The following is a 54,278-nucleotide window of genomic DNA, read 5'->3' as shown; positions in this document are numbered from 1 at the left end:
GTGAAGGATCCGACATTACTAACTGAGTTTTGTATTTTATCTTGGGGGCAAGTCACTTCAAGTTTTGCTAAAATGTTAAATAAACTTGATTAAAATTCAGATCTGATTGGTAAATCATTTATTTTATTAAGTTCCTAAAGGCTGGATAGAGATTTTTATTGATATGTTTATTCTTTGCTTTATCCCGGAAGTGGCCTTCAAATATTTTAGATGTAAATTTATAAAGATCAGGAAGCTTTACTCAGAACATTTAAAATATAAACTATAAAATAAGCTGTTTATCACGTCCATCCATCACAAAAGCCGCCTACCTTCGTATCAACACGCACATTTTCTAAATCCATATAAAGTAAACAAAATGATTTTGCGGGACATCGATACACTAGTTATGGTTTTTAAGATTTGGGGGACAACCTATTAGTTTGAAGTGAAATATAAATGCACATTTCAATTTCCAATGGCATAAAAAACTATATTTAACTTAAGTGAAACTATATCTTTACTTAGCTTGCGTTATCATCATCATATATGCTGAATATACGATGGTTTTTTACATAAATTGTAGATTTCAAATTTATATTGCTTCGACGAGCGCAGACTATCTTGAAGGGTATCGAACTGCTCTACATGATACGAAAGGGACAATATAAAATACGCAAGGTGGTGGGTTATTACCCGTGGAACAATTCTATTTGCTGGCTACCTAAACAACCTACGACACAACTTTTGCCAACATCATGTCACTAACGCGACAGAGCCTAATATCGACAGGATTAAGTTGGATGGTAAAAAATTCGTTAAAGTGTATTTTACTGCCCGCTTAATATTTCAGTTTATATATAAATCTTAGGAGTGAATTTTATGAAAGTTAAAGCAACTGCAATAATCATTGGCGCCTCTCTGGTAGCCAGCACAGCTTACGCAGCTAAGCAAGGCGAAGGCAAGATCACCTTCACCGGCTCCATTATTGATGCTCCGTGCACCATCAGTCAGGACTCCATTGACCAGACTGTTAACCTTGGGCAGGTTTCCAACGTGGCGCTGTCTGGCGGCGGCAAGTCTACACCAAAACACTTTAGCATCGATCTGAAAGGTTGCTCCTTTGGTACGCCGGCTGCAAAAAACAAGGTGGCAGTGACCTTTACCGGTGCAGAGTCGTCGGCGGTAAAAGGTCTGTTGGGTATCACTGGCTCTGCGCAAGGCGCGGGTGTGGCGCTGACCAAAGGAGACGGTCAGATGGTCAAGCTGGGTGAGCCGACCACGGCACAGACCATGCAGAATGGCAACAACACCCTTGACTTTGCAGCCTACCTGCAGGGTGCCACCGCGTCCAATGCCATAGTGCCGGGCGATTTCACGTCGGTGGCTAACTTCACCCTGGCTTACAACTAAGCCGGTCACGATTTTTACCTCATGAATGTTGGTGCACGTGCATGCGAGGTCTCGCATGCACGTTTTTTCCGACTCCTTTACGCGTAAAGGAGCAAGCCGATGAAAGATATGCGGGCTGTGTTTGTCGTGTTTCCTTGCCTGTTGTCCCCTCCCCCTCACCCAGCCGGGGGAGGGGGAGGGGACAACAGGCAAGACGCCATTATCGACACCTCGTGCGGCTTCGCTGTGGTCAGTCGGGAGCAGGCCATGGACATGGGCATCCTGCCGCTGGCAGATATCATGCGCGATGGCGAGAGGGGTGTGTATCCCTTCGCTATTGAGCTGATCAACTGTTTGTTGCATCGACCCGGCCTATATGCATGGACGCAGTTTCAGGTGATCTTTGACTGCAACGCTGAGAGCGACCTGTTTGGTGTGCAGGGTGAGGCGTCCGGGTGGCGCTGGCCATTTGCGACCGGGCGAGACGCCAGGCGCTGCCGTGGCGGCCGGTGACACCGATGAGCCTGGTGCCGGGTGAAGGGCATCTGGATTATATCCTCACCCTGGTGGCCAACAGCCGTGCACTGAAGTCGGAGTCTTACACCTCGGCGATACGGTTCAGGCAGGATTACTTCTGATGGTTTTGGGGCGGGGATGATGGATTTTTCACCGACAGGAAACGCGGCACGACGGCAGACGTTGGGGCTGTGCATCTCGCTGGCGCTGGGTTCGTCAGTCGCGGTGGTGCGCGCGGCGGAGGATGTGCAGTTCAACACCGACGTGCTCGACGTCAAGGATAGGGCGAATATCGACCTGGGCCAGTTCGCGCGCATTGGTTACATCATGCCAGGCTCGTACACCATGACGGTGCGCGTCAACCGCAATGAATTGCAGGAGCAACCCGTATCTTTCTACGCGCCGGATGATGACCCGAAGGGCAGCGACGCCTGCATCGGCAAGGCACTGGCCGACAAACTTGGATTCAAGGATGCGGTGGTGAAAAAGCTCACCTGGTGGCATGACGGGCAGTGCCTAGACGTGCGCAGCGTGCCGGGCATGGAGGCGCGCGGCGACCTGTCGACTTCGTCACTTTATCTGAGCATTCCCCAGGCCTATGTGGCGTATAGCGACGAGAACTGGGATCCGCCGTCGCGCTGGGATGAGGGCATCCCTGGCTTGCTATTGGATTACAACCTTAACGCCCGCAGTCAGCGCCAGCAGCGCAACGGCAATAACACCATGAGCCTGAGCGGCAACGGCACGGCGGGGGCCAACCTGGGCGCCTGGCGCTTGCGCGCCGACTGGCAGGGCAATATTGAGCACAGAACCGGCCCGGAACAGCCGACCGGGCAGCGGCTGGAGTGGAGCCGTTACTACGCCTACCGGGCCTTGCCGGCGTTGCGCACCAGACTGACTCTGGGGGAGCACTCGTTGGACTCGGGCATGTTCGACAGCTTTCGCTTCGCCGGAGTGAGTCTGGTCTCCGATGACAACATGCTGCCACCGAACCTGCGCGGCTATGCGCCGGAAGTGGTAGGCGTGGCGCGCACCAATGCCAAGGTCGTCATCAGCCAGCAGGGACGGGTGGTCTACCAGACGACGGTGGCCTCGGGGCCGTTCCGCATTCAGGACCTCAGCGACGTGGTTAGCGGATCGCTGGATGTACATGTGGAAGAACAGGACGGCAGCGTGCAGGCCTTTACCGTCAACACCGCCAGCATTCCGTACCTGACCCGGCCGGGAGCCGTGCGTTTCAAACTGGCCGCCGGCCGGCCGTCGACCTTGCAGCATCACAGCAAGGGACCGCTGTTTGGCACCGGGCAGTTCTCCTGGGGTGTCAACAACTGCTGGTCACTGTACGGCGGCGCGCTGGCCGGCAGTGAATACAATGCGTTGTCGGTGGGTATCGGTCGGGACCTGATGGTGCTGGGTGCCCTGTCGTTTGATGCCACCCAGTCGCGAACCCGTTTGCCGCAGACCGGCGAGACCCTCAGTGGTGGCTCGTACCGGCTGAACTATTCAAAGAGCTTCGATGAGTACGACAGCCAAATCACCTTCGCTGGCTACCGCTTCTCGCAGCGTGACTTCATGAGCATGAGCAACTACCTGGACGCCCGCGAGACCGGTCTGCATAACGGCGGCGGTAAGGAGATGTACACCGTCACCTTCAACAAGAATTTCCGGGACTTTGGTCTGAGTACCTACCTCAATTACGGCCATGAGACCTACTGGGACCGGCCGGCCAATGACCGTTACAACCTGACGTTGTCGCGCTACTTCGATGTCGGCCAGTTCCGCAACCTAAGTCTGTCCCTGTCGGCTTACCGCAACCATTACAACGGCGTGAAGGATGACGGCGGTTACCTGTCGCTGTCGATGCCGTGGAGTGACAACGGCTCGGTAAGCTACAACGCTACGGTAAACCGTGACGATACGTCGCACCGGGTGAGTTATTACGACCGCATCGACGACCGCAGCACCTATCAGCTGAGCAGCGGGATGTCACGCAGCGACGCCAATGCCAGCGCCTACGTCAATCGCGAGGGCGATCTAGCGCGCCTGAGCGCCAACGCCAGTTACCAGGCGGGCAGCTACAGCGCGGTGGGGCTGAGCGCGCAGGGTGGCATGACGCTGACAGCGGAGGGCGGCGCCCTGCACCGGGTCGGTGTGACCGGCGGAACCCGCATGCTGATTGACACCGACGGTGTGGCAGACGTACCGGTGCGCGGTTACGGCCGCGCCAGCCGCACCAATGCCTGGGGTAAGGCGGTTATCGGTGACGTCAACAGCTATTACCGCAACCGCGCCAGCATCGACCTCAACCAGTTGGGCGATAATGCCGAAGCTACGCAGTCGGTGGTGCAGGCGACGCTGACCGAAGGGGCCATCGGTTACCGTAAGTTCGGCGTGATTGCCGGGGAAAAGGCGATGGCAGTCATCAAACTGGCGGACGGCAGTGAGCCGCCGTTCGGTGCCACGGTGCTGAATGCCCGCAAACAGGAGACGGGTATTGTCAACGACGGCGGCAGTGTCTACCTGAGCGGCATCAATCCGGGCGACGTGATGACGGTGCACTGGAACGGGGCGTCGCAGTGCGAGGTGCGCATGCCGACGCCGTTGCCGGCGGACATGTTAATGAATACGCTGCTGCTGCCGTGCCACCCGCTGAGTGTGGGCACCCCGTCGGACCACAACACAGACGCGATACCGGCAACGTCCGTGTCGGTCCCGGGCGCCAAACCGGCACCGGCGGCGGACGCCGCGCCCACACCGTTGTCCGATGAAAACGGCCTGCGGTTTTAACGACAACCTTAAGCGGCCCTGGGCCGAACACGAGACAATATCATGCACAACGAGACGGTGAAGAATACGCCCCCCTCCTCACAAAGCGCCCTGCGCGGTGCCGGGCGCCCGGCGCTGCTGGCCGCGCTGCTGCTGGTGGCGCTGGGAGCCCAGCAGGCTCAGGCAGCCATCGCACTGGACCGCACCCGGGTCATTTTTGACGGCAATCAGAAATCGGTGAGCCTGAGCGTCACCAATCAGAACAAGCAGCTGCCTTATCTGGCTCAGGGCTGGATTGAGGATGCGCAGGGCACCAAAATTCAGAGCCCGCTCATAGTGCTGCCGCCGGTGCAACGCATCGAACCCGGCAAGGGGAGTCAGGTTAAAATCCAGGCGTTGCCGGCGGCCAGGCTGCTGGCGCAGGACCGGGAGACGCTTTACTACTTCAACCTGCGTGAAATCCCGCCGCGCAGCACCAAGCCCAATACGCTGCAGATTGCCCTGCAGACACGCATCAAGCTGTTTTATCGCCCGTCGAGTATCGCGATGGACAGCAGTGGGGCGCCGCCACAAATGCAACTGATGCTGACGAAGCGGGGAGACAAGTATGTGGTGAACAACCCGACGCCGTACTACGTTACGATTGTGGATGCGGGCAGCAAGAAGGACACACCGGGCGTGAAAGGCTTTGAGCCGATAATGGTGCCACCAGAGGGTAACCTGCCGCTGTCGGTAAGTGCCGCAAGCCTGGGCGCAAACCCGGTGCTGACCTACGTCAACGACTATGGCGGTCGGCCGCAGCTGAGTTTTCGCTGTAGCGGGGCGTATTGTACGGTAATGCCGGACAAGCAGGGGCGCTGAGGCGGCCTGTGTGCGAGATGGGGTGCTGGTACGCAAGAGGAGCATGACAATGCGCAATAAGGATAAGGAGACGCCCCGCAGCCTCTGGCTGGCCGAGGTGCGTTACTACGCCATACTGAGCGGGCTGGTGCTGATGGTGCCGCTGACGCTGGGTGCGATGCTGTGGCTGCTGCCGGGGGCGCAGGCGACGGTGGACCACGGGGAGGTGGAGGGTGCCAACGGCACTCTCTATATGCAGGGTGCGCTGACGGAGAGCGCCTGCCGGCTGGAGATAACCAGCGCCCGGCAGGAGGTGTTGTTGGGTACTACCGCCGCCGGCAGCCTGACCCGGCCCGGAGCCACCGGTACACCGGTGCATGTGGCGCTGCGCCTGTCGGATTGCCTGTGCAGCCCGTTGGCCAATTTGGACGTGCGCACCGGCAGTCGCAGTTGGGCGCCAAACCAGCCGGCGGTGTCGGTGAGTTTTATCGCGCCGGCAGATACGGACAATCCGCAGTTAGTGCAGGCTGTCGGCGCACAGGGGCTGCGGCTGCGGGACAGTCAGGGTGAGGATGTGCGCCTGGGTGACCGGGGACGCCCCCTGCATCTGATGCCGGGGCAGTACACGCTGGATTATATCATTACCCCGGAGCGCACGGCGGCGACGCTGTCTACTGGCGCCTACCGGGCCGTGGTGGGTTTTCATATGAGTTATGACTGAGGGGGGCAGTAATGTGCGATAAGACGAAAGTCCCAAAGGCTATCCGTCTGGCCTGTATACTCATGGCATGTTCTCTGCTCAGTGATGAGGTTATGGCGGCCATGGCCACAGTCACCGTCAAGGTCACTGTAGTGGCGCCCCCGCCCTGCGTGATAAACGATGACCGACCGGTTGAAGTGGAGTTTGGTGATGTGATGACCACCCGGGTGGATGGCAGCAATTACCGCCGGCCGGTCAATTACACGCTGTCGTGCACTGGCACCTCGAATGCGATGAAGCTGCAGGTTAAAGGCAATGGCGCCGCGTTCGACGTGACGGTGTTGCAGACCAGCAAGACGGGGCTTGGCATCAAACTGCTCCAGGGCGACAGCAAGTTGGCCGTCAACAGCTGGCTGAATTTCACCTATCCGAACAAGCCAGAGCTGTGGGCCGTGCCGGTAAAACAGGCTGGCGCAACGCTGACGGGAGGCGAGTTCAGCGCAGGGGCCACAATGGCCGTGGATTATCAGTAACGGGAGCGAAGCATGAGTAAAACACTAAAAGTCCTGTTGCTGGCAGGTGGTTTGACGGGGAGCATGACTTCGGCACAGGCCAAGGACGGTGAGGCGGGCATGACGTTTCACGGCACCCTGATAGAGCCGCCGCCCTGTACCCTCAACGGAGGTAATCAGGTGGAGGTCGATTTCGGTGAGCGAGTCGGTATCAACAAGGTGGACGGCGAGAATTACCGACAGGGGTTGAGTTATCAAATCACCTGCGATAGACCCGGCAGTGGCAACTGGGTACTGAAGTTGAGCCTGAGTGGCGGTGTTGCCGACTTTGACAAGGAGGCTCTGCTGACCAACAAGGAGAACCTGGGCATCCGGGTATACCAGAACGACACGCCCTTTACGCCGAACAGTACGCTGACGATAGACTCGGGCAACCCGCCGCGTCTGGCTGCTGTGCCGGTGAAGCAGGCCGGGGCAACCTTGACTGAAGGGGCCTTCGAGGCCTGGGCTACGCTGCGGGCCGACTACCAATAAGGGAACCAAGATGAAACATAAGTCAGGCCGTAATGACGCCCGGGCGGTGATGCTCCTGCTGGCAGTGCTGATTGCGGGGCCCGTGCTGGCGGCAGGGGAGAATATTCATCTGTATGGTGCCCTGGTGGCAGAGCCCTGCGTGATACCGCCGGGTGAGGAGGTCATCGCGCTGGATTTTGGTTCGGTTATTGACAAGTACCTGTACTTGAATACCCGCACACAGGGGCAGTCATTCAGCATTCATTTGACCGAGTGTGACGTGAGCCTGGGTAAGACGGTGAAAGTGACTTTCCTGGGCACCGAAAATGCGGCTCTGCCAGGGTTACTGGCGCTTGACGGCGGCAGTCAGGCTACGGGCATTGCGATAGGTCTGGAGACAGAGAAAGCCAAACCGGTGCCGATAAATACGGAGAGCGACACGTACTTGCTGCAGGCCGGGGACAACCGCATTGCGCTGAAGGCCTATGTGAAGGGGGAGCCGCAGGCGATTGCCAATCGAACCATCGGTTACGGCCCGTTCGGCGCGGTGGCGACGTTCGCCCTGGAGTATGAGTAAGCGCTCTTGCCAGATACTAAACATGCAGCAAAACACGCAAATTCTTGAGAGCTGGGAGCGGGCATACCATTGGTTATGTCAGCGGCGCCAGCATGCACCGGCAAACGCGGATATATGGGACCTGAGGTTCTGGTGGTTCAGTGAAAAGCGGGCGTTGCTGAATCGAGTATTGTCTGGCGACTATCGGCTGTTGCCTATGCAGGTGTATCACCGGCACGGCAGAAGCTGGGTGCAATGGTCGGCAAGGGATGCCTTAGTACTCAAATGGGTCGCACTGCAGGTTGAATCTCCACTGCCCCGTCATACACGTTGCCATCACCTGAAAGGGCACGGTGGTGTTAGTGGGTCGGTAAAAGCGGTCAGTGCCGCGTGGCACAGCGGAGCCAGGCGTTATGTCTACCGGACAGACATTCGCGGCTATTACCGCCATATATTGAAGCATCAGGTTGAAGGACAACTGCGCAGATATATAGATGATGACGTCTTCAGGGGGTTATGTCTGCAATGGCTCAATTATAGCGTCGACGATGGTGGTGATATTTACACGCCGGAAAAAGGAATATGCCGTGGTAGTGCGCTTAGTCCGTTAATTGGTGGCAGTCTGTTGCGGCATATAGACAGTTATTTTGCATCGCGAGAGGAATTATTTTATGCCAGGTATATGGATGACTTTATTTTATTCACCAAAACGCGTTGGCATTTACGCAAGGCAGTTAAATCGCTGCATGAATTTTTTGATTTGGGTGGATTTGACGTTCATCCAGATAAAACGCAACTGGGCAATATTGGAAGAGGCTATGACTGGCTGGGCATATGGTACTCCCCGCTGGGGCCCCAGATAGCGCCGAGAGCATTAGAGAACCATCGGGAACGTTGCGCGCGGCTTTATGAGCAAGCCAGGTATCGGAGACTGTCGAAGACAGAAACCGAGGCGTTGGTGCGTGCCTATGAAGACCGGTGGTGTGTATGGGCAGGCCGTCAATTGCAACTTGCAGACGGGTAATTGCCCAATGGTTGAATTTAAGGGTGCCTGATGCGACATCCCACCGCCGCCGCAATCGTCACGCGCGGCGCAAGCGCAACACCGCATTGAACCCCAAACACAAGGTGAAATGATGCCATATAGAAAAGACCCGGACCGCCAAGGTTCGACCCCCACCCACCGAGTACTCGGTATCCTCACGTTACTCGCGTCCGTGACCGCACCAACCCCGTGTCTATCCGAAAAATCTCCACAGATCGTCATAACTAACGTGAGTTACAACAGCCGTCCGTCCGATCCCTATCCCATCTGCGTCAATACCGCGATCGTCTATGACCGAGAGACGACCGTGGGAATACCTCCATGCCCGCTCACCATGTGTCACTACGGGATCTATCTCCAGACCAACTTCACCAACCACTGGGATGTCGGAACAAATAAGTTAAACAACGCCACAATAGAAGCGCCCCCCGGACTATCGTGGGCACAACTCAGGTATAAATATAGTGAGCACGCGAACACTTACTCGCTGTGTACCACTCCGCCCCCAAATGCGAAAAAAATGCGGGTATGCGTCGGCCTAAACCCGCACCCCTACGAGAATGTTATGGGGTCAATAATACTCGAGAACACAAACGATTGCGCTGACGTCCCCGCGCGGACCGTAACGTGCTCCGTGGACTCTGTAAACCTCGACCATGGGGTTCTCTCCGCCGACCAGGTAAACGGGCACACCACAACATCGCTGCTCGGCTTATCCTGCAGTGGACCAGCCACCCTCAGGATATCAATGGCGACTGAACGGATCAATCTAGGGGATGGGATAAAGTCGAGGGTGACGGTTAATGGCGTATCAGGGGGGGCGATTGTCTCCTCGGAGGGGCCTATCGTTATTACGTCACAGCTCTCTAGCTCGGGGCCCGTCGAGGGCCCCCACAGCGGTAGCGGGGTCATAATACTGTCAATAGAATAGCATACGTCACACACTTGGACCGTCGTCGCCTCAGGATTCGTCTTTAACATGCAGTTTTTTGAGGTTGTGTCGATACCGTGCAAGTTGACACAAGCGTCGCGCGATTTTTATGGCAGCCAACAGATAATATTGTTCCGCCGCTTGCAACCCTTCACTTGGTTCTGTCGCATTACGACGCGGTCAGGATACATGCTTTTTTTACGATGTTTCCTGACCATGTCTCTGCTCCGAAAAGCCTTCCGTCGCTCGCATTACCCCACAGTCGTTATCGCTCAGTGAGTTCGCTGGTATCTCGCTTATGCCCTCAGACTACGTGATCGCGAGGAGATAATGGCAGAGCGCGGTATAGTCATTGACCATTCCACGCTGCATCGTTGGGTTATCCGTCTGGTCCCCTTGCTGGATAAGGCCTTTCGCCGACACAAGCGCACAGGATGGACGTGGGTGGCGAATGGATGAACCTACATCAGAGTCAAAGGCCAGTGGAAAAATTTGTACCGGGCAGCATATACCGACGGCCAGACTATCGACTTCCTACTGACCGCCAAACGAGATGCTGCTGCGGCATTACGCTTCTTTCGCAAGGCCATTCGACACCACGGCGACCCTGAGATAGTGACCATTGATAAAAGCGTTGCCAACATGGCAGCGTTGGCAACGCTGAACACAGGTAAACCATACAAAGAAGCGATTATCGTCAGGCAAAATAAGTATATGAATAATCTGGTTGAACAAGATCACCGTAACATCAAAAGCCGCATACGCCCAATGCTGGGATTCAAATCCTTTCGTCGGGCCCAGACGATCCTAACCGGCATAGAACTGCTCAACATGATACTAAAAGGACAATATCAACAACTGAAAAATTAGGTATTGTCACCCGCGGAGCAATTCTACTTGCTTGCTGCCTTAATAACCTACAACGCAACGTTGGTCAACCTCATATCACTAATGCGACAGAATCGTTCAGTCTGCGTAGGGAATGGTCTTTTTGACTGGAGCCGTCCAAGTCTTTCAATGAGTACCTTCTCACCACCGAGCGAACATATGGCTGATTTATTTTATGTTCAGAGCCAGATAGTGCCCGGTTGGACACTCTGGGCATTCTGTACACCTTTGCATTTTTCCATGTCAACTGTACAATTGACATGAACAGGTAAAAGGGGGGTCTATGAACAGTTACACATATAGCAATGCTCGAGAAAATCTGGCTGCAATTCTTGATATGGCGGCGACTGGCGAACCAGTTGAAGTCACTCGGCGAAATGGTGAAGCAGCAGTGGTTGTGAGCAAAACCGAGTTTGAGCGTTATCGCAAAGCAGCGCTCGATGCTGAATTTGCTGAGATCATGCAGACACACGGCACGGCGTACACCGAACTTTCAAAACGATGAAATTAGTCAGTTCACAGGAAGTGATCGAGTTTCATGATCGCTTAATCTCGCGTGATGGTGGTGTTCCAGGCATGGCCGAACCTGGCCGCGCCGATGCCATCATTCACCGCGTGTTAAACATGCATCATTATGACGGCGTTACGGACATTTACGATCTGGCCGCCGTGTATCTGGTCGCCATCGCACGCGGTCACATTTTCAACGACGCGAACAAACGAACGGCGCTGTTTGTCGCTCAAGTTTTTTTGAAGCGCAATGGCGTACAAATCATGAGTTCACGGATTTCGTTTGATGAAATGCAGATTATCGCTGTCAACGCTGCAACGGGTGAATATACCTGGAAGATGGTTTCGGACCATCTAAAGGCAATAATCCTTTAAATTACCTGCCAAGGTGAAGCGTTCCGCGACGAGCTGTGTGTAGTGGTAAACCAATATTGGCCACTACCAGAGACCAGCGAACGCACTGAACGATAACATCGGTAGAGTAATGAAAGCGACAGAAGGCTATGCAGATCAGAGATATAAATAGACAATATGACAAAAAAGAGCATATTACCTGGCAACGCCTTAATGCGATAGAACCTAGGTACGCCTGAAGAAAGGGGTTTTAGATTAAAAATAAAGCAAAACCGACATTTTTACGCACAACCCATCACGATATCGCACCATTAGGGTGGGACATCGCGCTACTGTCCTGGTCAGTCGCCCTCAAAAAGAAACGATCCAATCTCCTAACCATGAACAATTTTATCTGTTGGCTGCCTAAATAACCGACAGCGCAACTCACCTTTTGCTAACTTCTCTAAGCTAATGCGACAGAGGCAGGGAAGCTGCCTAGTGTTCAGTGGGACTTTCATTTCTAGCCTGATACCAGACTTCCAAATCCCCAGGCCTAAGCGGCCTTGAAAAAACATACCCCTGCACTTCGTCACAACCCAGCCCACGTAATATCTTTACTGTCTGATCATTTTCCACACCTTCAGCCAGTACGACATAATCGAGTTGTTTAAGCAGTCTGACAGCATTACGGACAATAATGCGGCTGGTTTTGTCGCTGCCAATCTTACTGACGATGGAGCGGTCGAGTTTAATGATGTCCATGGGGATCTGACGCAAATAGTTGATATTACTGTAGCCGGAACCGAAATCATCCAGAGATATCTTAAATCCTCGCGACCTCAGCATCTCCAGCCCATTGAGAGCAGCTGGGCTTTCCAGCATCTTCTCCGTTTCTAAACATTCTACGCCGAGTAAAGCGGGAGCCAGCCCGGCGCTTCGTATTTTTTGTTCAAGTTCATCAGCAAAATCGGGCCGAGAAAAATCGCTGGCGGCCAGATTAATAGAGACAGGTAGAGAGATTCCCCGATCACGCCATTGACTTAACTGGGTGATAGCATGATCTATCACCCACTCCGTAAGCTCTCGCATCAGGCTGGTTCTTTCCACCAACGGGATAAATAGCTCGGGTAGAACTTCACCATGCTCTGAATGCTTCCAACGCAAAAGTGCTTCGACGCCCGTAACCCGCCCCGTCACCAGCGAAACCTTCGGCTGATAGACCAGATATAATCCACGGTCTTCTTGGAGCGCCTATTTCAAGCTGGTGAGCAGGCTAAAGTCATTCTTCTTACGAGTATCCAGCGCCTCATCATAGGTCATAAACCGGTGGCCGTGAATTATCGCCTCGTGCAATGCGCTGACTGCGCGGCGCAGGATTTCAACCGGCGTCATTGAGTTACCACAATCCACTGAATCGGCGATATGAATATCCAAATCCAGAGGAACATCAGGATTGATTCTGGCCTGTATTCCCCTCAGGCACAGGGCGATATTCTCGAGTTCCGAATTCTCCTTTGCGTAGGAGAAATAAGCAAACCGTCCCACCGCGACGGCATAGAGCTGCCCAATTAGTTGCACCTGGCCTGAAGCTCTACCGCCATGTCACGCAATAAATTCTCCACAGCGGTCATGCCCAGTGAGCGGGTGATTTCATATGCAAACGGCATGTCGATACAGTCAATGATGACGAGTTTAAACGTGCTCTCTTTTGAAACAGCGATATCTTTGAGCATCTGTTTCCGGTTGGGTAGCAGTGTCACAATATCGATATATCCGACGTCATGCCATGATGCCAAAACTCCCGGCCAACTGTCCAAAAATATTGATCTGCTCGTCTGATAGTGTCCGCGGCTGAGTATCCAAAAGACATTGATCTTACCCAGCAATAGTGGGCACGCGGCTAAGTGAGTAAACTCTCAACCAGAGGTAGCTCACATGACAAAATCCGTACCAGCCAGTAAAAAGCCCCGCAAACAATACTCGCCGGAATTTCGCGATGAAGCCCTTAAACTCGCTGAACGCATCGGCGTTGCCGCTGCCGCACGCGAACTCAGCCTGTATGAGTCGCAGCTCTGTAAATGGCGCAGCAAACAGCAGAGCCAGGCAACTTCTACTGAACGAGAGAGCGAACAGGCTGCTGAGATTGCCCGCCTCAAGCGGCAGTTGGCAGAGTGTGATGAGGAACTCGCCATTCTCCAAAAGGCCGCGACATACTTCGCGAAGCGCCTGAAATGAAGTATGTCTTTATCCAACAGCATCAGGCTGAATTCAGCATTAAGGCGATGTGCCGGGTACTGCGGGGGTTGCCCGCAGCGGCTGGTATGCCTGGCGTAAACGGCGCACGGTCGTCAGCGCCCATCAGCAGTTCCGGCGTGGCTGCGACAGCGCCGTCCGGGAAGCATTCACCCGCGCAAAGCAGCGTTACGGTGCTCCCCGGCTGGCGGATGAACTTCATGAGCAGGGGCGGACGTTTAACGTGAAAACCGTGGCTGCGAGCCTGCGCTGTCAGGGGCTCAGAGCAAAAGCTGCCAGGAAGTTAAGCCCAGTCAGCTACCGTGAGCACGGCCTGCCGGTGTCGGAGAATCTGCTGAAGCAGGACTTCAGTGCCAGCGGCCCAGTGGTCAGGAGACATCACATACTTACGTACCGACGAGGGCTGGTTATATCTCGCGGTCGTCATCGACCTGTGGTCGCGGACCGTTATCGGCTGGTCGATGTCATCACGGATGACAGCGCGACAGGCCTGTGATGCGCTGCAAATGGCACTGTGGCGGCGTAAACGCCCGGAAAATGTCATCGTACATACAGATCGTGGCGGGCAATACCGTTCAGTGGATTATCAGACTCTGCTAAAGCGGCACAAACTGCGTGGCAGCATGAGTACAAAGGGGAATTGTTATGACAATGCCTGCGCGGAAAGCTTCTTCCACTCCCTGAAAGTGGAATGTATCCACGGCGAGCGCTTTGCCAGCCGGGAAATGATGCGGACGGAGGTGTTTAATTATATCAAGTGTGATTACAATCGCTGGCGACGCCACAGCGCCTGCGGCGGTCTCAGTACGGAACAGTTTGAAAACCAGAACCTCGCTTAGGGCCGTGTCCACATAACGCGGGTAGGATCATGGCGCAGGTAACGTATTTAAGCATGCGCTCGACAGAGAGTTTAGTCCAGTCGCTGAGCTGATGGCTATTCTTCTCAAGGAAGTGCTCCCAGCCGTTATCGTACTGGAACAAGATCTTTGCGGGCCGCGGTATGTACATGAAAGACAATATAAAACACAGGGATAAGGGTGGAAAGGACTTCGGCTGTGCAGCAGACGATCTCACGCCGTAGGCGTGCTACCGTTCGGTTGTCAATTTCGTTCTGACTCATCAGCAAAAAACTTCGTAGGATACGTTTCATTATGCAAGAGAAAAGTAAAGACTGGTTATTCCGGCTACTAGCGTTTTATTTAATTGTTGCCATGCATATTTACTGGCCTAACAGAGGTGGTAGTGGATTTTATTTACCGTGGAATATGGTAGGCATGATCCTGCTGGCCATAATTACTCTGATGACTATGAAAATGGCACGAGCTCCGCTGGCGAGGTCGCGCTTTTTTAAGCACCTGATTTCAGGCTGTGTCATCTTGTTATTACCGCTATTATGGACCCGTGCGCCCTATTTTGGGGAGGCGCTGCCCCGATTTATCGGACTACTTGTGTGGGGGGCGGCCTATTTTTCCCTGCTGCAATACCGATTAAATCGCCAGTCGCGTCATCGGCTATTAGTCCTATTGTTAGCTGCCACCGCCATAGAAGCCTGCTGGGCTGCGCTGCAATATTTTTGGACTATGGCGGATCAAACTATCCCTTACGGTATTTTCCAGCAGGTAAACATGCTGGCCAGCTTTATGGCCTGCGGGCTGGCCCTAGCCCTTTATCTGTATTGCGGTTCTACCACGTGCCGCCTGCAATGGCTGATTAGCTTCATGCTGCTATTGGCTCCTTTTTTATTGCTAATCTCCTTTTCGCGCATCGGGTTACTGGCATTTATCCTGCTCACACCTTGGCAATTGGCAATTCTGTACCGCGTTTCTCGCAGGCGCTGTACTCTGGCCACGTTCCTGATCTTTGGGGGTGTGCTAGCAGCGTTATTTATGCTTGATATCAAGGGGGCTCCACGTGCGATAACGACCCTTTCTACCGTCAGTTATCGTCTGAACGGCTGGCAAGAAGCCTGGGTAATGCTTTGGGAGAAACCGATACTGGGTTGGGGTTACGGTAGCTTTCAATATCAGTTTCTGCATCATATTCATCAGACACATCCTGATTTATTGCAGAGTTTCAATCTCTCTCATCCCCATAATGAACTATTGTTCTGGGCAGTAGAAGGAGGCCTACTAAGCCTGTTTGGGATAGCGCTATTGGGACTCGGACTATGTCGATTGCTGCGTCGACGACTGCTACTGCCACGACAGCCCACACCTTGGATAGTTATATTGCCGATTGCGTTACATATGATGGTGGAATACCCGCTATATCTTTCTGCTGCACACGCCATCTTTCTGTTGGTGATTCTGCGGGTCTGCGATGTACGGCAGGGTTATCGCCAGACAGCAAGAACACAACAGTTTACACGGATTACTGCTGGCGGCCTATCCCTGCTCACCCTGCTGTATATGGTTAATGGTCTATACAGCGCATTGATTATTACCGCAGTAGAGAAGCAAGGGCTAAAGCCTTTCAGTGATATGCAGTTCGTGATTATGCCTACTCCTTGGCAGACGCGTTATTACTTTGATACCCACCTATACCAGTTACTGAAATATCCGAAGTCAAAAGATTTTACCGCACTACTGACGTACAAACAGTGGGCAGAAAGTGAAATCCGTGTACGGCCAGAAGCCAACATTTATTTTAACCTGATATTGGTCAATCGATTACTACAGCAATCGCAACAGGCAACGTTGCTACAATTGGAAGCACAACGGCTGTTTCCGGAAGACATGCGCTTTAAGGAAGAATGATGCTTAATATCCAATTTACCATCTTAGATAGCAATAACCTTTATCGACTGAGGCTACGCTATGCGTTAACGGATTATCTTAGTAGTGTAAAAACGGATCATTATTCCCCGTTACTACGGGCACCGCGGGAAAGAAAATAGATACCGTCGGCTCGCCAAGAATCTCGCGGATGAGTGACAGTTTATAGTCCGTCAGCGAGGCCGCAAATGCTCGTTGTCTTTCCCCATTCATCCCATCAAAGCTGATGATGACTTCAACCCGGCTGGCCGGCTTAGCCGGGCGTAGTTTAGTCAGGTCCCGCAGGTCTTCCTGCAGCGTTTTACCCTTCAGTCCGAAGTTCATGCATTTACCTGCTTCAAACCCGAGCCTGAATTCCACTCAGTAAAGCAGCTTTTCATTGCACTCTCAGACTGACGTGTAAACCTTAATACTGCCCGTATACAGCACAGGTAATGCGGCTTCCTAAACTGCCGCGGCATCACTGACATTTCTGTAGAGATGGCTTTTAAATACAGTTTTCGTCCTTTTCGTATTCCATATCAAGGTCTTTGTTCTGGAAAAACGGGCCGTTGTGACTATATTTAAACCCTTCGCAGGTGACGTTGATCTGCTGGATGTCGCGGAAACTGCTCATGGCGGCCGTCTGAATGGTTCCGTTTCAGAATTCGGTAAGATTAAGCGTGCATTTTTACAAATCTGTCACTAGCAGGATCGAGGTTTCTGCCTGTTTTTTTCCACGTTTCAGTGGCCTGAAAAGCGGAGCGTGTCCCAATAGCCGCCCACAGCAACTGAAGAACCGCAGAGTCGATGACGCCAGGCTGCTCCATGAAAATCAGCTGAACAATAAACAGTATGTTTACCAGAAACCCCCATTCCCCGGCACTTTTTCTGTCTTTACCTATAAGTTTTCTCAGACCGATAAACCCCAGCACCGGATAAAATAATCTGTTCATTGTAGCCTCACAAATTTATCAATCATATATCAGTTTAAATATGATTTTTGCCGCTTAAGCTTTCTGCCTATAAGGCTATAACGTCTAACCAAGCTTGTGATGATTAGTCACTTTTCATGAATATTCAAGCCAAGATGACTTTGTAAAACAAAAGATCATTCATTTAAACCGCATCAATTAGATCTGGGAATTTCACTTTGAAATAATTAAATTAATCATAATAAAAACAACAAGTTAAATGTGAAACCTAACTGGGTAATTATCGTATTTCATGCATAGCATAGCTACTTAAACATGGAGTAGGGCAGGGCAGCATTTAGCCTCTTTCGTAAACATCTTCATGAGAATAAAGGCAGAAATCATACGTCATCGCTCTGATAAAAGAGAAAGTTAACATTACGGTTAAAACATACAATTCAGCCATGTACAACATTTTCACATAAAATTAAAAAAGTTGCACAAAACCAATTTAAATGTACACTGCCTCAAATGGTTGTCAACGGAGCGGATGATGAAAAGTAATTATGGTGGAGTAGATGAAACCGCGCGCAGGGCTAACGCCATGTTACGCAGCATGAGCGATGATATTATTGATAAAAGGCAGGAGTTTGGTCTTGATCAGTTCTATCAGACCTATACGCGTAACTCTGTTGCCAATTTGCCTAAGCTCAGTCGCCGTGCTGTTGAACAAGCTATAGGAGAGATGGAGTCAGAAGGTCACGTATTTGGTAAGAAAGATGCTGGTAACACCAAGCACTATGCGTTGACAGTTCAGGATGTTATCGACATCTATGCACACAGGAATGTGCCTAAATACCGCGACATCCATAAAGGGGAAGGCCCTTTTGTCATTTTCGTGGTCAATCTCAAGGGTGGCGTCTCAAAAACGGTAAGTACCGTAACTCTCGCGCATGGTTTACGTGTTCATCCTGACTTACTGCAGTACGACCTCCGCAATCTTGTCATTGATCTTGATCCTCAGGCGTCCAGCACGATGTTCCTTAACCAGGCTAACAGCATTGGGTCTATTGTCGAAACTGCTGCCCAGGCTATGCTGAATGATTTGGATGCCAGTCAACTTCGTCAGGAAATCATCAAACCCACCATTATTCCCGGCGTTGATATTATCCCTGCATCTATTGATGATGGTTTTGTTGCCAGCCAGTGGGACCGCCTTGTTCATGAAAATTTACCCGGCGTATTGGCCTCTGAAGTGCTTCGCCGAAATATTATTGACCGTATAGGTGATGACTATGATTTCATCTTTATAGATACGGGTCCGCACCTTGATGCTTTCATGCTAAACGCGATAGCCGCAAGCGATTTACTTCTCACGCCAACTCCTCCTGCTCAGGTTGATTTTCACTCAACTCTTAAATATCTGACGCGCTTACCAGACATGCTTGAACAACTGGAAGAGGAAGGCATTACGCCGCGTATTAAAGGAAATATCGGGTTTATGTCCAAAATGACGTCGAAACGGGATCATGAAATGACCCATGGTCTGGCTCGTGATGTTTTTACGTCTTACATCCTTGATGCCACGTTACCGCGACTCGATGGTTTTGAACGATGCGGGGAAACATTCGACACAATCGTAAGCGCTGATCCACAGTCATATCCGGGCAGTACTGAAGCACTGAAAAATGCCAAAAGAGAGGCTGAACGCTTTACCCAGGCTGTGTTTAAGCGCATTGAGTTCGTAAGAGGGATTAACTGATGAAAGAATTGAAAAAAATGGGCCGCACACTGGGTAATTCGAGCTTCAGCAAAATGCTGAGTGAGACGGAAAGTGTTCGAATCTTCACACTCAAATCCGGGGCAGAAGCGCGATTTACACTTACGAAGATCCTTCATGATAATATTGAAACTCAGACATATGTTAATAACGGCGTGAATGGCCGAGATCAGACTTTTTTAACAGAACACTCAGTCAGTGATATTATCCGCACCATAAAACTTCAACAGTTTTTCCCTGCAATTGGCCGCGAAATTAAAGGCCGCATTGAGGTGCTGGACGGTTCACGCCGCCGTGCCGCATGTCTATACAGCGGCATGCCTTTTGAAATTCTGGTTACAAAAGACGAACTCTCGCTTTCTGATGCCCGTCAGTTAGCGATTGACATTCAGACTGCCAGAGAGCATACGCTGCGCGAACTCGGCAACCGGCTGAAGTTGATGTATCCGGAACATATGAATCAGTCTGACATCGCTGCTGCGGAAGGACTCTCTCCAGCAAAAGTTACGCGTGCGTTTCAGGCAGCTTCAGTGCCTGATGAAATGATTGCCGTATTTCCTTCTGCCAGCGAACTGTCAATCAACGATTACAAGACCTTACTTGATATCGCCGAAAAAGCCACGAGCAGACAAGTCAGTGTAGAAGAACTTGTATCTTGCGTGCGTGAACGCATAGGGAAAGACCTGTTAGCTGAACATGATGACGTTACGGTTAAAACCAAGATCATTAATCATTTTCGTTCAGTATGCGCTGAGCCTAAGAATGCACGCGCCGCAAAAAAAATCCAGACAGAAAAGATTGCTGAGTTCAGTGACAAAAAACAGTTTGCCCGTAAGAAAACTGACGCAGAAAAACGACTAATTACATATGAATTTTCAAGGTTACCCGCCGCCTGGCAGGCTGAAATGGATGACGCGATAAAGTCGGTTATTGAAAAAATGCTGAAAAAATAATTTGGAAAGAGCCACAGGTTGAGGATCGTATTGGTAATAAATACGGTCCCAAATTTAAAAAAACCCAATCAAAAATCCTATAACTTACTGTTTTTGTGAAAAAAACCAAGTTAATTTCAGGCTGAAATCCCCCCATTTTTACCTTAACGGTTTAAAGACCTGATGATGCGCCACTGAGAGTCATTACATCAGCTTCATAAGTTAAAGGCGTCTTTCACAATGACATAACTTCCTGGTAAAAACCATTTTCGGTCTCATACATGGATAAGAGAGTGATATTTGCCGTTGCCGGCTCGGGCAAGACCACGCTGCTGATACGAGCGGGAGCTGGTCAAACACTCCTGCTGCATGGCCCGTACCCAAACGGGCCTGATTATTCGAAGCACCACCGACCTGCACGGGCGGATTCAATGAGCATTTCTATCGTAAGAGTGACGGCCTCGCGCGGGTTTCTGGGATAATAGCGGCTGAACATCACCTGATCGGAATCCATCCCAAACGCTTCGAAGACGCTCTGCAGGCATTCGGCCGCATCTTCCGGGTCCAGCTTCATGTCCAGGTTGAGCGACGTTTCAGGCGTAAGCGTTTTTTTCCGAAACGTCAGCAGGGCACGACCGTTCCACGGCTCAATGAGCGCCATTACGCGCGCCTGCGTCTCAACTACCATGACTAATCCTCCACGCGGGCGATTGTGTTGTACCGGTTGACCGTGTGAAAGCTGATATCGGCAACATCTCTGGCCAGAATCACCCAGCCCACCACAGGGATCGCACGCCCGATAAAAGTGCTGAGCTTGTGCGTCCATCGTATACGCGCCGTCCTGGGGGATATCCCCCTACGGCAGTGGGAAGCTGCATGCTGAAGGGGAATTTGGCGGTCCCGAATACTCTGCGCGCAGCACGTGAAGAGTAGGATGTGCCCTTTTCCGCATCGCGCGGTTTGGCACGGGTAGTCAGGACATTTCGCCCGGAAAGGATGGCCACGATCGCGCCGAAGTCATCAACGTCCAGCTGTCCGGCGACTTCCTCGCAGAAAATCATGAAAAAGAGCTCACCTGCGGTCAGATTTGGCCTACCGGCGTAGAATTATGTGTCATTGAGTTCTTCAGTCATGTCCACTGCCTGCTCCCGAAAGTTCAGCTTCAGTGAAAATGTTCGCGCATCTTAAACAATACCCGCCACGTTCTGACCTGACAACCTGACAGTCAGGGACATGACTGTCAGGTTCAGTAATTCAACCGAGACTTCCTTCAGCTATACAACACCAGATTCATACTGGAGGAAATGCCGGCATGTCTGACCGGTCTGCAGCGTTCCAGACCCACCACCGCCCCGGACCGTATTCCCTGTCATAATAGGCGGTTTTTTCCTGTTTGCGCTGCAGGTACTTTGGTGTGTTCATTCCGAAGACCTCAACCGGCAGCGCATCGATGCCGGGAACGTCCTTCAGCACGAAGTCCGGGAATACGTCTTCCTCGCCGTCGTAGCGCAGCGGCTTGATGAAGGCACGTTTTTCCTGTCAGAGCCGGTCTTCGACCATTCCTTCATACGAAAGACGCGGTGCGGCTGGTGCCACTGACGGACGCCGGCTATGTGCACCAGGTCCGCAGCTGGTTCGCCACGGAACGCCCCAGGCGTCGTGAGCCCCTCTGGTCCGTCACCGACGAGACCATGCGGAACTGGCTGAAGGCCGCCGTGAAGCGGGCGAACCATGACGGGGTGTACTTTTCCATTCCGGTGACGCCGCACACCTTCCGCCACTCCTATATCATGCACATGCTCTATCACCGGCAGCCGCCGAAAGTGATTCAGGCGCTGGCCGGTCACAAGGATGCGCGCTCGATGGAGGTGTACACGCGGGTGTTTGCGCTGGACGTGGCGGCAACGCTTTCGGTCTCGTTCAGCGGGGAGGGCGCGGAAGCGGCCGCGGTGCTGCGATCGCTGCCGCCGGGTTAAAAGCGACAGGCAAAGAAGCGGCGCATCCGGCGCCCTAAGCCTTTCATTAGCGAGCAGAACGTCGCGGTCTGCTCCGGCCTGAGCAGCTGACTGAAATCGTTTTTCATGGAGGTTAAAAGGGTTTCCTGCAGGCTCTGCAGCTCCCTGACGCGGGTTCGCATCGCCTCCGCAAATGCGCCCGCCTCTGCAGCTGTCCGCACGCCGTTCCTGCGTTCTATGTTTTCCTCACCCGGCGTCGTAATCATGAAAAACGCGTTTATTTCGCGCTGCAGCTGCGGAACGGTTTGCTGCCAGCGTGCCCAGTCCGCTTCCCGGTGAAACCTCAGACCGTGGGAGGCCTTCTGCAGGTCACTCCGGTTAAGTCCCCATACAGGATCGGCATCTAACTGATCTATCCATTTCTGCAGTTCCGCGACAGGGATGACTGCGCTGTCACGGCTGCCCGGATGACGTTGCTCCGTCATTATCGTTCGCTTTGCATCGACAAGAACCGCAAGTGCAGCAGTGTACTGAGCAAAGTTATCAAGAGACCTGAGCACCAGGGCAGAAAGGCTTTCCAGCTGGGTCGTTTCAATTTCGAGCGCTTTCTTTCTGTGCTCGTTACGCAGGGCAAAACGCGCCGTCAGAAACACGCCTAAAACGGTGATGGCCGGCGTGAGCAGATCTTTAATTTCCATGTTTTTTATCCTGAGTGATGTTACCGGCAGCCATCCTGGCCTCCCGGGCAATACGCCGTTCTATTCGGCGTATTCTTATGCTGAACCCGTCATGGTACCTGACGGTTTCCTCAATGCGTGTTTCCCTTTCCCGGTGTGCCGGGGAGGGTGGCGATAAACGGTAAGCTGCACGGAGTTCCCGTGAGAGTTCCACGGCCCGAAATCCCAGAAAAGAAAAAATCTTTTGCCGCGTGGCGTAAAACTTATCGTCCGAGCCGTCATCCTCTTCAAAGGCTTCACGCAGCGCGTCAGACGTGTCATTTTGCAGGCTTTCCAGAGCGCGTACCCTGTCACTGATGCTGAGTGGCAATAACTCCCTGCCGGGAATATCAGGCACGTTTAAACGGGCCTCTTCACTCCGGGGCTTCCGCTTACGGTAATCGTGGTATGCAGGATCGGTAAAAGGATCGTAACCGTTATCTCTGGCAACCGCATCGTAACCCACAACAAATTTATCGAGCACGCTGACCAGATGTGACGCGGCTTCCCCCGCCCGCCGTTGCCGGCTTTTACGGTTAAACAGGTATTGTGCTGTTCGTGTGATAACTGAAATGACAGCACCCGTCAGGTTGGGTAGGCCCATTGTTATGTCCGCCTCTGGTCGTGGTCATGCTGTATTCATTTTACTGTCATTTTGCGAAAGGGGGGCGGATGAGAGACGTTTTGGCTGAAAGCGAAAAACCCGTAAGGGAAAAATCCCCCCTCCTGAAAGGGCGTCATGCCCTCAGAGAACCTGTTTTTTATCATGCGTCAGTGATGCATCCCGATCAGCCCCTGCGTAACTGGGAGAAATTGGCCGGGACGAACGATGACGGGAGCATTTTTCCATGCCGGTGACGCCTCACTCCTTCCGCCCCTCCTGTATCATGTATAAGCTCTGTAAACATCAGCCAGCGAAAGTTATTCAGACGCTGGACGGTCACAAGGAATGCACGCTCGATAAACGTTTACATTCGGGTGTTTGCGCTGGACGTGGCGGCAACGCTTCCGGTATCGTTCAGCGGGGAAGGTACGTAAGCGGCCATCGTGCGGCGATGACCTGAGCCAGGATGATTACAGGGAGAAGGGTCAGTGACAGAGGCTAAGGATTTTACTGAGCTGTTTCTCAGCCACGGCTGGCCGGTGGTGATTGCTTTCGTCACGTATCACGCGGTGAATATGATTTTTGGCTGGCTGAGCCGGACCGAACCTGCCGGGCTGTTCAGGGCAATTTTCAACAGAAGACGCCAGCATCTTGAAAAAATGCTCACTCAGCCTTATCTTTCGCGGGAAACCCGCAATCTGGCGCGCGCTGAACTTAACCAGCTGTCGCGCAGAAAGCTGACCGGCTTCTCGGATCCACGCCTTCAGAAAGCGCTGACACGCCTCTGCCTGCGCCATAACCTCCCGTCCCGCTACTTTATCCGCTGGCGGACCTATTTGTCGGAAAAAAATGGGCGAATTGTTTTTGCACAGAGGTGGTACAGACTGGCCTGGCGCTTCTTTATATTCCTCAACCTGCCGGTAAGTACCTGTTATACCGGATTTTTATTTTATCTTGCCGCACAGAAATACGATCCTGTCACGGCTGGGTTTATCATGGCATTTTTTACAGGAGCATTATATCTGCCATGGCTGGCCATGACTGTGCCAATGGGACCGTGGCCTACGAAGGAAATGGAGATGTATATCAACGCGTATAACGCCTCTGAGACTAAAAAATAGCATTCAGAGGTTAATCAGCCTTCCTATCTCATAAAATGCCGCCGTACGCCAGTCCCGGACTGTTTCAACCGGCCCGTCATTGTCATACCACCAGAGACCATCGGTTGAAACGCATGCCAGCAGCGCCTGTAGATCATAAACTTTATCAGGCATCAGGGTCCCTTCGCCCGCCAGAATGCCGGCCGCCAGCGAGTGATTGCCGCCCTTCACAAAACCAATACGCCATGGAAGCCACAGTTCAACCACCTGGTTTGAAGGATCGAACTTCCAGGGTTTTCCCTGCCAGGCTCCGATACTGAGGCTGTTACTGTAACTGTTCATACTCCACGGCCATGGCAGAACCATGTCAGACGCCAGCGACAGCGGGTAATCATCAGGCGCTATCTTCTGCTGGCTGAGCTGTTCAAAACTGATGTAATCAAAGATCCCCTGAAAAAAGAACTGTCTTTCATTGAGCTCGGGCCGCGCATCCTGCCCCTCTGCGGCTACCGCCAGCAGATAATCAGCCTGCAGGGGCCTGACAAGGGCCCGCAGGAGAGTGTGGCATGCCGCCGGGGGCAGAGACGCCGCGAACGAAAGCACATGGTCGAACCGGGCTTTGTCCCGATTAAGACCGGCTTCATTTACCGGGGCTGTAACGCTGTCAACCGGCTCACCCGGCTCACAGCGTGTCTGTTTTTTTCTAAACCATATCATCCTGAGAGAGCCCTCCGGTTTTAGTAAAATGAAAGGCTCGCGGCCATCATCAGCGGCTCACCATTCGCTCGGTTTACCTTCAGCTGAGAACGGTGTAATGAAGTGCCTTCCGTGGCCGAAATCACAGACAGTATCCTTACTGCTCCAAAAACATTTAGTCTGTAACAGACTAAGCACGTTTTTATTTCAGCGCCATGTTAAGGACCAGACATGCTACCTCTGCTCAGAACACGAAACAAATACCCGGAACTTGCCAGTGCCATCATAAAAAAACTCAGTACCTATACGCATGCATCGTTTTTAAGGCGCCTGTTTGAACACTTCCAGGTTTACAAAAATCCCGCTCATGGCGTGGCACTCAACTATCCCTGGAGTTGTTTTCTGGCCCTGAAGTGGAAATTCATTGTACCGGAAAAAGAGCGCGCCTCTGTCATGTCAGAGAGAGACTTCGTTGCGGTCATCAACCGAATCTATCTGCTCCAGGATGAAGCAACTGATCTCTACCGGGCTGAGGGTATTTTTCTCGAAATGCGACGAATGATTGTCAATCAGGCTTTCTATCAGTCGAATGTCCGGACTTATGCGACGTCACTGGCCCGTCAGTACATCTGGTACTGCAGAAGCCCGTCGCCGTTCTATCGTGACCGATTTTTCAGCCTGACAGGGCTCAGACTGGAGGACTACTACGGGATGGCCCATTTCCTGATGGCAGTTTTTCATCGGGATACCCGCCGCGAATCCGGAAGCTTTCCACTCAGTAAGCTCATCCTGTATATGGTTCCGAAATACGGCGTTGAGGCAGTGGACGCGTTTCTCAGGCTTGTCTCGCTGAGGCCCGACGAAATCGGAACCTTCATTGCCTACTACAAACGGCCCACGCCGATTCCCGAAGAATACTATGAGCGTACGCCTTTTATACGCAGACCCGTCTTGCTGTCTGAAGATTCGGCAATCGTTTTCTCAAAACAGCTGCTTGGTGCCGGACTTGGCTCACTGGTTCCCGAACTCTTTAAGGAAAATCATACAGGTGATTACGGCAACAGGTTTGGCGGAACAGTTGAGCGCTACCTAGAGAAACATCTGTCTCAGACTTTCAGCGAGCTGCAGAATGAGCAGACTCTCAAATCACGTTACAAACGTGCGGATCGCACAGGTAAAGTCGTGGATTATCTTATCCGTGAGGGAGAGGCTTACATCTTCATTGATTCAAAAGCGGTGCTTCCCCACAGGATCCTGAGAGAATCGGCCAGTGCGAACCTGCTGCACGACAGGATCAAGGGAAACCTGATAGAAGGGTTAGAGAAAGGAGAAAAATGTGCAGCCATTATCAACGAAATTGAAAACAGACTCCCCTCCCGACGAGACTCGCTGATAATCGTTTTACAACAGGATCATTTCATTTCCAGCGGTCAGTTCATTGCCGCCAACATCAAACCCGACATATTTGACGTTCTCCGCGCGGAGCTGCACCATTTGCCCGTGCCGGAAGAACGGATTTACTTTCTGACCATCGATGATTTAGAAGTGCTGACAGACGTGTGCCGCATCCGGCAGATGACGGTCACGGAGATCATCGACATGTGTTCCGAAGCTGACGGCGTTCCCCGGACGCAGAAAATGGATTTCCGGATGCATCTGTCTGCATTGCTTCCGGATGATTATCCGCTGCGGCAGGAAATCAAAGACGTTCTTAATGAGCTTTCAGACGGGACTCAAGAATTTGTTTCTCAGTCATCCCGAATCTGGGACGGGAGAGCAGGTGAGTACGTGCGTATAAGGGAGTTTTTATTAAGGAGCTGCGAGGAAGGTTAACTGAAAAAATTTAAATGCGTTAAGCGGGAAAAGAGCCTTCTTTTCCCGAAAATACAGATAATTACCCTTGTAAGGCCGGTCATCAGCAAATCAGCGACTCATCTGAAAACTGACTGCATTGAGTCGCGCACTACGCAGTTTCGTCAGGGCGAAAAAATCCCATCTGGGTTTCCCGACAGCGACCTTGAGCGCATTATAGACGGGCAGGGCCGGCCCGCTGAACGGAAGAACACAAAGCCTGCTGCCATGGCCTACTGCCCAAACGTTGAAAGGTTTCAGACGTATGAGTTTCAGCTCCTCCGCCGGCACGGAAACAGAGGGGGCGACCCATGCAAACATGGCACTTCTGTGACGTTTGAAGAGTTCAACCCTGTTTTTGCCTTCCAGAGCAACATACAGCGGCAACCCTCCAGGACAGAGGTATTGAGGGTCACAGGTCCCGACATCACATTCCTTAACTGCCTTATCAGACCAGTCCATCACCTCTTCCGGACTGTTACTGGCATAGCCGCTCAAAGAGCCCCGGTCATAAATGCCATATGTACCCGAAACAACGAGCTGAGGACGAATGAGGCGTTTTTCATACTCTCCCATTTCAGCCGTCCGGCTGTACAAAAAAGGCAGTGCATAATGCATAAAATGAGAAGGATAAGCAGCAGTTGCGTTACGTCGCGGCCTACGGGATTTATTCCATTTTTCTGAGGGTTCGTAATATCCTGACAGCCACCTGAGCATCCTTACGAAAGACGGGTGGACACAGGACGTGCGGTTTGCCATGTCCAGGTCATCCTTGAACTTAACAAAATTAAGGCACGCCCGGACTAAAGGATCACTCCGGTCATGAGGTTCTTTTTTTACACATTCCCGAATCTGTGGCTCTGTACTCATTGTCTGTACCTGCCTGAGTTGACTGAATTATCATTTTGCGGAGCGGAATGGAAATGCTGGCATGTCTGACCTGTCGGCAGCGTTCCAGGACCACCAGTGTCCCTGACCGTATTTCGTATCATAATGAGTGGTTTTCTCCTGCTTACGCTGCAGATACTCAGGCGTGTTCATGCCAAAGACCTCCATCGGCAGCGCCTCCACACCAGGGACATCTTTCAGCACAAAGTCCGGTAACACATCTTCCTCACCGTCGTAGCGCAGCGGCTTTACGAAGGCGCGTTTTTCCTGCCACAGCCTGTCTTCGACCAGCCCCTCATAGCCCGAATCAAGCGGAATGAAGCGGGGGCTGACCGTCATCAGCGCCACGTCGATGACGGTACTGCAACTGGACGGCAGGTTGCGCCCGTCAGCGTACCTGAACGTCGTTTCCGGCGGCTCCGTTTCCGCAATGACCACGACCTTCATGCCCCGGTGCCAGTCGCCCAGCTCGCGGCCAAAGCTCCGCTCAAGGCGCAGGCGCACGTCTTCCGGCAGAACCAGGTCAGGAAAACCAAAAAACAGCCCCAGCGGCAGTGTGGTCCTCAGCCGGGCTTCAGCCGCCTCATTCCAGCTGGCCAGAACGGACACCACGATGAGCCGCCTTTTGTTCTTTTCGGCCGCTCTCAGGTGTTCCCGGTTTGAAATAACCTGCGGCGTGCCCTTCATGGCCATAAGCAGCAGCGACTCTTCCAGCGGCACGCGGCCGACGCGTATCCGGCCCGCCGTCTGCTGCAGGCGCCAGCTCACCCAGCCGGGCGTGCGTTTCTTTTTGTCGAAAGCAGGATGCCAGACGTTGATGCCGGACTGTTCCCACAGCAGGTGAAGCAGCCCCAGCAGGCGCATCGAGGGCCGGCGCTTACGCTTGACCGGTTCATCACCGGACACGTCTTCAGCCGGTTTGACCTCTGACGGTGCCTTTTTCTGCAGGCCGGTGGGCAGCCTGAGTAGTGGACCTTAAGGCGACGTTTTACCGGGTCGGTCTCTGCCGGCAGGCAGTTGCAGGTCACCACCGTGGTTTTCTTGTTGTCGCGGGCGTGCTTTAGCCAGCGCTGCCAGGTCCCAGTTTCCTCCTGCTGGAAGGCCTCACTTGCGTCCCGCTCACCGCGCTGTCCACGGAAATGAACCGCGTAGGTTTTCTTTTTTGCCATTCCCATCCCCCCCGTCCGGAATAACGTTTTGCCCCCGCACCGGGAATCACGCCTTTATTTGTCCTGACACGTCACCGGCGTGGATTCATTCCATAGCCTTTCGAATTCTGCGTTATATTCAGCAGCAACCGTTTTATTATCAAAAACTGCCAGTGCATTTTCTGCATTCCGCTTTTCAGCCGACGAGGTGTAATTAAACGACCCGGTTTCGGTATTGCTAGGAACGAGCGTGATGATACTCAATCAGCGGGAAAGCCAGCCCCTTTTTGAGCCTGTATTCTGGGGCTATAGGCCTGACTGATGGCACATGGCTATGCTAGTTAACGGCAGGGGGGCGAATTGCTGCCTCCTGCAGAATGTTCAGCCATATGTGGCAGCAAGGAAGGGCTGTAGTGCCAGCCAGTGGCTGTTGTGAAGGGACCAGAACGGATGACGGCAAAAAACCATACATTATCTATCAGTGCTCAAGCCAGCCACTTTCTTCGCTGCATTAGGCAAAGCGCCCTTTGATCAGGATCATGCCCGTGAGGGGTTTATCATAGTGACAGCTGAAAGCAATAAGGGAATCGTGCATATTCATGACCAGCGGCCGCTGGTACTTCAGTATGACAGTGTAGGAGAATGGCTCTACGAAGACAAAGGTGCATAAAGAGCTAGCGAAATAGTGCATAAGAGTGTTCTGCCATAAAGTAGATTATGCAGTAGTAAACACGCATACCTAGGAAAAGGCGTTTACAGGGCCGGTTTGAATGCGTTTTACCTACAGTCCGCAATTAACTTTGATAAATGTAGTTGGAGAAAATGAATAAAACTGATTGGCTCATGAGATTTCGCCGGTGCCGCTCAGCGGAGACACTTGAAATCGTGTATGAACATTTGATGTATTCAGACCACACTGAAGAACAATATGAAATCACCCGTGCCTACGATCACCGAAAGGCGGAACTGGTAACCGGTAAGCTCTATGATCGTGTCCCCGCCCATATCTGGAAATTCGTCGAGTGATCCCGTCATAGATTTTTTCAGCAGAAACTGGCTCAACGAATACAAATTTTTTGTATTCGTTGAGCCAGTTGAACAAGCCGAAGGCGCGTTAGTAGAGACGATCGTTTATCCACATGTGCACAGGCACGATCCTATAAATATTCCAGTAAGATCCTTACAGTTCCAAATAGATCCCGTTCTCTCTCCGGCCTTGTGGTGACTGACTTCAAACAAATTACAGATGTGTGCTGGTGGGATAATCATGTGTGCTGAAGGGATGAACATGTGTGCTGGACGGCTGGTAATGTGTGCTGAACGGATGTAATGTGTGTGTTGTTGGGATAAAGGTGATCTTTACTCACAGTAAGATCCTTTAGCTACTAAGTGAGATAATTATATGAAAGATGAGTCATTTATCGGTGATGCTCTTTACAGTGATATGGTCAGTAAAGACAAACGACTCACAGTTAATTCCAACAACACCGTTCAGCCTGTAGCACTTATGCGTCTCGGTGTTTTTGTACCTAAACCCACGAAGTCTCAGGGCGAAAACAACGTTGTTGATGCATCTGAATTATTCTCTCAGTTAGAGATAGCACGGGCTGAGGGATATGATCACATTAACATTTCTGGGCCACGTCTCAATATGGACAGCGATTTTAAGGTCTGGATTGGGGTTATTTATGCATTCAGTAAATATGGTCTGGCATCAAACAAGATCGAACTGAAGTTTACTGAGTTTGCCAAAGGGTGTGGATTTTCTGCTAAACGAATTGATGCCCGTCTACGGCTTACTATTCATGAATCCTTGGGAAAATTACGTAATAAATCAATCTCTTTTAAGCGCGGTAGTGATGCGAGGGGAAGTTATCAAACAGGCCTTCTGAAGACGGGTTACTTTGATGCTGAAAGAGATATTGTTCAGCTGGAAGCTGATGAAAAACTATGGGAGCTGTTCCAATTAGACTACAGAGTCCTTTTGCAGCACCACGCCATTAAAGCACTTCCAAAAAAGGAAGCCGCTCAGGCGATCTATACTTTTATTGAAAGTCTCCCTGCAAACCCGATACCTGTCAGCTTCTCAAGACTGCGCGAGCGCCTTTCTCTGAGCAGTTCTGTCAGTGAACAAAACCGGACTATCAAAAAGGCGCTTGAGCAGTTACAGAACATCGGTTACCTAGAATTTTCGCTCGTTCGTAAATCCCGCGAAAACTTTGTTATCATTCATAAACGTAACCCTAAGCTGAAGCCTGCGGACATCTGAATGTGTGCTGTTGGGACAAATAAACTCCCCTCAAAAGAGTAGAGGCCTTCCCAGTAATGGTTCGGGCTACCTTTTACAATGCTAACGAATTGATCCAGAAAAAAGCCCGCCAGCACACACATGAGCTCATTTGCTAAGATTTTTCCCCTCCAGCGCACATGTTTCTTCACTAATTAAGATAATTCACCTGTCAGCACACACATTCTTCCACTAACTAAGATTGCCCCTTAGCATACATAATGGTCACTCACTATATTAGACCCCGTCAGCCCCCATATTGACTCACTAACTAGGATGCACCACAGGTCAGCTTAGGTATTGGGTTACTCACTTGGCTGACACCCCCGCCAGCACACATGATGAGTTACCAACTAGGATGATTATCAGTAAGCTTAGGCGAAGGTTTACTTACTAGGATAATTCCCCCGCCAGCACACATATCGAGTCACTAACTAGCATGATTCCTAGGTCAGCTTGATTTCTGAGTTACTCATTAGGACAATTCCCCGCCAGAGCACATATTGGATCACTATCTAGGATGATTCCCCCGCCAGCACACATTTTGTCCATCAACTAGCCAAACCCCCCCCGCCAGCACACATATCCCTTGCTACAATTGTGAATTGTTATCATCCAGTAATTACTACTTCATAGAGATGTTTAGATCCCCAACAGTGCAACAAAATAAAGATATTACATGTCAAATAGCACAGATACTGGTTTTCAGAATGTTCAACAGCGTCCCGCTAGCACACACTTTAAATATTTGTGAACCCTCACGTACTCAAACGTATGCTGTTTATAAGGTCTTTATCCCTCCTGTTATCATCCCACTTTAATCTTCCGACATACTGATATGTCCCCGAGGAGATCGCTATCCGTAAGATCCGATTTACTGAACACCAGATCATCGCTGTCCTAAAGTCAGTCGAGGCCGGGTGAACTGTTAAGGATGTCTGCCGTGATAGCGGTAACTCTGAAGCCAGCTATTGAAACTGGAAGGCGAAATGCGGCGGGATGGAAGACGCTGATATCAAAAAATAAAATAACTTGAGGACGAAAATCGTCGTCTGAAGCAGATGTTTCACGGCCTGAGTCTGGAAAATCGTGCGTTAAAAGATGCCATCGAAAAAAAGGGTTAAAACCAGCGATGGAGCGTGAGCTTGTCAGCTATCTGAGGGTGCAATTTTCTATGAGCTTACGCCTAGCATGCTGGACATTATCGCTGAGCAGGACGGTGTATTTATACCATCCCGATCTCTGCCTGGATGAGCACGTGATCCGGGCGCTGACTGAACTGGCAGAACGTTATCCTCGGTGCGGTTTTAAGAAGCTGCTCCAGGTGCTGCGCAGACATGATAATACCCGGAATAACAAGCGCGTGCACCGGATTTACTGCCTGCTGAAACTGAACTTTCGTCGCAGGGTAAAGCAACGTCTGCCAGTGCGCAACTCGTCACCAATGGCCACTCCGGTGACGTTAAACCAGAGCTGGTCCATCGATTTTATCACGATGCGCTGCTGTGCGGCAGGGGCTTCAGATCCATAAATATGATGGATGATTTTAACCGGAAAGCACTGGCGGAAGAAATCGACCTAAATATACATGCATATTGGGTGGTAAGGGTACTGGAGAAGATCGTGGCAAACCGAGGTTATCTACTGACGATGCGGAAGGACAATGGTTCTGAATTAATCTCACTGCTCCTGGCGAAGTGGGCTGAAGAGCATGACAAAATGCTGGACTTTATCGAACCGGATAAGCCGACTCAGAAAGCCTTTAGCGAACGGTTTTACCGGACGTACTGGACAGCAATACTGGATTTTTACCTGTTCAAAACCCTGAAGGAAGTACGGGAAATCACAGAACACTGGCTGACGGAATACAACAGCTAGTGGCCTCATTATTCCCTTAATAACCTGACGTCAGAAGAGTACGGGCTGATGACCGAAAACGCGGAAAGTTCTAAAAGTGCGATGAACTAAAACGGCTGCACTACACATATGATGGAAAAAGGGTAGTCTCATCAAAGTTACTTGCCAAATGTTTGTTAAAGCGAATAAATAATTTACACAGAGTATCTTTATAATCAACTATAATGTGAGTTTTCTATAAATAATTGCTATTAAACTGATTTACATCATCAATTACTCGGTTAATGATAATAAATATTGCTAAATGTTAAGGCAGGTTGTATTTTTATGGGTTCCTGTTTTAAGTTGAAGGTGTTTTCAGTAAATGAGTTTATTAAGATTTATCCATAATGCCTCAATAGTATTAATATTTTTTTTGATGTTAGTCACTGTTCGTGGTGATGTATATGATGAAAAAAATGCCCAGGCAGAGATGCTGATTGACACATGTAATAAAACACTCAAGTTTTTTAAAGTAACGAAAAAAAATTGCATATATAAAATCAAAATGTTGGTTAAACAAAGTTGAGTTTTTTATGAGTAAATATATTTTTTTATTAACCTAGGTAATCAGAATGCTAGCATAACAGAATGTTAAAGTTTCGTACGAAATTATGATATTATCATTATCTGGTTATTAAATTAAGTTGGAGAAGAAAGAAATTTTAAAAAAATCTAATGCGATATGTTTAAATGGTGAAACTTTCTAACCCCCATTTTCTTTGAAAGTCTTTCGCTGTGTTTGTAATATTGTTTCAAGTTGATATCTAATTTGTTGGTTACTTGAGTTGCGTCAAAGCCATCTAATCTCATCTTAAGTATATCGTATTCGAAACTACTTAGCCTGCCAGCGCATTCTTTATCTGAAACGTTCCTAATGCCACAGAAGCAAACATTTTCTATAATCTCAGTAATCTTTTGCAAGGAGGATTTTGCATCAATAACTGCAACAACATTCCAAAAGTGTCTGTAGTAGTAAAGTGCAAGTGGCATCATTCTTTGTGTGCTGATAATTACAATACGTTTGTGTTTCCTGTTTATAAGATCCTGGTTCAGATAATTTTTAAGAAAAACATCATGAAAGTATATGAAGCTTAGACCTCGTATGTTGTTTGTGATTGAATATGGTACTTTTTTCTTAAGTTCTTTAATGCCCAACTCAAAGAAAATATTTTTCCCTTTTGTAATATCATCCATATTTCTGCCTTTGCATTTTTGAATTAAACAGGGTGTGAAATGGCAATAGTGAGCATAAATAACACAAATTCATTGAATTATAAGCAAAAATCAACATTCCTCGTACATGTCTGTAACGACCGATTGTAAGTTATTTGATAGTTTTAACCTATTGTTTAATGATCTTTCTTGGTGATCAATTGATTGATAACGGATAATGCTAAAATTAATCTAAGCGGATTGGCATGAAGCATCTCCAAAGTCAGTTGGCATAAAAAGAAAATTTTAAAAAAAGTAAATTTAGTCTTCTTCCGTAATTTCTTCCTGTAGTAAAACACCTGTGTTCTTCTCTTAAAGATACCAGTTTTTATTAAATATTACCTAAACAAGTTTTTTAATTCATGCGTTTTTTTACATCAATGTTGTTAACCATTAATTAATGCCTGCCAATATTTTTGTAAAATCACCCTATGTATTAATTAAAAAGTGAGAATTCAGAAATAAAGATTATCTAAATTTTATTAAATTTAAATTAAAAATGTAGTAGAGGGGATTAAATTTTTTACCTTTCAAGTTTAAATAACTGAAATATACTTCATGATTAGATAAAATTAAAATAACTTACCTTTTTAAGGTGTCTATTTTTTAAATTAAGTCAAGTGCTTTATAGAGTTTTTTATAAATATCAACTTTGATCTCGAAAAGATGCAAGTATAAGATCACCGAACAAGTATAAAATATCTTTTAAAATTAACATGGTACCAGTGTATGATGCTCTTTCCTGAATCGTGGGGTAGCTTATTTCAACTGATTCTCTAGCTACGGGATACAACGATCGAGTTGTACCTATTACGAAAATTTAGTTCTAGCAGTCAAGAATTTTATGAAGAAGCTCTAAGACGTCAATAAGAGATTAAATAATTACATGAATTAAATATGTAAAATTGTGCGCTGCAAAAAATTAAATAATTTATCTGTAACTTCCTGCTCCATTGGTAACCCATATCAGAAAGTTTAATACTTTCTTTCTGTTTATACAATCTTACCTATGCATACCTGCCGAATTAAGTTTAATTTTTTATAGTCTGCTTCTAAGTACAAAATTTCATTTATTCCTCAATCTTTTCCATAAGATTAATCTGCAGTATTGAAAATTATATGGTTTTTTGTTCTGTTGGATGTTTTTTTATGGTTTTTTAAACTGATTTTGTTTTGATTAAGGTTTTTTTTCAGAAAAAAACTTCAATTTTTTCTTTTGATGAAGTTGTTTTTCCTAAAACTGACATGGATACATTACGATTTTCTACTTGTTTGGGCATGCCAGGCTCTCTAGATACAAAAAATCAACATATCTAGAATGTTATTTACAATGTAAAAAGGAAGTTTAATGAAATATTTATCGATCATTGTCACTACGTTGATTTCTGCTTTAAACGCAAACTTTGCTACAGCGTATGACGGCACCATCAATTTTACAGGGAGCGTTACCGACACTGCTTGTACAGTAGACGCTGCTTCTGCGAATCAGACTGTTAATCTTGGTAATATTTCGTCGAGTTCGTTTGGCTCTGCAGGTTCGACTGCAGCAGCTACACGTTTCACGATTGATCTCACCGGATGCCCTGCTGCTGCAAAATCAGCCAGTGTCCGCTTCGATGGTACTGTTGCCAACGGCAACAGTTCGATTCTGAGCCTCAGTTCAGGACAGACTGCAACCAATCTTGGTGTGGGTATTTATCAACAGGACAGCTCGACTCTGATACCTATCGGATCTTCTACCCCATCAATACCTCTTACTTCCTCCGGAACTAATACGCTCACCTATATTGCAAAGTATTACGCCATTTCAACTCCAGTTGCAGCTGGTACTGCTAACGCGACCGCAACATTCACTATTGCCTATAACTGAACTAAATGAATTTTTCAGTATACGCTAGGGGATAACTATGCGTTTATTATTTGGACTCGGTTTGCTTGTTTTCTGCTCAGCCAGCTTCGCAGGGATTGAGATTGGCGGTAATCGAGTCATTTATGATGGCAGTTCAAAACAGGCATCCGTAAGTGTCACTAATCCGGATGACAGGCCTTATCTTATTCAGTCGTGGGTTAGCAAAAGTCTTGATGGGGACGTAGACGATGATACTTTTATCTCGACGCCCCCCCTTTTTCGCCTCGAGCCTCATTCGCAAAACTCAGTAAGACTTGTTTACACCGGAAAATCACTCCCTACTGATCGTGAATCAATGATGTGGCTCAGCATAAAGTCAGTGCCATCAACCAAGCGTGATGAAGCAAATCGGCTTTTTATAACTGTTAAAACAGTTATGAAACTTTTCTATCGGCCGCACGGGTTAAAGGGCGAACCTGCTACAGCTTATGAAAAACTGAATTTCTTCAAGCGTGGTGATCAAATTTATGTCGAAAATCCAACGCCATATCATGTTTCATTATATGAGCTTGTTATAGGGGATTTTCACGTAAATAAGCCTCTAACAATTGCTCCCTATCAGGAGCAGGTTGTTTTTGCATCTAACAAAAATGCTAAATCTGTTGTATGGCGTGCAATAAATGACTTTGGCGGAATTACTGAAACCAGAAAATCGAAAATCTGAGCAGGGCTGGAATTAAAATGCGGGTGCTTTTTTTTCAACTTATACCCCACAAAAGATTTCATACTGCAGTATGGATGACACTTTTATTTATTTATTCGCAACCATCTTACTGTGCTGACTATTTTGACCCCGAATCAATTGAAAAGCGAAATGGAGAAACAGCCATAGATCTTTCGACTCTCGAGCGCCCAGGGGGACAGCTTCCTGGGCGATATCACGTCGAGATATACCTCAATGGAACATATGTATCTGAAAAAATCATTAATTTTATTATAAAAAATGATATTCTCACTCCCGACATAACTAAAAATGAGCTGGTAGAGTGGGGAGTCCAGGAAAATGCAACCTCTGCCTTTATGCACCTTGCGGGCAGTAATTTCGCCAGCCCTCCTGAAAAGTATCTTCCTGAAAGCCTCTTTAGCTATGACTCAAGTCAACAGAGGCTTGATATCAGTATACCACAGGAATATATCAAACCAGCCGTTCAAGGCGTAGTTCCACCGGAAGAATGGGATGATGGAATGAATGCATTTTTCTTTAATTATGCATATTCGGGTGCAAGCAACCGAAGCGATTATAGAGAAGGTAGTAGATATAATAATTATTTAAATCTACGCAGCGGTATGAATGTAGGGGCATGGCGTTTTCGGAATTATTCTACATGGTCGGACTCTCAGTCATCAGGAAAGTGGAACAGCCTAAATACATATCTTCAAAGAGATATAAAAGTTCTCAAAGCACAAGTTGTTGCTGGTGAAAGCTACACATCTTCCGAGGTATTCGACAGTTTCGCTTTCACTGGTGTACAGCTTTTCTCTGACGAAAATATGCAGCCGGAAAGCCTGAGGGGATTTGCACCTGTCGTAAGGGGAATTGCACACAGTAATGCGCGTGTTACCATCCATCAGGATGGGAACATTATATATCAGGCCTATGTTCCTCCTGGCCCATTTGCCATAGCTGACCTCTATCCTACTTCTTCAAGTGGAGACCTTCATATATCGATACGTGAGGCTGATGCAACTGTGCGCCAGTTCACTCAGGCATTTTCTGCAGTACCAATCATGCTGAGGGAGGGTCGTTTTAAATACTCTCTCACGGCAGGAAAGTACCGCACCACCGCAGACAACCACATTAGTTCGCGTAATCCTGAGTTCCTTCAGGCAACGGGTATCCTTGGGCTATCTCATGCAGCAACATTCTATGGTGGAACAATCATATCGAAGAACTATCAGGCAGCCGTATTCGGCTTGGGAAAGGGACTCGGAGAAGTTGGTTCAGTATCTCTCGATAGTACATTTGCAACAACTAAGCTTGTTAGCCAGGACAGCCGAGGATCTTCTGTTCGCTTTCAGTATTCGAAAGATTTTGCCGAAAGTGGTACTACATTGACCCTTGCAGGATACCGGTATTCAACGTCCGGATACCTTGATTTCAGCGAAGCTAACGGTTTTTATGATTCGCTTCCTCAGAAACGAACATTTGAAGATAAGACTTTCTCAGAACTTGAAATTGAGCAACGTACATATGCACGGTGGCGCTTCCAACACAATAAACGAAGCAGGGCCCAGCTCAATATTAACCAGACGATGGGAAATTATGGCAGTCTATTCCTCTCTGCATTTCAGCAACAGTACTGGGGTGTCAGCCGAAAGGAAAGTAATTTAGCAATTGGATATAACATCAACAAAGACAGCATCAACTATTCATTTAATTTTTCATTGGCTGCATCTCCATACTACAATCAGACTGACAGATTGATGTCAGTGGCCGTTCAGATCCCCTTGGATCGCTTTTTACCTAAAAGCCAGCTCAACCTTTCCTCCAATCAGGCCGGTCAGAGTGGAACCGTATCTTCTGTTGGCATTTCGGGTAGCGCACTGGCCGACAATAAACTTAGCTACAACCTACAGCAGGGCTACAGTAGTGGTGGAAACGAAACTACGGGTAGTGCATCGGCAGATTATAAGGCCAGAAACGGTGAATATACGGTTGGCTATAACTACACCCGGTATTCCCAACAGTTTAATTACAGCGCCATGGGCGGAGTAGTTGTTCACCCCTATGGTATTACTCTCTCTCAACCTCTGGGGGATACGTTTGCCCTGGTCAGAGCAGAGAGAGCTTCGGGCATAAAAGTTGAGAATAACTCCGGTATATATACAGACGGTAGAGGGTATGCTGTCGTCCCTTATCTCATGCCTTATCAGCGAAATTCAATAAAACTTAATACGGATACAATCTCTGACCGCGTGGATATCATTACTGATACACGTTTTAAAGCTCCCGGCCAAGGCGCAATTGTTCTGGCAGATTTTCCAACCCAATTTGGGCAGAAAATGATGTTGACACTGGACTCGCGTTTTTCGATTCCACTTGGTGCTTCGGCCACCGTTACTAATGGCCTTCACACGTCTTCAGGAATGATAAATGGACGACATCAGGTCTACCTTAGTGGCATACCAGAGAAGGGGGTCGTGCATGTTAAATGGCAGGGTGGAAGCTGTAATGCAAAATACGCTGTCGATGCACGAAGAACTGAAATTCAGCTTATTAACTCGCACTGCCATTAGAAGGACAAATAGTATGAGAAATTGGTCGTGGACTGGCCTTTTTGGCGTTATTTTTTGGTCTATTGCTGCCGATGTGAAGGCTTTTGATTGTAATAAACTAACTTCTGGACTCACTGTTACTCCCCCAGATTTGATAATTCAGAAAGATCTTCCAGTAGGCTCACCTATAGGACAAGAGGTAGTGTCCGGAGTTGTACCTATTTTTAACTGTTCAGATGAACCAGGTCCGGCCATAACTAAGCAAGAATTTGGTGTAAAGGGCTTAGATTATGTAATGACGCTGCATGGAAGACGTATTTACAGCACAAATATTCCGGGCATTGGTTACGCAATTGGTATCACATCAGTAAGTAACTGTGGCAATACCTTATTTGTAGATGGATATGGTAGCATTGATGGTGACCCTAACAACCGTTCTGTATGCGTAAACGAAGGCAGTAAACATACCAATCAGCCTATTACTGCACAGGCACGTATTCAGTTCTACAAAACGGCACAAAACACTGGTTCAGGAAGGCTCGAAAAATCGATGGCAGGTGCCTTCATACTTCGCAATCAGGGTAATTATCTTTTAGCAGCGGATATAAGAATTGGCCGCTTTAATGTCAAAACCATTGGATGTAGTGTATTAAATACTGTGATAGCGGTACCTATGGGAAAGGTTGAAAAACGTGCATTTGGTGGGAAAGGTACCTGGCCAGGTGATGCTAATACACGTGAATTTAAAATCGATTTAAATTGCGACTTAAACACCAAAATATATTTCAGGATCGATGGCAGCGCGATGGATGCATCGAAAGGTATACTGACCCTTTCGGGAGGGAACGGAAGCGCTACAGGTGTAGGTATACAGCTTTTGTTCAAAGATAAACCACTACCTCTTACAGAAGAAGTTGATAATGGCATAGCTAATGATCCTTCCAATTCCTATCTGGTGCCACTCAAGGCTCGTTACTATCAAACAGGAGGTACAATTACACCGGGAACAGCCAACGCCACTGCCACCTTCACAATTATTAACAGGTGAATAACCAACTAATTTAATTGTAAGTGATAACCATATCAAGCCGATTGCTTGTAAATCTTATTTTGATATACCCAAGTTTATAAGGTATTTCATGGGCATATTGATCAAATCTGTAGTGTTGTTCTTGAAATGTTCCGCTTCGTAGGCAATGTACTGATGCCTGCCTTGCAATGACGTCAACAGCACAAGCTGGTTCAGTAACTGCGCCAATGAATATCAACGTTCCAGAGAATGCATTTGGTAAGCTGAATAATATAATGCTCATAAGTGGAATGATAAATAGTTTTTTCACAAAGAACTCCCATGGTAAGCATGTAGATTAAGGGTTTAAAATCATATACCTTTAGTAAAATTTTACTCGAGCCCTTAACTTCTCTCCGGCAATAAATAATGATGTAAATAGTTGAGCTATCTCATATCAGAGTTTTATCCTGAAGAATAAATTATGACGGGCAAGTTATCAGTATTCTCCGATGGAAGGAGGCGGGTTTAGGTCCAGTAAATCTGACACTCGCACGTTATTGCTGACGCCAGTTCTTATATCCAGCTCTAGAAGTCTCGCCTAAAGGATGAGCTAAGTGCAGTGGTGTAAGCTTACTCTAGAGAAGTTCGCCCGCTTCAGGAGTTGTCCGCTGAAACCATGCTGGATCTGTCGCATAATAAGTCCGAGATTTTTGGCCTGAGACCACAGGCTCTAAATCGTTAATGTTATGTATGAGGCTATGGTGTTCTCCCGCGCAGACAAGCCGATATGAGATTCATCCACCTCATACATATACTCATTTCTCAGCACGCACCACAGAACTATCTTTAATCATGTGTTCTGCGAGAGCAATTTTTGAAAACATTCACTTTATCGAAGATTTCTTACTATGATAGTAACCTGACATGAGCCATAATTAATCTGCTACACGATATGCTAATCATGTTTAGAGCAAAGAACGGAACTGCAAATAATAAAAAAGAGCAAGCCTACGCAAAAATATTGATTGCAAGCTTGAATTGTCGCTTTGGGGATCAATATTAGATTGAGCACGGATTTATCAATGTTCTCCACAACTTCAGTTATTAGTGAGTGAAGGCAGGACTGTAACTACTTTTGATCTCATGTATACATGCATCATCAGACGCAGACTACTGTAATTTGCTAAAATTCAAATCTGTAGGTAGTATTCCTATATGGTTTGCAAGGTTCTATCATGTAGTCAATAGTTCTAATGTATGTTATTTGACCAGATAAAGAATAAATAATAAAGTCTGTTCAGTCAAATTTATTACAAATTTTTCCTATCATTAAATAATGCTAATGTTTCTTTATGATGTTAAGCATTTACCCACCGTCCTTTCAAGTAAACACTTTTAGCCCTTTAAAAAGAATCTCTTGATAATGTAAAATTCAATTTTAAGCGGAGACAATAAATTGTTAAGTTAATTTTCGTGCTTAGTGTGAGGTGTATGTAGTTTTTTATGCTACAAATCATCAAAACTATAACAAATTTAATTTTTTATAAACATTAAGTTTTCTGTGGTTTTTTTTTATAATGAGGTGTTTTTTTTAAATGAAAAATAAATCTATGTAAGTAAATATTGTTATTGACAGCTATCATAATGGTGTTTAAATGCTTATGTAGTTTAGGAATTGGACAGGAGGTTCTTGAAATGCCAAAATATTTAATAAATAATATTGTTGTTTTTGAATCAGAAAAGAAAACGTTGCAACTGCTAAATGATGAGGAAAGTATTTATACCCTATCTAACCCAGCGACAAGATTATTAATGCAATTCATTAAGTACGGGAATGAGCCAATCGAGCGTGATATTTTATTAAAAGAGACATGGGAAGACTACGGATTTAGAGCTTCTAATAGCAATTTAAATACTTATGTTAGCGAATTGAGAAAAGCATTTAAATCCTTAGGAGAGAATAATCTGATTATAGCTACCTTACCAAAACATGGGTTTCAATTTGTAGCTCAGGTCAAAGAGCTTCCAGTATATGGTTTAGAGCTTGATAATGAATTAATGAAGAACATGGATCTGAAACGAAATTCTTACATGGAAAGCGAGGATATAATATCAAGCGAAAGTAATATTTTTTTATGCAATAAAATAATAAGAAGTAAGTATTTTTTTGTCTTTTCGTTATTATCAGTCTTGGTGTTCTCATTATGCATTTCGCAATTTTATTTTAAAATGAAATCGAATCATAATTTGCATGATATGTTGTTATTTTCTGGTGTTAAAGATGGCTGCATTTTAATTTTGAAAAGTCAAAGTAAAAATTACGATTCTGAAGATTTAACAAACATACTGGATAAATTTGTAAAAGAGAACCTACTTACTTGTAATAATTCTAATGACAATGAATGTGTGAAAAAAAACAACATAAAAGAGATTAATATCGATAATCACCTTTTCGAGATATGTACAATAACAGAAAACTGACAATTTGAATTTCCTTATCGGGATATCACTTTTTTAAGCTGTAATGGAGAGTTTTTTACAGGGAAGTTTCTTTGAAGTTAAATTTTTCTAGATCTGGTCTCGGTGTTAGTTTGACTGAATTAATGGCTATGCTCGATTTGATATGCTCTGGAAAATGATTTTTAATTTAAATCTTAAGGTTGATGTTTAAAAATCATGAGCTAAATAATAAGTTTAATTTTTACTTAAGTGAATAATCTTCATTGAATGACTCATGGGTAATTAATTAAATACAATGCAGGTTGTTCTGTGTTTTTTTATTAAGCCTTTGTGCGAATCTCTTTTCTAAGAGGGGGTTTGTGTTTGGTCAGAAAATGATTCGATGGTAAATTAATTATATAATAAGAGCTTCAATCTTTCTAGTGTAAAAAACTATATTTCACATAAGTGAAATATCATGTGTGCGTTTAATGAAAAACCCCCGTTATAAAAGTCGTTGATTACTTCAAAGAGTCTTACGAACATCTTTGCTTTTCGTATGAATCGGAGTAAAACGCGGTAATTTTTTGAATTTAATTTGCCGGATTTGATAATAAATGTTTAGCGAGATAAGAATATTCGCATCCGCCATGGATATCTGTAGTCAAAGAATCGGCGGTTTTTTTGCGATGGGAGTCTGCAGTGGTAACATGTTTTTTTGCAATGTCATCTGTGACCATGGAAATATAATCTGTCGACGACTAATATAACCGACGTCACAGGCAATACTTTCTGCGAAAGAACTAACAGCAATAATTCGCTGTTTTTTGATTATGTTTTGTTCTCCACATTGCTTTCCTAAGTTAACTATCTCCGAACTCAGGGGAGCTATATTTCTTTGGTTAATATAATGCCTGCCCTGTGAGTATCCGGTTAATTCATTTGTAGGGATGAATAAAAATGAAACGTGAATACTCATCGCAGCCGCATGCTGGTTCTACGATCTCTCTTGTCCTGCGCCTGATTACTTGGCTTAATATTTCCATACATGTGGCCTTTCCCTTGGCGGTGGCCTTCACCCCGGTTATGGCAGGGGCCGGCGAGCAGCATTTTCTGCAGCAGCCTGCGCCACTTTTCGCGATGCCCACGGAGGCTTACGCTCTGGGTCCCGGCGAGACAAATGCTTCCGTTGAAAAAAAAATTTCACCTCACACCTGAACAACTGCGCGAACTCATTCAGTTCCGTACCTTTGCCCGCGGCCTGAACGACTTGCGCCCCGGGGATGACGTGGATGTGCCGTTGGTAACTGTAAATGATAAATTAATCATTTCCTTCGCGGACTCGTCTATAACATATGAGAATAAAAACGCGGGTACTGAGACGAAACAGGCTCGATAGGCGGCAGGTTATGCCCCCGGGCCGGAAGCTTCCTGTCCAATAGCGCAAAAAGTGATGCTGCCGCTTCTATGGCCCGGGGCATGGCCATAGGCGAGGCCTGTGAGGCCCTTCAACAGTGGCTGAGCCATTTCGGTACGGCGCGCGTACAGCTGAATGCTGACAAACATTTATCTCTCAGGGACTCGCAATTTGACCTTCTAATGCCGTTGTATGACTAGGGCGATTAAATGGCCTTCTCCCAGACCAGCCTTCACCGTACTGACGGGCGAACCCAGGCTAACCATGGTGTCGGCCTGCGTCACTACTGCCATGCTGGGCGGAAACCTGTTTGGGGACGACGATCTGTCCCGTGCTCACGCGTATGGGCTTTAGGCTGGAATACTGGCGTGATTTCCTGAAGCTGAGTGCCAACGGCTATATGCGCCTGACGAGCTGGAAGGACTCTCCAGATCTGGCTGACTATTCCGAGAGACCAGCTAACGGCTGTGATATCCGGGCGCAGGCCTGTGTGCCGGCCCTTCCACAGCTCGGCGGTAGGCTCACTTATGAGCAGTGCTATGGTAAAGAAGTTGCTCTGTTCGTGACGGATAAGCGTCAGAACAATACGCACGCCGTTACGGCCGGGGTTAACTACACCCCGGTGCCGCTTTTTACCGTTGGGGTTGAGGAACGTCAAGGGTAATCAGGAAAAAGCGACACCCGGCTAACGATGGACATGAATTACCAGCTCGGGGTGTCGTGGCACGCCCAGATGGATCTAGGTGCCGTAGAGACGATGCGCACCCTGAGGGGTAGTCGGTATGACCTGGTTGAGCGCAATAACAATATCGTGCTCGAATATCGTAAGAAAGAGGTGATTCGACTGCACGCGGCGGAACTGGTAACCGGTCATGGCGGGGAGCAAAAGTCCCTGGGGGTGTCGGTGATCTGTAAATACGGCCTTGATCGCATCGACTGGGACGCGACCCCCCTAAGCGCGGCCGGCGGTTTAATTGTGCAGAACGGTACAGATTACGTGGTGGTGCTGCCTGAATATCGGACGACGGCTCAGTAAGTGAACACCTACACTGTCAGCGGAGTGGCGGTGGATACGAAGGATAACCGCTCTGAAGAAAGTGACATCCAGGTAACTGTACTGGCCCCGGTAGTTGACAAACAGACTTCGACCTTCACGTCGCCGGGCAGCGAGTTGCCTGCAGACGGGAAGAGCACGCAGGTGCTGACCCTGACTCTGCAGGATGAAAGCCATCAGGCGGCGGACGTTGATGTGAATGAAATCGGCTGAAAGTCAGCGAAATGAAAAGCGCCTCGGTGTCAGCTCTGACTCGAGAATCAGCTGGCGTGTACACCTTGACGGTGACGGCAGGTACGGACAATGAAACGGTGACGCTGAAGCCTTCTGTGAGGGGCGTTAAGATTTCCCCTGCCAGTCTGGTTATCAGTAGCATCATCCCGGATGCGGGACAGTCGCTGTTTACGGCGAGCCCGGAGACTATCCTTGCCGACGGTGTGGCCAGCTCCACGCTTACACTGATCGCAAAGAATTCGCGGGGTAAACTTCTGACAGGCCTGAAGGACGGGCTGAATTTCTTAGTGAAGAGCAGCGGCGGTAAGTTGCCGGCTGCAGGCACGCTTACGAAAAGTACTATCTCGGAGAGACGTAGCTAGGCGGTTAACCGTTGGCTTCAGATAGCGGAAACTGTAGATGCTTTTTACTTTGCTTTAATGTGCGTTTCATTCAAAATCCTCAGTAACTCCCATCCTTTCATAAAACTGTAGCGTTGAGCATTTGAATCTACAGCTGCGTACTTCTCAAAGCTGTCGGACTCAGATACAAAAGCTAAAGGAATGCTGAGGAATAAAAGAAAATTTTCATTCTGGCCGACTCACCTTCTCACGTGGTCATCCATAAAATCAACCATGGCGCCTGCATGAGCATCAACATGCCGGATATAGCGCATCACAGTTTCTGCCTTTTTCCAGGTGCCTTCCTGCATAATCTGTACAGTACTGTATTTTTTTGTGGCCATGTCGATGGCAGCACCCACTCGGGTACTGTGTCCTGACCATCCCCGGTACCGGTTTTTATTGGGTTTAACATCCGCAGCGGGACCCGCCTCGTGCCAGGCGCGGGCAAAAATATCTTCCATTGCACGTGTGGAAAGCGGCCTGTCGGTACTGATTTTCGCTCGATTGGTGCGGTGAACGGGGGAGAATATAAAGGCATCAGGCTCGTTAATCAGGCCCGACGCGTTCAGCCATTCTCTCAGGCGTTGCGTTGAAAGTGCGCCCAGTCCTTTGATAAGCCCCCCGGTCATCACAATGGTTTTCGTCCAGCCGACATCCAGCACAATTCTTCCGTCTGAAGCATGTGAAACATCACGTACGCGGAGACGTCCCAGTTCGCTCACCCGAAGCAGTGTGGAATAGCCCACGTGTAAAAATGCCAGGTCGCGCTGGTGCTGCAGAGAATCTGACCCCGACCATCTGGTATCAAGCGTGAGAAGATCGGTCAGACGAAAGGGTATTGCCTGGCCTGTGCGCTCGCCACTAACCACAGCAGTCCGGCTAATTTTCTTCATTGCCCGAAAAACTAAGGGTGAAGCATGGGGAGGAGTCAGCCCTGCGTTACGGTGTAACATGCTGATAAGAGCGAGGTGTGTACCTATAGTCGAAGATGCCCGTCCGTTTGCCTGCAGCCACATAAGATAATCACGCAGGCATTCGGGTTTCATGGGCAGAAAGGTGCGGCCGTACTCCTTCGCCCAGCCGGCGCAGATCCGCATCACGCTGAGCAGCTGCCGCCAGGTATTGTCAGAAAAGGCCTCTCGGTCCTGAACAAACGCCTGGAGCTGCGCCACCACGTCAGCCTGGCCGGGCAGCTGAGCATCAGATACGGGTAAATGTGGTCTGAAATCGTCCATTTTTATCCTTTCAGGAGACAGCGCTACGTGAATTCTGTAAGAGAAGCAGGGGAGAAACCCTGCAGATTTTACGTAGCGATGCCTGTTAATTTGTTCACACAGGCCTGAAGATTTCATGCGCGGTTGTGATCTTCAGACCGGATCCCATGATACAGGGATTCGCTGCCGGATCCTAACTTCATATAAGGTCAATTATATGAAGTTAGGCGTGCAAGGTTAGTAACCAGAAAGAGGCGGGGCGCCCCGAGCGCGTAAGGTTCAAAAAACACCTATTCACAGAACAGGCGCCCGAACGAAGGCGTTTTGGGTACCGGCGCATCTGGCAGTTATTAAGTCGAGAGGGCCTATAACGAGTCCAGACCTCATTCATCGCTGAAATACCAGACGCCGGCTGAATTTGCAGCAAGCTGGAGAAATGGAAAATTAGAAGGTAAACAAACTGACATTACTAACTGAGCTTTGTATCTAATCTTGGGGGCAGGTCACAGGCATAATCATTTGAAAGCATTCTCATTACCTCGAGCTACCGTGATAATTTGACATAAGGAATGGTTTTAAATGTGAAGCTCTAAGAGGTATAAGCCTAATTGAACTTTTTTAATTTTAAACCTTTACAATTGAGATGTGTATTTTCATAACCATCTGAATAATATGTTTTTTTGTTTTAATTTTATCTATTGCTGCATGATTTTTTTTGAATTATCATTAGGCTTGATAACGTATTGGGACTGATTTTTATTACTTTACACAGGCAAATAAATGAGCTTACTAACTGAAGAAGAAATTCAGCAACTCACTATTAATAAGATGATATTTCATGTTGTAGGTAAAGGATTAACTGCCCCTATAACTTTGAAAGAAATAACCCCATTGATTTATAATGAATTTTTTCTGGCGAGGATAAAAAGCAGTCTCAAAGGGAATCTTTTCAAATTTAAGGCTAATTCTAACGTTGAAAGAATTCTCAGGATTATGAGTGAAATAAATAAGCACCCGAAAACGAATTTCACTGAAGAATCCAAGCAATTAGCGGTAGACTTTCACACTAAACATAAAGGAAATGCTAGTAAAGGTGCTTTCTTTGTTTTTGAACTTAATTCAGGTGTTAAACGTTTTTATGCATTACTTAAGTACGAGAATGATGAAGTAGTAAGATATTATCTTGATGCAAACAAGAAAAATTACAAACCAAAATTAGAGTTTTTTACCGAGTCATTTACACGTAAAGCTGACTCTATTCAGAAGGTTGCATTGGTAAAACTCGACCCAGTACAGGGTGGAGATATCACTGTTCTTGACCGAAGTAATCGGGCGCATATATCAGAATATTTCGAGGGTTTTTTAGAGGTTAAGCGTTCAAATTCTATAGTTGACCTTAATGTAAAATTGCTTGATGCTTTAAAAGATGTATTCAAAGAAAATCGCTCATTTCTCCCGGAGCATGTTGCCACAGATGGTGTGAAAAGAATATATAAACACTTAGGGACTAAAGAGTTTTCATTTGATACAGTTGATCCTGATACAACTCTAACGGCAATATTTGGTCCACTCGATGACATACCAAAAATCAAGGAGGCTTTTAATAAAAAAGTGAAGGAGTCAGGGTTTCTCGGTGAGTCATTTCAGGTTAAACCAGAATACATAGAAAAACCAGCAACCTATAAATGGGTTACAAAAGAGGGTGTTACAATAATCTTTGACGATAACTCTAAAGTTCAGCGCAAACCATTGCCTAATGGTAAATATGAAATAAAAATCATAACTACAGGATTAAAACAGGATGATTTCAATTCTTAAACTTATTGATAAGGCGATTAGCTCTACAAGACTTTCTGACCCGCTGTCAACAGTGACTGAAACATATGATGAAGTCAATCAGTCTGCAATCGTTATTGGAACAATGACGAAAATATGTCTCAATAAATGGCAGAATATATATGATCACAAAAAAAAAGATTGGCTAAATTTTAGTTTTAAGGACTCATTTGATGATTATGTTGAGCCTAAGAAGGCTTGCCCAGGTACTGAATGCACGGTATACCTAAGTTTTAAACAACATAAAAACTCTTATTACTTCCTTTCGATTGAAGGTTGGTCTGATTTCTTGGCTGATTCTACTTCGCCATATAATTGTAGCAATGTTTTCTTACTGGGTTTAACCTCTGGCTTCAGTACCAATTCTTTTGCTGTACATCCATGGTTGTCTGAACCAGTGGAAGGTGAAGATGGTGAAAAAAATGTCAAGTTGAAAGTTCGCCATTTCGTGAAGGTGTCTACATTTGGCATTGAATTTCCGGCTAATATATCACCATGGATGATAATGGACAATGTTGATATTAAAAACCCTTATTTTGATGAGTGGAAAATATCAGCTGTAAGGAACCTTCTTTTAACAATTGTTAATGAAGTGGATAAGATTGATGAAGAATTATATGTAAAAATAAGTGGTAAACCACCAAAGAACTTGTTATTTACTCCAAGTAATGCTCCAATCCATATCTATCCCGTCCTCAATGAAATAGTAAGGTGGATCTATTTAGCAGGTGATGAAATCGAGATAAAACACACACTTTTTACATGTGAGCTTGCTCGTGAATGGCCTGAGACTGTTGCATACGAAACTGGGATCGTTAAGAAAATGAATTCTGCTTTTGAATCAGCACGCCTCCTTTACAGGGCTCATTTACTTTCGGCTAGTAAAGAAACGTTGAAAACGCTAGGTGACCTGAGAAAGAATTTGGTAGAAGAAGTTCAGAAGATTGTACAACAGACAAAAGATATTGCTAGCACTTTATGGAAAGATCTCGCACTTGTTCTTGCAACTATAGTTTTTAAATATGCCATGGATAATTCCAGAATGGCTGGAAATAGTCATGTTTATGGTTATGTTTTTATAGCACTTTCAATTTATATTTTATTATCAACCTTCATAACATTGAGAATCAATACCAAGCATATTGCCATAATGAATGAGAGTCGGGAGGTGTGGAAGAGTAAGCTATATTCATTTCTCGATGAGGACGAATATAACAAAATTGCAGGATCTGCATTGAATAAGTCATTTTTTGAATATAAAATTATAGCAAGTATTATAAAATCTATTGCGTTTTCAATGTTTTTCTTCCTTATCATAATGGGAATTGATATCATATTTGGATGGGGATGGCTTTGCGACTTTATTGAAAATACCAAGTCATGCATTTCTAATTACTTATATTTTTTAAAACTAGCAATTGGAGGTTGAATTAACATTTTCGTTTTTTGAAATATAATACATGATATGAAAGCTGAGGTCGCATATACAACGATTTGAGACAGTTATCACCAGATTGTATATCTATTAACGCGGCTGACAACGCTATTTAAATTTTGCGAAAGCCGCAGGTGAGGAGCCAGTGATGCCATCTGAGTACGTAAAGGAATACCTTATTTAACTATTCTGGGCTTGAGGGAAGTACATAATTAAAATTATAATCAAAAAGTTCAAAATGTGAATCGCCACGGGTTTAACAGACACCTCAGAGTCATTTAAGATGACTTAAAGAGAGGTGCCCATGAGCGGTAAGCGTTATCCAGAAGAGTTTAAAATTGAAGCAGTCAAACAGGTTGTTGATCGTGGTCATTGTGTTTCCAGCGTTGCAACACGTCTCGATATCACCACCCACAGCCTTTACGCCTGGATAATGAAGTACGGTCCGGATTCTTCCACTAATAATGCACAGTCGGATGCTCAGGCCGGGATCCGCCGTCTTCAGAAAGAGCTGAAGCGGGTCACCGACGAACGGGACATATTAAAAAAAGCCGCGGCGTACTTCGCAAAGCTGTCCGACTGAGGTACGCCTTTATCCGCGACAACAGCCGTTGTTGGCCTGTTCACCTGCTCTGTCGGGTTCTGGATGTACATCCGGGTGAATTTTATTTCTGGCTTCAGCAGCCACATTCACAGCGCCACCATGCAGACCAGATGGTGACCGGGCAGATCAAACAGTTCTGGCTTGAGTCTGGCTGCGTCTATGGTTATCGCAAAATCCATCTCGATCTTCGTGATACCGGGCAGCAGTGCGGAGTGAACCGGGTCTTGTGTAAGCACACCCGTTTTAGTTCCACGCACTTTTTGAGGTTTCCGGTTTTTCGGCCATCAACCGGTACTCCTCCGGCGTCAGGTTATTCAGGGATTCATGAGGCCGCTCGCTGTTGTATTCCATCAGCCAGCGACTTCTGATTTCCCGGGCTTCATTCAGCGTTCTGAACAGGTAAAAATCCAGGATTTCTGTTCGGTACGTCCGGTTAAACCGTTCGATAAAGGCGTTCTGCGTTGGTTTTCCCGGCTTGATAAATTCCAGCATCACTCTGTGCTCTTCAGCCCACTGTGCCAGCGTCAGTGAGACCAGTTCTGGTCCGTTGTCCATCCTCAGTTTCAGTGGATAACCCCGGTTTGCCACGATTCTGTCCAGCACCCTGACCACCCGCTGTGCCGGGATATTCAGATCAATTTCTATGGCGAGGGCCTCGCGGTTAAAGTCATCAACCACATTAAAGGTCCGGAAGCGTCTGCCGCAGACCAGCGCATCATGCATAAAATCGATGGACCAGCTCTGGTTAAGCGCTTCCGGCGTAGCCAGTCGCGCCGGGTTACGTGCGGGTAAACGCTGTTTTCCCTTGCGACGAAAATTCAGTTTCAGCAGGCAGTAAATCCGGTGAACGCGTTTATGGTTCCAGGTGTTACCCTGCCTGCGCAGCAGCTGGAACAGCTTTTTGAAGCCGTATCGCGGGTAGCGCTCTGCCAGCTCAGTCAGCACCTGGATCACCGGTTCATCACGCCGGGTATCGGGCTGGTAAAAACAGACCGTCCTGCTCAGCGATAACGTCCTGCAGGCCTGGCGAATGCTCATGGTAAATTGCGCAGTCAGGTAACCGACGAGCTCACGCTTTATCGCTGGTTTTAAAGCTTTTTTTCGATAACGTCTTTCAGTGCCCGGCATTCAAGGCTGAGATCAGCAAACATTTGTTTTAATCGCCGGTTTTCATCCTCCAGGTCTTTCATCTTCTTGATATCAGACGCTTCCATACCGCCAAACTTCGCTTTCCAGTTGTAATAGCTGGCTTCAGAAATACCGGCTTCACGGCAGACATCCTAACGGTATGTCCGGCTTCGACGGACTTCAGAACGGCAATGATCTGGTGTTCGGTGAATCGGGCTTTACGCATGGTGATCTCCTCACAGGACATAATCAGTATGTCGGAAGATCTCTAAAAGTGAATGGTCCGGTTTGTCGGGGTACTTACAAGAACAGTAGCAACAGGATATAGAGAGCACAAAAAACAATCATAAATTAAATCATCAAATCTAGAACATCCCCCTAAGAGCTTTACTAGGTCAGCAAAGAAAACCTTCAGGCTACCACTGTAATAACTCTGCCATCTGAAATACTATAATAGCCCTCTATACGAGAACCTGTAATGCGATTACGCGAAAGGTTTTGGGTCAATTCTAATGTTATCTTCTTATTTGAAGTATCGATTCTGCAAACTTTAGCTGCATCAAAATTGAAGAAGCGCCCAACTTCAGGGTAGAGCGCTTTAAAAAGACTCTCTTTCACGGAAAAGATGAGTAATAACGCAGTAGTATAGTCAATGCCGCTGTCTGAAAGAACATACTTTTCATCCGCCGACACAAACATGTCTGCTGTATCCCTCATTGTTTCCGGAGCAAAAAACTCTATGTCAACACCAGGTGTCATACCCGATTTCTTTGGAGCAATTACTGCTATGGAGCATTCATCAGAGTGCGACAAACTTCCGCACCACTCAGATGGCCAAACCGGAGAGCGGTTTGATGACGTCCCTGGTGTTTCGTTACAACCAAATAGCCTGAGAGCTTTTTGTGCAGCATAACGTGCTGCAAGATATTCAGCTTTTCGTTTCACAACGGCCAGAATCAGTTGATTCGGAAAAGGAATTGAAAATTCAGTAAAAAGTTCGTCATCATATTGCTCAACTGAAAATTTAACCTGACAATAAAACATAGACGGAAATGGTTCAACCCAACCCATGTTAATATTTTGGATGAAAGGAGGGGCGGAGTCACTTTTCGTTTCAGTAAACATAAAATCTATCAATTATTTGTAATATTTTAAACAGAAGTACAATTATACCTTACCCACTGTACATTTCATAGACTGGCCTCAGGGGGATATTTTTTTAGAATGACACATGATGTTGACCTGCCCCCAGAATTAAATACAAGGCTCAATTAGTAATGTCGGATCCTTCACTCTCAGAATTACCCTTTCTCCAGTTCGCTGCAAATTCAGACGGCGTCTGATAATTCAGCGTGGAGTGCGGACGACATTCGTTATAATCCTGACGCCATTCGCTGATGGTTTTCCTGGCATGACTGACGTCGCTGAACCAGTGTTCATTCAGGCATTCATCGCGAAAGCGTCCGTTAAAACTCTCAATAAATCCGTTCTGTGTCGGCCTGCCGGGCTGGATAAGTCGCAGCTCAACTCCATGCTTAAAGGCCCACTGATCGAGTGCGCGGCAGGTAAACTCCGAGCCCTGAACGGTTATTATCGTAGCAAGTCGCAGCTCCACGCCATGCTCAAAGGCCCACTGATCGAGCGCGCGGCAGGTAAACTCCGGGCCCTGATCGGTTCTTATCGTAGTCGGATAGCCGCGAAACCGAGCAATGCTGTCCGGAATACGCGTGACCTGCTCGCCTGAAATCCCGAAGGCAACAGTGACCGTCAGACATTCCTTTGTTAAGTTATCGACGCAGGTAAGGCACTTGATCCTGCGACCGGTGGCCAGCGCGTCCATAACGAAATCCATCGACCAGGTCAGGTTGGGTGCCGCCGGGCGGAGCAGCGGAAGCCGCTCAGTCGCCAGACCCTTGCGACGACGC

General features: G+C 47.7%; 45 protein-coding genes and 15 pseudogenes. 39 read left to right on the top strand and 21 right to left on the bottom strand.

The genetic code is table 11. The features are described 5' to 3' along the window. Window positions 1-573 precede the first annotated feature (573 nt). From EL29_RS21615 to EL29_RS21555, 14 genes and pseudogenes are all read left to right on the top strand, one after another. Window positions 574-707, top strand: a pseudogene (locus tag EL29_RS21615) (IS6 family transposase); the annotation flags it as partial. A 154-nt stretch (window positions 708-861) separates the two neighbouring features. Further along, window positions 862-1,392 carry a fimbrial protein gene (locus EL29_RS21610; RefSeq protein WP_028715591.1) on the top strand — a complete coding sequence of 177 codons (531 nt, stop codon included), beginning with the start codon at window positions 862-864 and terminating at the stop codon, window positions 1,390-1,392. A 246-nt stretch (window positions 1,393-1,638) separates the two neighbouring features. Next, on the top strand, window positions 1,639-1,884 hold the full coding sequence (locus EL29_RS21605) for a hypothetical protein (RefSeq protein WP_152548275.1): 246 nt from the start codon (window positions 1,639-1,641) through the stop codon (window positions 1,882-1,884). Window positions 1,885-2,028: 144 nt separating this feature from the next. Beyond that, window positions 2,029-4,674 (top strand): outer membrane usher protein, encoded by a 2,646-nt coding sequence (locus EL29_RS21600; protein WP_050442549.1) that lies wholly within the window; start codon window positions 2,029-2,031, stop codon window positions 4,672-4,674. A 42-nt stretch (window positions 4,675-4,716) separates the two neighbouring features. Next, window positions 4,717-5,514, top strand: a complete 798-nt coding sequence (locus EL29_RS21595; protein ID WP_080695291.1) for a fimbria/pilus periplasmic chaperone — start codon at window positions 4,717-4,719, stop codon at window positions 5,512-5,514. A 49-nt stretch (window positions 5,515-5,563) separates the two neighbouring features. Then, window positions 5,564-6,214: a fimbrial protein gene (locus EL29_RS21590; RefSeq protein WP_028715589.1), complete on the top strand. Its 651-nt coding sequence runs from the start codon at window positions 5,564-5,566 to the stop codon at window positions 6,212-6,214. Window positions 6,215-6,225: 11 nt separating this feature from the next. After that, entirely contained in the window at window positions 6,226-6,726 is a 501-nt protein-coding gene (locus EL29_RS21585; RefSeq protein WP_080695290.1) for a fimbrial protein, read from the top strand. A 12-nt stretch (window positions 6,727-6,738) separates the two neighbouring features. Then, window positions 6,739-7,239 (top strand): fimbrial protein, encoded by a 501-nt coding sequence (locus EL29_RS21580; RefSeq protein ID WP_028715587.1) that lies wholly within the window; start codon window positions 6,739-6,741, stop codon window positions 7,237-7,239. A gap of 10 nt (window positions 7,240-7,249) precedes the next feature. Beyond that, entirely contained in the window at window positions 7,250-7,795 is a 546-nt protein-coding gene (locus EL29_RS21575) for a fimbrial protein (protein ID WP_028715586.1), read from the top strand. Window positions 7,796-7,817: 22 nt separating this feature from the next. After that, window positions 7,818-8,798, top strand: coding sequence for an RNA-directed DNA polymerase (locus tag EL29_RS21570; protein WP_029571501.1), 981 nt, complete (start codon window positions 7,818-7,820; stop codon window positions 8,796-8,798). Window positions 8,799-8,907: 109 nt separating this feature from the next. Next, complete coding sequence (locus tag EL29_RS23555) at window positions 8,908-9,750, top strand: MrpH family fimbial adhesin (protein WP_526023236.1); 843 nt, start codon at window positions 8,908-8,910, stop codon at window positions 9,748-9,750. 216 nt (window positions 9,751-9,966) lie between these two features. Beyond that, window positions 9,967-10,620 (top strand): annotated as a pseudogene (locus EL29_RS21565) (IS6 family transposase). Between the two features lie 301 nt (window positions 10,621-10,921). Further along, a complete protein-coding gene (locus EL29_RS21560; RefSeq protein ID WP_028715583.1) occupies window positions 10,922-11,143 on the top strand; it encodes a type II toxin-antitoxin system Phd/YefM family antitoxin in 222 nt (73 codons plus the stop codon). Then, complete coding sequence (locus tag EL29_RS21555; protein ID WP_028715582.1) at window positions 11,140-11,523, top strand: type II toxin-antitoxin system death-on-curing family toxin; 384 nt, start codon at window positions 11,140-11,142, stop codon at window positions 11,521-11,523. Before EL29_RS21560 ends, EL29_RS21555 begins: the two co-directional genes overlap by 4 nt. A gap of 58 nt (window positions 11,524-11,581) precedes the next feature. Here EL29_RS21555 and EL29_RS21550 read toward each other — a convergent pair. Together EL29_RS21550 and EL29_RS23380 are read right to left on the bottom strand one after the other, a co-directional pair. Next, a pseudogene (locus EL29_RS21550) lies at window positions 11,582-11,668 on the bottom strand (IS6 family transposase); the annotation flags it as partial. A 311-nt stretch (window positions 11,669-11,979) separates the two neighbouring features. Next, a pseudogene (locus tag EL29_RS23380) lies at window positions 11,980-13,350 on the bottom strand (EAL domain-containing protein); the annotation flags it as partial. A 69-nt stretch (window positions 13,351-13,419) separates the two neighbouring features. On the opposite strand from EL29_RS23380, the pseudogene EL29_RS21540 reads away from it, so the two are divergent. Beyond that, a pseudogene (locus tag EL29_RS21540) lies at window positions 13,420-14,576 on the top strand (IS3 family transposase). Here EL29_RS21540 and EL29_RS23490 read toward each other — a convergent pair. After that, a pseudogene (locus tag EL29_RS23490) lies at window positions 14,575-14,745 on the bottom strand (IS91 family transposase); the annotation flags it as partial. The pseudogenes EL29_RS21540 and EL29_RS23490 overlap by 2 nt on opposite strands. Window positions 14,746-14,888: 143 nt before the next feature. Here EL29_RS23490 and EL29_RS21535 point away from each other — a divergent pair. Continuing rightward, on the top strand, window positions 14,889-16,493 hold the full coding sequence (locus EL29_RS21535; protein ID WP_028715580.1) for a PglL family O-oligosaccharyltransferase: 1,605 nt from the start codon (window positions 14,889-14,891) through the stop codon (window positions 16,491-16,493). A 78-nt stretch (window positions 16,494-16,571) separates the two neighbouring features. Here EL29_RS21535 and EL29_RS21530 read toward each other — a convergent pair whose 3' ends face one another. The 3 genes from EL29_RS21530 to EL29_RS21525 form a co-directional block, all read right to left on the bottom strand. Further along, window positions 16,572-16,835 carry a hypothetical protein gene (locus EL29_RS21530; protein WP_050442542.1) on the bottom strand — a complete coding sequence of 88 codons (264 nt, stop codon included), beginning with the start codon at window positions 16,833-16,835 and terminating at the stop codon, window positions 16,572-16,574. A gap of 163 nt (window positions 16,836-16,998) precedes the next feature. Beyond that, complete coding sequence (locus tag EL29_RS23345) at window positions 16,999-17,127, bottom strand: hypothetical protein (protein WP_268748756.1); 129 nt, start codon at window positions 17,125-17,127, stop codon at window positions 16,999-17,001. A 40-nt stretch (window positions 17,128-17,167) separates the two neighbouring features. Next, the gene (locus tag EL29_RS21525) at window positions 17,168-17,446 is read right to left on the bottom strand and encodes a hypothetical protein (protein ID WP_050442541.1); all 279 of its coding nucleotides are present in this window, start codon (window positions 17,444-17,446) and stop codon (window positions 17,168-17,170) included. Window positions 17,447-17,957: 511 nt separating this feature from the next. Here EL29_RS21525 and EL29_RS21520 point away from each other — a divergent pair. Beyond that, the gene (locus EL29_RS21520; RefSeq protein WP_028715579.1) at window positions 17,958-19,166 is read left to right on the top strand and encodes an AAA family ATPase; all 1,209 of its coding nucleotides are present in this window, start codon (window positions 17,958-17,960) and stop codon (window positions 19,164-19,166) included. Beyond that, a complete protein-coding gene (locus tag EL29_RS21515; RefSeq protein WP_028715578.1) occupies window positions 19,166-20,137 on the top strand; it encodes a ParB family protein in 972 nt (323 codons plus the stop codon). Before EL29_RS21520 ends, EL29_RS21515 begins: the two co-directional genes overlap by 1 nt. 373 nt (window positions 20,138-20,510) lie before the next feature. Here EL29_RS21515 and EL29_RS21510 read toward each other — a convergent pair whose 3' ends face one another. From EL29_RS21510 to EL29_RS21500, 3 genes and pseudogenes are all read right to left on the bottom strand, one after another. After that, the gene (locus EL29_RS21510; RefSeq protein ID WP_028715577.1) at window positions 20,511-20,804 is read right to left on the bottom strand and encodes a DUF1493 family protein; all 294 of its coding nucleotides are present in this window, start codon (window positions 20,802-20,804) and stop codon (window positions 20,511-20,513) included. A gap of 2 nt (window positions 20,805-20,806) precedes the next feature. Beyond that, window positions 20,807-21,177 (bottom strand): annotated as a pseudogene (locus EL29_RS21505) (STM2901 family protein). 229 nt (window positions 21,178-21,406) lie between these two features. Further along, complete coding sequence (locus tag EL29_RS21500; RefSeq protein WP_423227461.1) at window positions 21,407-21,589, bottom strand: hypothetical protein; 183 nt, start codon at window positions 21,587-21,589, stop codon at window positions 21,407-21,409. A gap of 98 nt (window positions 21,590-21,687) precedes the next feature. Here EL29_RS21500 and EL29_RS21495 point away from each other — a divergent pair. Further along, a pseudogene (locus tag EL29_RS21495) lies at window positions 21,688-22,092 on the top strand (site-specific integrase); the annotation flags it as partial. Here the strand turns inward: EL29_RS21495 and EL29_RS21490 are convergent. Together EL29_RS21490 and EL29_RS21485 are read right to left on the bottom strand one after the other, a co-directional pair. Further along, a complete protein-coding gene (locus tag EL29_RS21490) occupies window positions 22,089-22,769 on the bottom strand; it encodes a hypothetical protein (RefSeq protein ID WP_028715603.1) in 681 nt (226 codons plus the stop codon). The pseudogene EL29_RS21495 and the gene EL29_RS21490 overlap by 4 nt on opposite strands. Next, window positions 22,759-23,391 (bottom strand): hypothetical protein, encoded by a 633-nt coding sequence (locus EL29_RS21485; RefSeq protein ID WP_028715602.1) that lies wholly within the window; start codon window positions 23,389-23,391, stop codon window positions 22,759-22,761. Before EL29_RS21485 ends, EL29_RS21490 begins: the two co-directional genes overlap by 11 nt. A gap of 182 nt (window positions 23,392-23,573) precedes the next feature. On the opposite strand from EL29_RS21485, the pseudogene EL29_RS23205 reads away from it, so the two are divergent. Beyond that, window positions 23,574-23,825 (top strand): annotated as a pseudogene (locus EL29_RS23205) (tyrosine-type recombinase/integrase); the annotation flags it as partial. 108 nt (window positions 23,826-23,933) lie between these two features. Continuing rightward, a complete protein-coding gene (locus EL29_RS21480) occupies window positions 23,934-24,512 on the top strand; it encodes a hypothetical protein (protein ID WP_235193326.1) in 579 nt (192 codons plus the stop codon). Window positions 24,513-24,515: 3 nt separating this feature from the next. Here the strand turns inward: EL29_RS21480 and EL29_RS21475 are convergent, their stop codons facing one another. Beyond that, window positions 24,516-25,208, bottom strand: coding sequence for a DUF6710 family protein (locus tag EL29_RS21475; protein WP_028715599.1), 693 nt, complete (start codon window positions 25,206-25,208; stop codon window positions 24,516-24,518). A 210-nt stretch (window positions 25,209-25,418) separates the two neighbouring features. On the opposite strand from EL29_RS21475, the gene gapS1 reads away from it, so the two are divergent. After that, window positions 25,419-27,020, top strand: coding sequence for a GapS1 family protein (gene gapS1, locus EL29_RS21470; protein WP_028715598.1), 1,602 nt, complete (start codon window positions 25,419-25,421; stop codon window positions 27,018-27,020). Between the two features lie 90 nt (window positions 27,021-27,110). On the opposite strand, the gene EL29_RS23200 is transcribed toward gapS1, so the two are convergent. The 3 genes and pseudogenes from EL29_RS23200 to EL29_RS21455 all read right to left on the bottom strand — a co-directional run. Further along, entirely contained in the window at window positions 27,111-27,614 is a 504-nt protein-coding gene (locus tag EL29_RS23200) for a hypothetical protein (RefSeq protein WP_235193325.1), read from the bottom strand. Window positions 27,615-27,938: 324 nt separating this feature from the next. Continuing rightward, a complete protein-coding gene (locus EL29_RS21460; RefSeq protein WP_242640094.1) occupies window positions 27,939-28,832 on the bottom strand; it encodes a DUF1173 family protein in 894 nt (297 codons plus the stop codon). 317 nt (window positions 28,833-29,149) lie between these two features. Continuing rightward, window positions 29,150-29,323 (bottom strand): annotated as a pseudogene (locus EL29_RS21455) (phospholipase D-like domain-containing protein); the annotation flags it as partial. Window positions 29,324-29,555: 232 nt separating this feature from the next. Here EL29_RS21455 and EL29_RS23195 point away from each other — a divergent pair. The 4 genes and pseudogenes from EL29_RS23195 (at window position 29,556) to EL29_RS21435 (ending at window position 33,329) form a co-directional block, all read left to right on the top strand. Then, window positions 29,556-29,744: an SOS response-associated peptidase family protein gene (locus EL29_RS23195; RefSeq protein WP_072005281.1), complete on the top strand. Its 189-nt coding sequence runs from the start codon at window positions 29,556-29,558 to the stop codon at window positions 29,742-29,744. Between the two features lie 152 nt (window positions 29,745-29,896). Then, window positions 29,897-30,100, top strand: coding sequence for an Hha/YmoA family nucleoid-associated regulatory protein (locus tag EL29_RS21445; protein WP_071999631.1), 204 nt, complete (start codon window positions 29,897-29,899; stop codon window positions 30,098-30,100). Window positions 30,101-30,476: 376 nt separating this feature from the next. After that, the gene (locus EL29_RS21440) at window positions 30,477-31,343 is read left to right on the top strand and encodes a RepB family plasmid replication initiator protein (RefSeq protein ID WP_028715574.1); all 867 of its coding nucleotides are present in this window, start codon (window positions 30,477-30,479) and stop codon (window positions 31,341-31,343) included. A gap of 876 nt (window positions 31,344-32,219) precedes the next feature. After that, window positions 32,220-33,329, top strand: a pseudogene (locus EL29_RS21435) (IS3 family transposase). A 603-nt stretch (window positions 33,330-33,932) separates the two neighbouring features. Here the strand turns inward: EL29_RS21435 and EL29_RS21430 are convergent. Beyond that, a complete protein-coding gene (locus EL29_RS21430) occupies window positions 33,933-34,478 on the bottom strand; it encodes a hypothetical protein (RefSeq protein ID WP_526023238.1) in 546 nt (181 codons plus the stop codon). A 1,342-nt stretch (window positions 34,479-35,820) separates the two neighbouring features. On the opposite strand from EL29_RS21430, the gene EL29_RS21425 reads away from it, so the two are divergent. From EL29_RS21425 to EL29_RS21410, 4 genes are read left to right on the top strand one after another with little or no spacing between them, the layout of a single operon-like run. Continuing rightward, window positions 35,821-36,342, top strand: a complete 522-nt coding sequence (locus EL29_RS21425; protein ID WP_071999630.1) for a fimbrial protein — start codon at window positions 35,821-35,823, stop codon at window positions 36,340-36,342. Window positions 36,343-36,379: 37 nt separating this feature from the next. Next, on the top strand, window positions 36,380-37,045 hold the full coding sequence (locus tag EL29_RS21420) for a fimbrial biogenesis chaperone (protein ID WP_028715571.1): 666 nt from the start codon (window positions 36,380-36,382) through the stop codon (window positions 37,043-37,045). 17 nt (window positions 37,046-37,062) lie between these two features. Beyond that, window positions 37,063-39,618: a fimbria/pilus outer membrane usher protein gene (locus tag EL29_RS21415; protein ID WP_050442540.1), complete on the top strand. Its 2,556-nt coding sequence runs from the start codon at window positions 37,063-37,065 to the stop codon at window positions 39,616-39,618. Next, window positions 39,554-40,645 (top strand): fimbrial protein, encoded by a 1,092-nt coding sequence (locus EL29_RS21410; RefSeq protein WP_235193321.1) that lies wholly within the window; start codon window positions 39,554-39,556, stop codon window positions 40,643-40,645. The genes EL29_RS21415 and EL29_RS21410 overlap by 65 nt, the downstream gene beginning before the upstream one ends. A 13-nt stretch (window positions 40,646-40,658) precedes the next feature. On the opposite strand, the gene EL29_RS21405 is transcribed toward EL29_RS21410, so the two are convergent. Further along, window positions 40,659-40,937: a YmdA family protein gene (locus EL29_RS21405; RefSeq protein ID WP_152548273.1), complete on the bottom strand. Its 279-nt coding sequence runs from the start codon at window positions 40,935-40,937 to the stop codon at window positions 40,659-40,661. Between the two features lie 1,367 nt (window positions 40,938-42,304). Between EL29_RS21405 and EL29_RS21400 the strand changes: the two genes are divergently transcribed. From EL29_RS21400 to EL29_RS23180, 6 genes and pseudogenes are all read left to right on the top strand, one after another. Continuing rightward, window positions 42,305-43,090: a winged helix-turn-helix domain-containing protein gene (locus EL29_RS21400; RefSeq protein WP_050442539.1), complete on the top strand. Its 786-nt coding sequence runs from the start codon at window positions 42,305-42,307 to the stop codon at window positions 43,088-43,090. A gap of 918 nt (window positions 43,091-44,008) precedes the next feature. Then, window positions 44,009-44,266, top strand: coding sequence for a hypothetical protein (locus EL29_RS23190; protein WP_028715569.1), 258 nt, complete (start codon window positions 44,009-44,011; stop codon window positions 44,264-44,266). Between the two features lie 249 nt (window positions 44,267-44,515). After that, window positions 44,516-44,845 (top strand): annotated as a pseudogene (locus EL29_RS23485) (inverse autotransporter beta domain-containing protein). After that, window positions 44,809-45,210 (top strand): annotated as a pseudogene (locus EL29_RS23550) (inverse autotransporter beta domain-containing protein); the annotation flags it as partial. The pseudogenes EL29_RS23485 and EL29_RS23550, both read left to right, overlap by 37 nt. Next, window positions 45,199-45,501, top strand: coding sequence for a hypothetical protein (locus EL29_RS23545; protein ID WP_526023237.1), 303 nt, complete (start codon window positions 45,199-45,201; stop codon window positions 45,499-45,501). The pseudogene EL29_RS23550 and the gene EL29_RS23545, both read left to right, overlap by 12 nt. Then, window positions 45,502-45,732: a hypothetical protein gene (locus tag EL29_RS23180; RefSeq protein ID WP_028715566.1), complete on the top strand. Its 231-nt coding sequence runs from the start codon at window positions 45,502-45,504 to the stop codon at window positions 45,730-45,732. Between the two features lie 601 nt (window positions 45,733-46,333). Here EL29_RS23180 and EL29_RS21390 read toward each other — a convergent pair. Beyond that, entirely contained in the window at window positions 46,334-47,371 is a 1,038-nt protein-coding gene (locus EL29_RS21390; protein ID WP_028715564.1) for a tyrosine-type recombinase/integrase, read from the bottom strand. A gap of 759 nt (window positions 47,372-48,130) precedes the next feature. Between EL29_RS21390 and EL29_RS21385 the strand changes: the two genes are divergently transcribed. From EL29_RS21385 to EL29_RS21375, 3 genes and pseudogenes are all read left to right on the top strand, one after another. Next, entirely contained in the window at window positions 48,131-49,168 is a 1,038-nt protein-coding gene (locus EL29_RS21385) for a nucleoid-associated protein (RefSeq protein ID WP_019105958.1), read from the top strand. Beyond that, window positions 49,152-50,615 carry a hypothetical protein gene (locus EL29_RS21380; RefSeq protein WP_028716090.1) on the top strand — a complete coding sequence of 488 codons (1,464 nt, stop codon included), beginning with the start codon at window positions 49,152-49,154 and terminating at the stop codon, window positions 50,613-50,615. The genes EL29_RS21385 and EL29_RS21380 overlap by 17 nt, the downstream gene beginning before the upstream one ends. 310 nt (window positions 50,616-50,925) lie before the next feature. Further along, window positions 50,926-51,449 (top strand): annotated as a pseudogene (locus tag EL29_RS21375) (transposase); the annotation flags it as partial. A gap of 19 nt (window positions 51,450-51,468) precedes the next feature. Here the strand turns inward: EL29_RS21375 and EL29_RS21370 are convergent. The 3 genes and pseudogenes from EL29_RS21370 to EL29_RS21360 all read right to left on the bottom strand — a co-directional run. Then, window positions 51,469-52,579, bottom strand: a pseudogene (locus EL29_RS21370) (IS3 family transposase). A 185-nt stretch (window positions 52,580-52,764) separates the two neighbouring features. Further along, a complete protein-coding gene (locus EL29_RS21365) occupies window positions 52,765-53,478 on the bottom strand; it encodes a 4'-phosphopantetheinyl transferase family protein (protein ID WP_024472081.1) in 714 nt (237 codons plus the stop codon). A gap of 142 nt (window positions 53,479-53,620) precedes the next feature. Next, window positions 53,621-54,278 (bottom strand): IS3 family transposase (locus EL29_RS21360; protein ID WP_029571494.1); only part of this gene is annotated, 658 nt, incomplete at its 5' end.

The sequence above is a fragment of the Pantoea ananatis LMG 2665 genome, assembly GCF_000710035.2.
Taxonomy (GTDB): Bacteria; Pseudomonadota; Gammaproteobacteria; order Enterobacterales; family Enterobacteriaceae; genus Pantoea; species Pantoea ananatis.
This window is presented reverse-complemented; position numbering and strand designations above follow the sequence as displayed.

Coding starts and splice junctions, on each gene's coding strand:
- EL29_RS21485 (WP_028715602.1), bottom strand. CDS start 23,391: ATGGGCCTACCCAACCTGACGGGTGCTGTCATTTCAGTTATCACACGA.
- EL29_RS23345 (WP_268748756.1), bottom strand. CDS start 17,127: ATGAGCAGTTTCCGCGACATCCAGCAGATCAACGTCACCTGCGAAGGG.
- EL29_RS21400 (WP_050442539.1), top strand. CDS start 42,305: ATGCCAAAATATTTAATAAATAATATTGTTGTTTTTGAATCAGAAAAG.
- EL29_RS21515 (WP_028715578.1), top strand. CDS start 19,166: ATGAAAGAATTGAAAAAAATGGGCCGCACACTGGGTAATTCGAGCTTC.
- EL29_RS21490 (WP_028715603.1), bottom strand. CDS start 22,769: ATGGAAATTAAAGATCTGCTCACGCCGGCCATCACCGTTTTAGGCGTG.
- gapS1 (WP_028715598.1), top strand. CDS start 25,419: ATGCTACCTCTGCTCAGAACACGAAACAAATACCCGGAACTTGCCAGT.
- EL29_RS21525 (WP_050442541.1), bottom strand. CDS start 17,446: ATGAACAGATTATTTTATCCGGTGCTGGGGTTTATCGGTCTGAGAAAA.
- EL29_RS21535 (WP_028715580.1), top strand. CDS start 14,889: ATGCAAGAGAAAAGTAAAGACTGGTTATTCCGGCTACTAGCGTTTTAT.
- EL29_RS23190 (WP_028715569.1), top strand. CDS start 44,009: ATGAAACGTGAATACTCATCGCAGCCGCATGCTGGTTCTACGATCTCT.
- EL29_RS21365 (WP_024472081.1), bottom strand. CDS start 53,478: ATGTTTACTGAAACGAAAAGTGACTCCGCCCCTCCTTTCATCCAAAAT.
- EL29_RS21560 (WP_028715583.1), top strand. CDS start 10,922: ATGAACAGTTACACATATAGCAATGCTCGAGAAAATCTGGCTGCAATT.
- EL29_RS21425 (WP_071999630.1), top strand. CDS start 35,821: ATGAAATATTTATCGATCATTGTCACTACGTTGATTTCTGCTTTAAAC.
- EL29_RS21445 (WP_071999631.1), top strand. CDS start 29,897: ATGAATAAAACTGATTGGCTCATGAGATTTCGCCGGTGCCGCTCAGCG.
- EL29_RS21555 (WP_028715582.1), top strand. CDS start 11,140: ATGAAATTAGTCAGTTCACAGGAAGTGATCGAGTTTCATGATCGCTTA.
- EL29_RS23200 (WP_235193325.1), bottom strand. CDS start 27,614: ATGGGAGAGTATGAAAAACGCCTCATTCGTCCTCAGCTCGTTGTTTCG.
- EL29_RS21570 (WP_029571501.1), top strand. CDS start 7,818: ATGCAGCAAAACACGCAAATTCTTGAGAGCTGGGAGCGGGCATACCAT.
- EL29_RS21385 (WP_019105958.1), top strand. CDS start 48,131: ATGAGCTTACTAACTGAAGAAGAAATTCAGCAACTCACTATTAATAAG.
- EL29_RS21510 (WP_028715577.1), bottom strand. CDS start 20,804: ATGGTAGTTGAGACGCAGGCGCGCGTAATGGCGCTCATTGAGCCGTGG.
- EL29_RS21410 (WP_235193321.1), top strand. CDS start 39,554: ATGCAAAATACGCTGTCGATGCACGAAGAACTGAAATTCAGCTTATTA.
- EL29_RS21530 (WP_050442542.1), bottom strand. CDS start 16,835: ATGAACTTCGGACTGAAGGGTAAAACGCTGCAGGAAGACCTGCGGGAC.
- EL29_RS21595 (WP_080695291.1), top strand. CDS start 4,717: ATGCACAACGAGACGGTGAAGAATACGCCCCCCTCCTCACAAAGCGCC.
- EL29_RS21585 (WP_080695290.1), top strand. CDS start 6,226: ATGTGCGATAAGACGAAAGTCCCAAAGGCTATCCGTCTGGCCTGTATA.
- EL29_RS21605 (WP_152548275.1), top strand. CDS start 1,639: ATGGACATGGGCATCCTGCCGCTGGCAGATATCATGCGCGATGGCGAG.
- EL29_RS21580 (WP_028715587.1), top strand. CDS start 6,739: ATGAGTAAAACACTAAAAGTCCTGTTGCTGGCAGGTGGTTTGACGGGG.
- EL29_RS21380 (WP_028716090.1), top strand. CDS start 49,152: ATGATTTCAATTCTTAAACTTATTGATAAGGCGATTAGCTCTACAAGA.
- EL29_RS21575 (WP_028715586.1), top strand. CDS start 7,250: ATGAAACATAAGTCAGGCCGTAATGACGCCCGGGCGGTGATGCTCCTG.
- EL29_RS21440 (WP_028715574.1), top strand. CDS start 30,477: ATGAAAGATGAGTCATTTATCGGTGATGCTCTTTACAGTGATATGGTC.
- EL29_RS21590 (WP_028715589.1), top strand. CDS start 5,564: ATGCGCAATAAGGATAAGGAGACGCCCCGCAGCCTCTGGCTGGCCGAG.
- EL29_RS21610 (WP_028715591.1), top strand. CDS start 862: ATGAAAGTTAAAGCAACTGCAATAATCATTGGCGCCTCTCTGGTAGCC.
- EL29_RS23545 (WP_526023237.1), top strand. CDS start 45,199: ATGGATCTAGGTGCCGTAGAGACGATGCGCACCCTGAGGGGTAGTCGG.
- EL29_RS21415 (WP_050442540.1), top strand. CDS start 37,063: ATGCGGGTGCTTTTTTTTCAACTTATACCCCACAAAAGATTTCATACT.
- EL29_RS23555 (WP_526023236.1), top strand. CDS start 8,908: ATGATGCCATATAGAAAAGACCCGGACCGCCAAGGTTCGACCCCCACC.
- EL29_RS21475 (WP_028715599.1), bottom strand. CDS start 25,208: ATGATATGGTTTAGAAAAAAACAGACACGCTGTGAGCCGGGTGAGCCG.
- EL29_RS21420 (WP_028715571.1), top strand. CDS start 36,380: ATGCGTTTATTATTTGGACTCGGTTTGCTTGTTTTCTGCTCAGCCAGC.
- EL29_RS21520 (WP_028715579.1), top strand. CDS start 17,958: ATGAAAAGTAATTATGGTGGAGTAGATGAAACCGCGCGCAGGGCTAAC.
- EL29_RS21600 (WP_050442549.1), top strand. CDS start 2,029: ATGGATTTTTCACCGACAGGAAACGCGGCACGACGGCAGACGTTGGGG.
- EL29_RS21390 (WP_028715564.1), bottom strand. CDS start 47,371: ATGGACGATTTCAGACCACATTTACCCGTATCTGATGCTCAGCTGCCC.